Origin of the sequence: Rhizobium sp. BK008, from assembly GCF_014197345.1 — a bacterium.
Lineage (GTDB): Bacteria > Pseudomonadota > Alphaproteobacteria > Rhizobiales > Rhizobiaceae > Rhizobium > Rhizobium anhuiense.
On sequence record NZ_JACIFK010000001.1, the window covers coordinates 2,244,880 to 2,299,926 of the forward strand.

Genomic DNA, 55,047 nt, shown 5'->3' on the forward strand with positions numbered 1-55,047 from the left:
GCCGGACCTCCTTGAGGCCTTCGAGGATGGCTTCGGCATCGCCGCGCAGACCGCGCTCGCTGTCGATCAAGAGCACGATCAGATCGGCATCCTTGGCACCGCCCCAGGCCGAGGTCACCATGGCGCGGTCAAGCCGGCGACGCGGCTTGAAGATACCAGGCGTGTCCATGAAGACGATCTGGGCATTGTCGTGGATGGCGATGCCGCGCACGATCGCCCGCGTCGTCTGCACCTTATGGCTGACGATCGAGACCTTGGCGCCGACGAGGCGGTTTACCAACGTCGACTTGCCGGCATTGGTCGGCCCGATCAGCGCGACGAAGCCCGAATGCGTCGGACCACTGGCTTCTGCGGCAGCTTCGGCCGCGATATCTTCTTCTTGTGTCATTGTCCCGTCAGTTTCCGGCAGGCGATTGCTGCCAAATGCCTTCGCGCTCAAGCATCTTCGTCGCCGCAACCTGTTCGGCGGCACGCTTCGACCGCTCTACGCCGGTTTCGGGCTTAATGCCAGCAACTTCCACCGTCACCTTGAAACGCGGATCATGATCCGGTCCGCTGCGTTCATCAACCCGGTAGATCGGAGTGACGCCGAATTTCGCGTGCGACCATTCCTGCAGCTCGGTCTTGGCGTCGCGCTTGGCGCCATCGGCCCGCGCCGCCCTGCCCTGCCAATAGCGCAGTATGAACCGACGGGCGACCTCAAGGCCGCCGTCGAGATAGATCGCGGCGATCAGGCTTTCAACGACATCGGCGCGCACGTTCATCATGCGCTTGCCGGTCAATTTCTTCACATCGGCGCCGGTGCGGATATAGAGGTGAAGATTGAGTTCGTCGGCGACCGCTGCGCAGGTTTCGGCGCTGACGAGCTGGTTGAGGCGAACCGAGAGCTCGCCTTCGCCTGCCGTGCCGAAGGTGCGGAACAGAAGCTCGGCGATGCAGAGCCCGAGGACCCTGTCGCCGAGGAATTCCAGCCGTTCGTAATTGCCGCCCTTTTCCGTGCGGGCGCTGGCATGGGTCAGCGCCCGATCGAGGCGTTCCTTTTCGGCGAAGTCGTGACCGATCAGGCCTTCAAGCTTTGCGCGGTCCGCCGCAGAAAGCGTCTGCGCCTTGCTCATTCAACAACCTTGAAGAGGCGGTCCCAACGCATGTTCGTCGGCCACTTCCAGATTTCTCGGAAGGAGGTGTCGTTGCCGAGCGAGAAAAAGATGACGCTGGCGCGGCCGACAAGATTTTCGGCAGGCACGAAGCCGACGTCGAACCGGCTGTCGAGCGAGTTGTCGCGGTTGTCGCCCATCATGAAATAATGGCCTTCCGGCACGATGAATTCACGGGTGTTGTCACCCCGCGACACCGGAGACTGATCGAGCGTGTCGTAGGTCTTGCCGCTGTCGAGCGTTTCGCGGAACACCGGCACATCGGCGCCCGGATCGAGCTTGTAATCCGACGTGAAGGTCCCGTCCGCCACCTTTGGAACCGGCTTACCGTTGACGTAGAGCACGCCGTCGGTCACCTGGATGTGATCGCCCGGCAGGCCGATGCAGCGCTTGATGTAATCAACCTCGGGGTTTGGCGGGAAGCGGAAGACGACGATGTCGCCACGCTTCGGATCGGCGCCGAACAGGCGGCCGCTGAAGATGTCGGGGGAGAAGGGCAGCGAATATTTCGAATAGCCGTAGGCGAACTTGTTGACGAAGATATAATCGCCGACGAGCAGCGTCGGCATCATCGAACCGGACGGAATGGTAAAGGGCTGGAACAGCACCGTTCGGATCACCATCGCCAAAATCAGCGCCTGGATGATGACTTTGATATTTTCCCAGAGGGCGTTCGGCTTGGCTTCGACTTTTTCGGACACGCAGTCTTATTCCTTCAAGACGCCGCGGAGGCGCAATTCTTTCTGTCGTTCTCTCTAGCGGCTTCGGCCGATTGCGGCAATGGCGACAACGTCAAAAGCGACGAGAGGTCGCGACTACAGGCTTACGGGGGTCGCGATAACACTCCGGATCAAAGGTTCTCCGGCAACGCCTCGATAATGACGAAGGCCTGCGCCAAGGGATAATCATCGGTTATTGTCAAATGAATGGCGGGCTTGTGGCCTGCGGGCAGCAGCGATTCGAGGATCAGGGCGGCGGCGCCTGACAAAACCATGGTCGGCTTGCCGCTCGGCAGGTTGACGACGCCCATGTCCTTCCAGAAAACGCCCTGGGCGATACCGGTGCCGAGTGCTTTGGAACAGGCCTCCTTGGCGGCGAAACGCTTGGCATAGGATTCGGCGCGATTTGCCCGGCGGTCGGAACGCGCGCGTTCGACCTCTGTGAAGCAGCGATGGGTGAAGCGCTCGCCGAAGCGCTCGATGGATTTCTCGATGCGGCGAATGTCGATCAGATCGCTGCCAATGCCGATGATCATGCCGGAACCTTCCGTCGCTTGAGAATTCTCGATCGGGTTCAAACGCTCGGCATGTCGCCGGCCGGGCTGGCAAGGCGCAGGCGCGCCCGCTCGATCAGCCGTATGTGGCGGCGCGTCTGAAAACCCTTCACGGTGTAGAACGTCAGCGCATAGAGCGCAACGGAGGTGACGATCGCCGGCGGGATGGCGCCTACCAGCATCGGTTCCAGCACCGGCTTCCACAGCTCGGTGAAATTCAGCTTATGGAAAAGCGCGGCCAGATCCACCGTCTGACCGGCCAGATGATCCTCGCGGCTGAGCAGCAGATGTCCGATCTCCCAGGTGATGCCCCAAATGAAGGGATAGGTCAGCGGATTGCCGAAGGCCGCGCAGCCAAGGGCGGCGGCCACCATGCTGCCGGAGAGGAAATAGGTGATGACGAAGGCCATGACGAAATGCACGCCGATGAACGGCGTCCACGAGACGAAGACACCCGCGGCGACGCCAGCCGCAACCGCGTGCGGCGAGGCGCTCAGGCGCAGGATGCGCATTGTCAGGTAACGGATCGGGCGAAGGAAACCTTTGCGGGGCCATAAAAGCTCTCGCATCTTTTCCTTGAATCCCGCAGGCTTGCGACGGCGAAACAACATGGCCGGTATTTAGTGCAGCGCACATGACCATGACAAGAGCGGCAAATGATACCGCCCGAAAAACAGCTCAGCTCTCTCAGCGGAGAGGAACTTCTTCAGCCGAGGGGCGTCCGTTATGCAAAACGTCCCTCACTCGCCTCAAGTATAAAGCTCAGTATTAGCGATTGCGGAATAGACCACGGTCGACCTGGCGCTGACGAAATTCGAGATCGATACGATCGAGCGAGCCATTGAGATATGCCATTTCACGTTCCTGCGTGGTCTGAGCGCGGAAGGCACGAGCGATTTTCCTGATAGGGTCAAACATTATCTTGTCTCATCTTCTGTTTGCGTTTCGATGATCAGAAGATAGGCCCGGCGCAGGTTAATTACTACAGCCGCAACATGGAGACAGCCATGCGCCTAATGCATTGCTTGCCTTTTTGATGCTCCACATTGCGCACAAAACGATCATAAAATATGCAATCTCTCGCCCAGCCCACTGACAGGCTTAACAAAAGCTTACTCGTAAAGCCGCCGAACGGTGGCGATGCAATCCAGTTCCTTCATCTGGGCGAGCAGCTGATTGAGCTGGCGCAAGTCCCAGACCTCGACCTCGAGCATCATTTCGGTGAAATCGGCCGCCACCCGCACCGTGTTCAGAAGGCGAATATTGACGTCGAGGCCTGCGACCGTCTGGGCGACCTTGGCGAGCGTGCCGGGCTCATTCAACCCATTGACCATGATGCGCGCCATGAAACGCGACTTGTTGGCTTCGTCGAGATCCCAGCGGACGTCGATCCAGCGGTCGGGCTGATCGTCGAAGCGCTGCAGGCTCGGCGACTGGATCGGATAGATGGTGATGCCGTTGCCCTGGTCCATGATGCCGACGATGCGATCGCCAGGCACAGCACCAGTCGGCGCGAACTTGACGTCGACATTGCCGGACAGACCGCGGATCGGACCGATATCGGCATGCGTGTCGGCTTCCGAATGGCCGCCGTCGGGCCCGGCCTTGGTCTTGCCGGGGATCTTGAAGATCATGCCGGCCGCACTGCGCACGTTGAACCAGCCGTCGTCGCCTGATGGTTTCACGGTGACGCGCTCGTCCTGATGATCGGGATAGACGGCGCGCAGCACATCGAGCGAGGACATCTCGCCACGGCCGACGGCGGCAATCGCATCCTCGACATCCTTCTGGCCGAGACGGTGTAGCGCCGGCTTCATCGCCTCGCGCGAGAAGATCTTGCCGGCCCTGTCGAAGGTACGCTCGAGAATGCGGTGACCGAGGCCGGCATATTGCTTGCGGATCGCCATGCGGGTGGCGCGGCGGATGGCGGCGCGCGCCTTGCCGGTCACGACGATCTCTTCCCAGGCGGCGGGCGGAACCTGCACGCCGGAGCGGATGATCTCGACCTCGTCGCCATTGGCAAGCCGCGTCACCAGCGGCATGATACGGCCGTTGATCTTGGCGCCCACCGTGGTGTCGCCGATATTGGTGTGCACCGCATAAGCGAAATCGATCGGGGTGGCGCCACGCGGCAGGGCAATCAGCTTGCCCTTCGGCGTGAAGCAGAAGACCTGGTCCTGGAAGAGCTCGAGCTTGGTGTGTTCGAGGAATTCTTCCGGGCTGTCGCCCTCGGCGAGCGCCTCGATCGTATGGCGCAGCCAGGAATAGGCGTTGGATTCGCGCGAAAGGATGTCGCCGTCGGCATTGGTGGCGCCGTCCTTGTAAAGCGCGTGGGCGGCGATGCCGAATTCGGCGATTTCGTGCATGCGCTTGGTGCGGATCTGCAGTTCGATGCGCTGGCTGGACGGACCGACGATGGTGGTGTGCAGCGACCGGTAATCATTCTGCTTTGGCGTCGAAATATAGTCCTTGAAGCGGCCGGGCACGACGCGCCAGCGCGTGTGGACGATGCCGAGCGCCCGATAACAGGACGGGATGTCCTCGACGATCAGGCGGAAGCCGTAGACATCGGAAAGCTGCTCGAAGGAAAGAGACTTCGACTGCATCTTGCGAAAGACCGAATAGGGCTTCTTCTGTCGGCCCTTGACATAGGCGCTCGTCAACCCGCTTGCGACCAGCAAGTCGCGCAGTTCGGCCTCGATCTTCTTGACGATGCCCTCGTTGCGCTTCGAAAGCTCTTCCAGCCTTTTGGTGACGGTCTCGTAGGCTTCCGGGTTCATATGCCGGAAGGAGAGTTCCTCGAGTTCCTCACGCATGTCCTGCATGCCCATGCGGCCGGCCAGCGGCGCATAGATTTCCATCGTCTCCTCGGAGATGCGGGCGCGCTTGTCGGCCGACATGTGATCGAGGGTGCGCATATTGTGCAGGCGATCGGCAAGCTTGACGAGCAGCACACGCACATCATCGGATATGGCGAGCAGCAGCTTACGCAGGTTTTCCGCCTGCTTGGCCTTCTTGGTGACGAGATCGAGCTTCTTGATCTTCGTCAGCCCCTCGACCAGGCGGCCGATATCCTCGCCGAACAGTTCGTCGATCTCGGCGCGCGTCGCCGTCGTATCCTCGATCGTGTCGTGCAGAAGGGCAACCGCGATCGTCGATTCATCGAGGTGCATGTCGGTGAGGATGGCGGCGACTTCGAGCGGATGAGAAATATAGGGATCGCCGCTCGCGCGCTTTTGCTGGCCATGCTTCTGCATCGCGTAGACATAGGCTTTGTTCAGCAGTGCTTCATTGGCATCGGGCTTGTATTGCTGAACCCGCTCCACGAGCTCGTACTGCCGCATCATTCCAAAGCCACTCCGATAAAAATAAAAGCGCGCCAATCAACGATTGGCGCACACATGGGCAATAATATGCCTAAGCAATAAAGGCGCAAGATTGACGATTGGTAATCATCGCTCTTTTGCATCGCATGAAGCTGTTTCGGTATCACATCTGACCGATGTGACCGGGATCCGGCCTATGCGCTTAGTAGTCGTCGCTCTTTTCCGGCGGCACCAGGCCTTCGATGCCGGCAAGCAGCTCTTCTTCCGACATCTGGTCGAAAGTGATCGTCTCCGGCAGGTCGTCCTGCTCCTCGCTGTCGGCTGCGGCGACGCCGCCGGCGGCGATCATGCTTGCCGGATCGGGCTCGGGCTCGTCGACTTCGACATGCTTCTGCAGCGAATGGATCAGATCTTCCTTGAGGTCATCGGGCGAAAGCGTCTCGTCGGCGATTTCGCGCAGGGCCACGACAGGATTCTTGTCATTGTCGCGATCGATGGTGATCGAGGCACCCTGGGAAATCAGCCGGGCGCGGTGGCTGGCGAGCAGAACCAGCTCGAAGCGGTTCTCCACCTTGTCGATGCAATCTTCAACTGTGACACGGGCCATTGCCTGTCCTTTGCGGTCGTCATTTCGGGATTAGCACGCCCGATACAATTAAAACCGGGCAAATACAAGTTTTTCATTCCGGCGCCCCTCGTCTTTATCCGCGACTGAGCTAAATTTCCATGGAGAATGTCATAATTCCACCGAAGGTTGCTTGGAATATGCCGAATCGTGCCCTAAATCTTTCATATATGAATAATTCATAAAGTAAGGATCAAAGCGAAATAGAAACGCAAGATATTGTTTTTATTGAAGTTTGTCACCTGCGGATTTCGATTGCTCTCATTGGATTGGTAAGCGATGTTTGACCCACGCGAAAAAATTGCACTCTTCATTGACGGCGCCAACCTCTACGCTGCATCCAAGAGCCTCGGCTTCGACATAGATTACCGCAAGCTGTTGAAAGCATTCCAGAAACGCGGTTATCTGCTGCGCGCTTATTATTATACCGCTCTGATCGAGGATCAGGAATATTCATCGATCCGGCCGCTGATCGACTGGCTCGACTACAACGGCTACAAAGTCGTCACCAAGCCCGCCAAGGAATTCACAGATTCCATGGGTCGCCGAAAGATCAAGGGCAACATGGACATCGAGCTTGCGATCGACGCCATGGAACAGTCCGAAACGGTCGATCATCTTGTCATCTTCTCCGGCGACGGCGATTTCACCAATCTGGTCGAGGCGCTGCAGCGCAGAGGCCGCAAGGTCTCGGTGATCTCAACCATGGCGACGCAGCCGCCGATGATCGCCGACGACCTGCGTCGGCAGGCCGATCATTTCATCGATCTCTTGTCTTTGAAGGCTGAAATCGGTCGTGATCCCTCCGAGCGGGCGCCCCGTCCGGTCGAAGTCGTCCCGGCCAGCGATTTCGAGGAGTGATCCCTCCACCATCTCGAAGCGGAGCTGCGAAGCTCAGCGGCACGGCAGCCGCCTTCCCGCATCGCCATGCTTTGGCATGCGTGCTGAACGACAGCGGCCGATCTTAGATCAGCCATTGTCCTTCAGCAGGCGGCTCTTCTGCCGGTTCCAATCGCGTTCTTTCTCCGACTCGCGCTTGTCATGCAATTTTTTACCCTTGGCGAGCGCCAGTTCCATCTTCGCCCGACCGCGATCGTTGAAATAGATCTTCAGCGGGATCAGCGTCATGCCTTCACGGTTGACGGCAGAACGCAGGCGATGAATCTCACGGCCCGACAGCAGCAGCTTGCGGCGTCGGCGCGGTTCGTGATTGAAGCGGTTGGCCTGCAGATATTCCGGCAGATAGGAATTGATCAGCCAGATCTCGCCCCCCTCATCCGAGGCATAGGATTCGGCGATATTGGCCTTGCCCTCGCGCAGCGATTTGACCTCCGTGCCCATCAGCACGAGGCCGGCCTCGTAGGTATCGATGATCTCGTAGTTGAAGCGGGCCTTGCGGTTTTCGGCCACGACCTTGTTCACCACGCGCTGGCTGCCTTTGGGGGCCATGACGACATTCCATTCATTTAGAGCGCGAAAAGCCGCGCCCTCATTCCCGACCTCTATGTGAGGGCTTGCCCTTTATGTAAGGGAGCGACCCGGCCTTGTGAAGATGGCCGGTCTTTTCAGTTCAGCAGGCCGGCATGGCGCAGCGCGGCGTCGATTGCCGTTTCCGTGGCCGGCTCCAGCGTCGAAAGCAGCGGCGAGCGGACGTTGCGGCTCATGCGGCCAAGCCTGGAGAGCCCGTATTTGGCGCCGCAAAGACCCGGCTCGAGGAAGATCGCCTTGTGCAGCGGCATCAGCCGATCCTGATATTCCAGGGCGCGGGCATAATCGCCTGCGAGCGTCGCCGCCTGGAACTCGGCGCAGAGCCGCGGGGCGACATTGGCCGTTACCGAAATACAGCCGACACCGCCATGGGCGTTGAAGCCGAGCGCCGTCGCATCCTCGCCGGACAACTGCCGGAAATCCGTGCCGCAGGTGATGCGCTGTTCGGAGACGCGCTCGATCTTACCCGTTGCATCCTTGACGCCGACGATATTGCTGTGCGCCTTGGCGAGCGCCCCCATCGTTTCCGGCGTCATGTCGACCACCGAGCGGCCGGGGATGTTATAGATATAGATCGGCAGATCGACGGCCTCGGCGATCGCCGAAAAATGCGCGATCAAACCCTTCTGCGTCGGCTTGTTGTAATAGGGAGTGACGACCAGAACGGCGTTCGCACCGACCTTTTCGGCATGCTGGGCAAGCTCGATCGCCTCACGCGTATTGTTCGAGCCGGCGCCGGCCATGACGGGGACGCGTTTTGCAGCAACCTCGATGCAGAGTTCCACGACCCGCTTGTGTTCGGCATGCGACAGCGTCGGGGATTCGCCCGTCGTGCCGACCGGAACGAGACCGGCGCTGCCTTCCTTGATCTGCCAGTCGACATGAGCGGCGAAACTATCTTCGTCGATCAGTCCGGCGTCGGTGAAGGGGGTGACGAGGGCGGGAATGGACCCATTGAACATGCAAAGCTCCTCACGACCAAATCCTTGCTTCGGCCGCATTCCATGAATAAGAGTTGCGCACCATAGAGCGCCGAAATCATCGCGACAAGCGCGGAGAGTTCGGTTTAGGGCAAATTCCGATAGCAGATGTGAATGAATTTTACCTGGTACGGTAAGGTTTCGTTAAGATGCCTCTAGCCTAATGGCAGGGCGTGTTTTCGGTGCGAGATCCCGGATGAAGAAAGCTGTCCTGATTCTGTCCGCCTTCGGCTTCATTGCCGCCGCGTGGGGCAGCGTTGCGTCGCCGCTTCCCGGCGAGAGCGCTGCCATGCCTGATGTCAAGCCGCTCGGCTTCATCCCCGAGACATCCATACCGGAAGCGATCACAACAGGCGCCATCCCGCGCAATCCGGCAGTGGCACCTGTCAACAGCGACCTGAAAACCGGCCTCGACGCGCTTTCCGACAAGGACCCGCAGCTGGCGCTTTCGATCCGCGACAGCATGCGCGACGATACGCTTGACCGCCATATCCTCACCTGGGCGATCGCCGTTTCTGGATTGAAGGGCGTTCCCTCCTATGAAATCGCCAGCGCCGCGCAGGAGCTCAAGGGCTGGCCGGGTCTTTCGCGGCTGCGCGCCTATTCCGAGCGCGCGCTCTATGACGAAAATCCCGCCCCTTCCGCCGTGCTCGCCGCCTTCGGCGATACTGCGCCTGAGACGATGCAGGGCGCCGTCATCCTCGGCCGGGCGCTGGTTGCGACAGGCAAGCAGGCGCAGGCAGCAAAATATATCCGCAAGGTCTGGCGCGGAGAGGCTCTCGACAAGGCGACGGAAGACAAGATCCTCATCGAGTTTTCCGCGCTGCTGACGCCTGCCGACCATAAGGCGCGGATGGACTATCTGATGTATCGCGGCCGGGTGGCGCAGGCCAAGCGCTTCGGCGACATGGGCCAGGCGCAGTCGCTCTACAAGGCCTGGGCTGCCGTCGACGCTAAGGCCGGCAATGCCGGCGCCCTGCTTAACGCCGTCGATGCGAGATGGCGCGGCGATGCCGGCCTGCTGTTTGCCCGGATCGAATATCTGCGCAAGCAGGACAAATATGCCGAAGCGGCGGCGCTGCTGGAGCAGATGCCGCCCGAGCGCAGCGAACTCGTCAATTCCGGCGAGTGGTGGAACGAGCAGCGGATCATCAGCCGCGGCCTCGTCGACCAGGGGCAATTCAAGCCCGCCTATCGCATCGTCGCAAACTACGCCGCAACAAGCCCGACGGATATCGTCGAGGCCGAGTTCCATGCCGGATGGTACGCGCTTCGCGGCCTGCAGGACCCGACAACGGCGGAAAGACACTTCCGCAAGATCCTCCAGACATCAAACGGGCCGATCTCGGTTTCACGCGCCTGGTATTGGCTGGGCCGGGCAGCGGAGGCCGGCGGCCCCGGCCAATCCAGTGAATTCTATACGAAAGCCGCGAGTTTTCCCGGCACCTTCTACGGTCAGCTCGCGGCCGAACGGCTGGGGCGAAAGACGCTGAACGTCGCCTATCCCTCACCGAGCACGGCCGACCGGCAACGCTTCCAGGCGCGCGAAGCCGTGCAGGCGATCGCCCGGCTGGAAGCCGCAGGCCATGGATGGCGGGCCGATATTCTCTATCTCGCGCTCGCCGATCAGCTGCAGAGCCCCGGTGAATTGGCCGTCCTTGCAGCAAAGGCCGAGCAATCCGGCGATCATCATCTCTCGTTGCAGATCGGCAAGATCGCTTACGGGCGCGGCATCGATGTCGCAGCGCTGGCCTTTCCGGTCGGCGTGATCCCAGCGAACGCCAATATATCAGGCTCCGGCAAGGCACTCGCCTATGCCATCGCCCGGCAGGAAAGCGCCTTCAACCCGGCCGCCGTTTCGGCGGCGAATGCGCGCGGCCTGCTGCAGCTTCTGCCGGGAACAGCCCAGGCGGTGGCCAAGCGCCACAATATTACCTATTCCAAAGACAAACTGACGGCCGATGCCGGCTACAACGCGACGCTCGGCGCGCATTATCTCGGCGAGCAGATAGACGCCTTTGGCGGCTCCTATATCCTCACCTTCATTGCCTACAATGCCGGGCCGAAGCGGGTGCCGGAATGGATCGGCCGCTACGGCGATCCGCGCGGCAGGCCGATCGACGAGATCGTCGACTGGATCGAGCGCATCCCCTTCCCCGAAACGCGCAACTATGTGCAGCGGGTGATGGAGAATTACGAAGTCTACAAGGCCCGCCTTGGCCAGCCGACCGATATCGAACGCGACCTGATCGGCGGACGCAGCGCCTCCTGAAGCCGTTTGGTGCGGCTCGCAAAGCAGGCTACATCTTCGGGATCAACAGATCTCGAGGGGATGCGATGCCGGATACTTACGCAGGCGATTTCCAGGAACGGTTTTACACATCTTCCGACGGGCTGAGGCTTTATGCCCGCGACTACCGGCCCGACGAGGCCCTAACAGGCGGACGGCTGCCGGTAATCTGCCTGCCCGGGCTGACCCGCAATACGCGGGATTTTCATCGGCTGGCGCTGCTTCTCTCCCGCGACAGAACATCGCCGCGCAGGGTCATCGCACTCGATTCGCGCGGCCGGGGAAACTCGGCATGGGACGAGAATAAGGCGAACTACAATCTCGCCGTCGAAGCCGGCGACGTCATAGCCGCCTGCGCGGCGCTCGGCTTCGAGCGGGCGATCTTCATCGGCACATCGCGCGGCGGGCTGATCCTGCATCTGATCGCAGCGACGCGTCCGGCTCTCCTCGAAGCCGTCATCCTCAACGATATCGGGCCTGTGATCGAAGCTGAGGGGCTGGCACGAATCCGAGATTACCTCAACAACGGCAGGCAGCCGGCGGAGTGGAGCGAGGCGGCCGATATATTGAAGGAAAATCATGGGGCGTCGTTTACCGCACTTGCGGGGGAAGACTGGCGCGAGATGGCGCTTGCGCTTTATCGCGACGTCGGCGGAAGGCCGGTCGCCGATTTCGATCCGGCGATCGCAGAGGCACTCAAATCGGTCGATTTCAGCCAGCCGCTACCCGATCTGTGGGAGCAATTCGAAAGCCTGAGCCGGTTGCCGCTCATGTTGATCCGCGGCGAGAATACGTCGCTGCTCTCAAAGCAGACGGCCGACGAAATGGCACGCCGCCATTCCGGACTGGTTCTGCACACCGCGGCGAAGCAAGGGCATGCACCGCTCCTCCATCTCGGCAGAATCCCCGCAATGATTCAGGCTTTTCTCGCCAATTGCCGATAAGCGCTTTGATCTCCATCTATCGAGACAGTGACCAAAAGCAGAAAGCCCGGCTCAAGAGCCGGGCTTTCCGTATTGCCTAATCTGGTCAGATTAGAACGCACGCTGCAGGCGGAAGTAGCCCGTCGTGGAGTCGTCAGCATCTTCCGGATCGAGGTACTGAACCGAAGCCTTGGCGTAGAAGTTGTCGACGATCTGGTAATCAACCGTCAGACCGGCCTTCCAGGCATCGCCGTTGCCGAAGTCGTCGCCAGAAACGTAGTAGTCGCTGTAGTACTGGACGCCAGGGGTGATCTTGAGCTTGTCGGTTGCCTTGATTGCGTATTCGGCAGCAACAGCCCATTCAGCCTTGGTGTAGTAGGAGCTCGGGCCGGTAGCGTATACGGCAGCGAGGCCGAGCGTGCCGGGACCGATGTCAACCGTACCCATTGCACGGACAGCACCTTCTTCGTTGTCGACGTCGTAGCCGGCAGTGATCTGGTAGCTGAACGCGCCAGCCTTGCCGCCGAGACCGACTGCAACACCAACGTTGTTGGCTTCTTCGTCCGTCTTGTAGAAGCCGTCTTCGAGTTCATCGACGCTGATGCCAGCGTAGAAGTCAGAGGTTTCGTACTGATAACGGATGGAGTTATGCAGGGTGACCGGAGAGCCGATATCATCGGTTTCGCCAGAGAGGCCATCGTCCCACCAGCTGTAGAACAGACCAGCGCGGAAGCCGGCGATGTCGAGGTAAGCGGAGTCGAGCTTGGCACCCTGAGAGGAGGCATTGTCAGCATTGAACTGCATGACGATGACGCCGGTCAGCGGACCGTATTCGGTGTCGCTCTTGGCCGTGAACTGAACCTGACCGCGGCTGAAGGCATCCCAATCAGAGTCGCCGCCGACATCTTCGCCGACGTTAACCTGGAAACGGATGTAGCCGTTGATCTTGAGGCAGGTTTCGGTGCCCGGGATGTAGAAATAGCCGGTGCCGTAAGCGTCGCAAACGCGGACGTATTCAACCGGTTCCGGCTCGGCAGCAACGATAGCGTCAGCAGCCTGAGCACCGGAAACTACTGCGAGAGCAGCAGCGGAGCCGAGAAGAAGGCTCTTGATGTTCATAAATGACCTCCAATTCAAAGTTTCGATCGGGTTTGGGATCTTTCGCTGAGCAGCGTTCCCTGCCCCATCCCCGTGTTTCAAGAAGTGGACGATCAGTCGCCCTTGCTTCCGACGCTGAAAATACAAGACGGAAGCCGTCACGCAATCACCAACTTACTCGGATGGGGGGTTTGCGGGAGCCTTCCCGACATTCTGTTGCTGAAAGGACACAAGTCGGGCAACCAGCCCCGATTTCCTTTATGCTTTGTTAAGAAAACCCTGATTTTGCGGCTGCTTAGCTCTGATCGACAAAGAATTGGACATGCGCTTTGCAACACATTCGTGACACTTTTTTGACAAAATCCGGTTCTTTCCGGGATACCGTAGCGCTGGGAAGCGTAACCGGAGGTGCACCAATCCGCTTTCGTCACCCGCCGATGCAGGGCGCGGGAAGTGATTCCCGCAAAGCGATTCTCTCGCTCGAGGCGGAGAGACCTTCCCGTCGCGTGGCCGCAAAGCCCCGCTGCATCATTCAATAAAACCGGGAACCGATTTAAGGAATTACGCAGCGACTCAAAGTCGCTACAGCGTCCATTGTCCGCCTGAAAAGACGCGCGGCGCTGTAGTCGACCAAGCGAATATGATTCCTGACCAGGAACTAAGGAGCGGCAGACTCTTGGAAAATCGGAATGGCGGAGAAGATGGGATTCGAACCCACGATACGCTTTTGACGTATACTCCCTTAGCAGGGGAGCGCCTTCGACCACTCGGCCACCTCTCCGGTGCGGCCTAACTATGGTGACCGGCCTGTGAATGCAAGAGTTTTTTGAATTTTCACCAGAAGAAATACAGCAGGCAGCCTTTCGGCTGGCTGCGCAAACAGAACGGCATTTCCTGCCGTGATCAGAAGAAATTAATCGCGCTTCGTTGTCTTGGCGAAAGACGCCGAGCCTTGCCGCCCGGCCTCCGGCAGGATCAGCGAATCCAGGACGGCGTTACCGCCGGCGCCAACAGGTGCTGATTTAGCCGAGCAGCCTCTTGAGGTCGGCAGAGGGGTCGGCGAGAATCGATCTGTCGGGATTGATCCCGGATTCCAGCAGTTTCTTTCCGGTCACATAGGCTTTCGCGTCGTTTATCGCATCGACGGCAATCAGCAGGCCATCCCTGAAGTACCAGACGGAGTGGGCGCCTTCGCGGGCGCCGGGGCGCAGCAGCGTCTCATCATAGCCGAGATTGAAGCCGGCGATCTGCAGCTTGACGTCATACTGATCGGACCAGAACCATGGCTTCGGCTCATAAGGCTCGCTGCCGCCGGCGATGACGGCAGCCGCCGCTTCGGCCTGGTCGACGGCGTTCTGCACCGATTCGAGCCTGATGCGGCCGCCCTGCCAGGGAAGGGCCGCGCAATCACCGGCGGCAAAGATCGACGGATCGGAGGTGCGGGCGAATTCGTCGACGACAATGCCGTTGGCGACTTCGAGTCCGGCTTCCTTGGCGAGCTGGTCGTTCGGCGCAACGCCGATGCCGACGACGGCGAAGTCGATATCGATGACCGAACCGTCGGAAAGTGCGGCGCCGGTGACGCGGCCATCCGTGCCGATCAGATGCTTGAGCCCCGTCTTTTCCCGAATCATCACGTCATGGCTTTCATGGATCCCGCGCATGATGTCGGCGGTCTCCTTCGCCGCGACGCGCTGCAGGATACGGTCGGCCATCTCGATGACGGTCACCTCAAGGCCGCGATGGCGGGCGACGGCTGCCGCCTCGAGACCGATATAACCGCCGCCGATGATGAGGACGCGGCGACCGGGACGCATCTCTTCGGCGAGCAGATCGGCATCGCGCTTGTCGCGGGCGACATAGACGCCTTCGAGATCACCGCCGATTGCGGCCGGCAGCCGGCGCGGCGTCGAGCCGGTGGCCAGCGCCAGCGTGCCGTAATCGAGAACGGAGCCGTCCTGCAGGAGAACCTGCTTGGTGTCAGGCTTGATCTGCTCGGCCCAGGTCGAAACGCGAAGGTCGACATCGTTGTCGGCATACCAGTGCTCGGCGCGGAACAGCAGACGGTCGAATGCCATTTCGCCGAGCAGGTATTTCTTCGAAAGCGGCGGGCGCTGATAGGGCGCCACGTCCTCCGCGCCGATAAGGGTGATCGGGCGCGCGTCCTTCAACGCACGCAGCTTGGCCGCCAATGCGAAACCGGCCTGTCCCGCGCCGATGATCACCAGTCTATCCGTCACGATCTCACTCCTGAAGCTGCGCCCGACACTCGCGCCAAGGCTATCCCCTCCAACGCCCCGCGTCTTCAGACGCGCAAAGGACGCTGTAGCACTTTCAATTTGCCGCATCCTCTTCAAATCGATTCCGATTTAAGGATTATGCAGCGACCTCATACGCCGTCAACGGAAAGCGGCCTCTTACATTCAGCCGATCTCGATCCAACGGCGCTCGTGGAAGGACTGTGCCATGGCATGCACCGACTTCTCTATCCTGAGACCGTCTTCGAATGTCACGATCGACGACGGCTCGCCTGAAATTGCCCGGATCAGCTCGCGGCATTCGATGATCTTCAGATCGTTGAAGCCCAGGCCATGGCCGGGCGCCGGGATGAAGCGATCATAGGGCCGATGGGCGGGTGCCGCCAGTATCTTGCGGAAGCCCTGTTCCGAGCCGCGCCCCTCGGCCTGATAGAGTTCGAATTCGTTCATGCGCTCCTGGTCGTAGACGATCGAGCCTTTCGAGCCGAAAATCTGCAGGGCGATGCGGCCCTTGCGGCCCCAGGCGGCGCGATTCGCCATCAACACGGCGGAAATGCCGCCGCCAAGCCGCATCAGCACGTTGGCGCCATCGTGGTTTTCGACGGCACGGCGACCACCTTCGCTCAGCGGGCGATCGGCATAGGGTTTCACCATATCCGTTATGACGGCCTCGACATGGCCGAAGAGGTACCAAAGCAGCGATAGCGGATGCACGGCGAAATCGTCGAGGGCGCCGTAGCCGGCGGAAAGCTCGCTCTTCCAATAAAAGAAGACATCGGGATCGGCCATGAAGTCCTCGTCCATCTCGACGCGGATGTGGTTGACCGTACCGATGGCGCCCTCCCCAATCAGCGTCCTGATATGCCGCATGACGGGATTCTGGATGTAATTGTAACCAAGGGCGGCGACCTTGCCTGACCGCTTTGCGGTTTCCAGCATGCGCTCGGCATCGGCATAGGCCGGCGCCATCGGCTTTTCGCACCAGACATGCTTGCCGGCTTCGAGGGCTGCAATCGCCATCTCGGGGTGGAACTGATTGGGCGTCGTGACGGAGACGACGTCGACCTCGGGGTCGGCGATCAGCGCCCGCCAGTCCGCCGTCGCCTTCTCGAAGCCGAATTCACCGGCACGGGCCTCAGCAAGCCCGGCATTGGCTTCGGCCAGATGCACGAGACGCGGACGCTCGACATCGCCGAACACAGTCTTCACCGCATTCCACGCCAGCGCATGGCATTTGCCCATATAACCGGTGCCGATCAAACCGATGCCGAGTGGCTTCATTTCCGTCTCCTCCAGAGCTGCGCGCGGATTTTTGGAATATTTGGATCATTTTGACAAGAGACCTACGCATGGCATTTCTCGCGCCCTTCCCCGCACAACTGTCCAAAAGCCTTCAATTACAGGCGATTAAAAACAATTAGGCGTGTCGTTTGAAATCGTCTATGTTCGACAATATGGAATATTTGTTTCATCTCGTGAGCCGCAAGCATGGATAACGATCCCAAGAGGCACGCGCGTGTGCCGCGCGATTTTGAAAGCCTGCGCAGCACCATCATCGAGCGCAAGGCGAACATGCCGAAGCGGCTGGCGCAGGTCGCAGCCTTCGCGCTCGGCAATCCCGACGAAATCGCCTTCGGCACGACGGCGAGCATCGCGGCCGCCTCGGACGTCCAGCCCTCGACGCTGGTGCGCCTGGCGCATCATCTGGGGTATGGAGGCTTTTCCGACCTGCAGAGCATCTTTCGCGAAAGATTGCGCGACCGGACGCTGAGTTACGAAGAGCGGCTCGTCACGCTGGAGCAATCGAGCGGCGACGATGAGGACGCCAATCTGCTTTCCGGCTTCATTGCCGCGGCCAACCAGTCGGTCAACCGGTTGGCGGCGACAGTGCAGAGCGATACTTTCACGAAAGCGGTGAATATCCTTGCCGGCGCCGAGACGATCTATCTGATCGCCAAACGGCGCTCCTACCCGCTGACGGCGCACATGACCTACGCTTTTTCCAAGCTCAACATCCGCCACCAGATCGTCGCCTCGCCGAACGGCGTCGATCCGGAGATGGTGCAGTTTGCAACACCCAGGGATGCGGCGATCGCGGCGAGCTTCTCGCCCTATGCGGCCGACAGCCTCAGCCAGAGCCAGGAACTTGCCGACCGCGGCGTGCCCGTTATCGCGATCACCGATTCGGCTTTCTCGCCGCTTGCCGCCTGTGCCACGCACTGGTTCGAGGTGGCGGAGGCCGATTTCGCCGGCTTCCGCTCGCTTTCGGCTTCGATGGCGCTCACCATGGCACTGCCGGTTGCAATTGCCGAGCGGCGGCGCAAGCGGCAGCAGTCAAAACCTGTAAAAGGCAAAATGGAATAAACATTCCGAATTGACAAAATCTCGGAACCAATGTTTCATTATTGAAAATTCGCAGGCACTGGAAGCCGCGCAAAATCTAGCGGGAGGACATCATGGTACAATCGAATCCGGGTTCGCAGCCGGAGCCGGCGCTTGATGTGATCACCATCGGCCGTTCCTCGGTCGATCTTTACGGTCAGCAGATCGGTTCACGGCTGGAGGATATCGCCTCCTTCGCCAAGTCCGTCGGTGGCTGCCCGGCCAATATCGCTATCGGCACGGCGCGGCTCGGCCTCAAATCCGGCCTCATCACCCGCGTCGGCGACGAGCAGATGGGACGCTTCATCCGCGAGCAGTCGGCGCGCGAAGGTGTCGCCACAGACGGTATCATCACCGACAAGGAGCGGCTGACGGCGCTGGTGCTGCTTGCGGTCGAGGCCGAGGGCGTCTCGCCGATGATCTTCTATCGATCGGACTGCGCCGATATGGCGCTCGATGAAGGCGATATCGACGAAAATTTCATCAGATCGTCGCGCGCCGTTCTCGTTTCCGGCACGCATTTCTCGCGGCCGAATACCGAGGCCGCGCAGCGCAAGGCGATCCGTATCGCCAAGGCGAACGGCCGCAAGGTAATCTTCGACATCGATTACCGGCCGAACCTGTGGGGACTTGCCGGCCATGCGGAAGGCTTCGAGCGCTACGTGAAATCCGACCGGGTCTCCTCGAAGATGAAGGAGACGCTGCCGGACTGCGACCTCATCGTCGGGACAGAAGAGGAAATCCTGATCGCTTCCGGCGCCGACGACGTGCTCGGTGCGCTGAAGGAGATTCGCCGCCTGTCGCCGGCAACGATCGTACTGAAGCGCGGCGCGATGGGCTGCATCGTCTATGACGGGCCGATTGCCGACGATCTCGAGGCCGGCATCGTCGGCCAGGGTTTCCCGATCGAAGTCTTCAACGTGCTCGGTGCCGGCGATGCCTTCATGTCCGGCTTCCTGCGCGGCTTCCTGCGCGACGAGCCGCTGAAGACGTGCGCCACCTGGGCCAATGCCTGCGGCGCCTTCGCCGTTTCCCGCCTGCTCTGCTCGCCGGAATATCCGACCTGGGCGGAACTCGACTTCTTCCTGACGAACGGCAGCAAACACCGGGCACTGCGCAAGGACGAGGCGATCAACCATATCCACTGGGCCTCGACCCGGCGCGGCGAAGTCCCGCTTCTGATGGCGCTGGCGATCGACCACCGCTCGCAGCTCGTCAGCGTCGCCGATGAGCTCGGCGTCGGCCATGAGAAGATCGGCGCCTTCAAGCGGCTGGCGGTCGCGGCGGCGGCACGGGTGTCGAACGGCCGCGACGGCTACGGCATGCTGATCGACGAACGTTTCGGCCGCGACGCCTTCTTCGACGCGGCAACGAAGAATTTCTCTTGGATCGGCCGACCGGTGGAATTGCCGGGCTCGAAGCCGCTGCGCTTCGAATTCAGCCAGGATATCGGCTCGCAGCTTGTGGAATGGCCGCTCGGTCATTGCATCAAGTGCCTGTGCTTCTATCATCCCGATGATCCGGCTGACCTGAAGACGGAGCAGCAGGAGAAACTGCGCACGCTGTTCGAGGCCGCCCGCAAGGTCGGCCGCGAGTTGCTGGTGGAGATCATCGCCGGCAAGAACGGGCCGCTCACCGACGATACGATCGCGACCGCGCTGGAAGAGCTTTATGCGCTCGGCATCAAGCCGGACTGGTGGAAACTCGAGCCGCAGGCATCGAGCCAAGCCTGGAAGAAAATCGATGCGGTGATCGCCAAAAATGATCCATGGTGCCGCGGTATCGTGCTCTTGGGCCTCGAGGCGCCCGCCGACGAGCTGATCTCCTGCTTCGAGGCGACGCTGGCGGCTCCCTCCGTCAAGGGCTTCGCCGTTGGCCGGACGATCTTTGCCGATCCGGCGCGCGCCTGGCTTTCGGGCGAAATAAACGACGAGGAGGCGATCGCCGACATGGCCGGCCGCTTCCGGCAACTGACCGAAGCGTGGCTGAAGACGCGTGGGCGGCACTGAGAATTAAGACCCTCCCCAACCCCTCCCCGCAAGGGGGAGGGACTTAACTTGAGGCTCGCCTCACGCCATGAGCGAACGTTCTTTTGGACGAGATCCTGCGGCGAGAATGGTGAGAGCCCGCCGGGTTAACCCTCCCCTTGTGGGGAGGGTTGGGGAAGGAAAAAACGTGAAAGAAAGATTGCGGGAGGACCCGATGGGCAAGACGATACGGTTGACGATGGCGCAGGCCGTCGCGCATTTCCTCAAGAAGCAGATGACGATCGTCGACGGCAAGAAGGTGCAGATCTTCGGCGGCGTCTGGGCGATCTTCGGTCACGGCAACGTCGCCGGCATCGGCGAGGCGCTCTATCAGGTGCGCGGCGAATTGACGACCTATCGCGCCCACAACGAACAGGGTATGGCGCATGCCGCGATCGCCTATGCCAAGGCGAATTTCCGCACGCGCTTCATGGCCTGCACGACCTCGATCGGTCCCGGCGCACTGAACATGGTGACGGCCGCGGGCGTCGCGCATGTCAATCGTATTCCCGTTCTCTTCCTGCCGGGCGACGTCTTCGCCAACCGTGCGCCGGATCCGGTGCTGCAGCAGATCGAGGATTTCGGCGATGGCACGGTTTCGGCCAATGATGCCTTCCGTCCGGTTTCGCGCTATTTCGACCGCATCACCCGGCCCGAGCAGATCATCACGGCGCTGAAGCGCGCCATGCAGGTCCTGACCGACCCCCTGGATTGCGGCCCGGTGACACTGTCGCTCTGCCAGGACGTTCAGGCGGAAGCCTATGATTATCCGGAAAGCCTGTTCGATGAAAAGGTCTGGACAACCCGCCGGCCGCAGCCGGATGCGGACGAGCTGGCAAATGCCATTGCGCTGATCAAGGCGTCGCAGAAGCCGGTGATCGTTGCCGGCGGCGGCGTGCTTTATTCGCAGGCGACGCAGGAGCTTGCCGCTTTTGCCGAAGCCCACGGCCTTCCCGTCGTCGTCACCCAGGCCGGCAAGTCATCGATCAACGAGACCCATCCGCTGGCGCTCGGCTCGGTCGGCGTCACCGGCACCTCGGCAGCAAATGCGATCGCGGAAGAGACGGACCTCGTCATCGCCGTTGGCACCCGCTGCCAGGATTTCACCACCGGCTCCTGGGCGCTGTTCAAGAACGACAGCCTCAAGATGGTCGGCCTCAATATCGCCGCCTATGACGCGGTGAAGCACGATAGCCATCCGCTGGTGGCCGATGCCCGCGAAGGGCTGAAGGCGCTTTCGGCAGGGCTTTCCGGCTGGAAGGCGCCGGCAGCACTCGCGGAGAAGGCGGCCGCGGAGAAGAAGGTCTGGATAGAGGCTGCGGCCAGGGCGATGGCCACGAGCAATGCCGCCCTGCCCTCCGATGCGCAGGTGATCGGCGCGGTGGCGCGCACGATCGGCGGCGAGAATACGACGGTTCTTTGCGCTGCAGGCGGCCTTCCCGGCGAATTGCACAAGCTCTGGCCGGCGACCGCGCCTGGCAGCTATCATATGGAATACGGCTTCTCCTGCATGGGCTATGAGATTGCCGGCGGTCTCGGCGCCAAGATGGCGCATCCCGAACGGGATGTCGTCGTCATGGTCGGCGACGGCTCCTACATGATGATGAATTCCGAGATCGCGACGTCGGTCATGCTCGGCCTCAAGCTCAACATCGTCGTGCTCGACAATCGCGGTTATGGCTGCATCAACCGATTGCAGATGGGAACAGGCGGCGCCAACTTCAACAATCTGCTGAAGGACTCCTATCACGAGGTGATGCCGGAGATCGATTTCCGCGCGCATGCCGAAAGCATGGGCGCCATCGCCGTCAAGGTCGGCTCCATCGCGGAACTCGAGCAGGCGATCATCGATTCGAAGACGAACGACCGCACCTCGGTCTTCCTCATCGACACCGATCCGCTCATTACCACGGAAGCCGGCGGCCATTGGTGGGATGTCGTGGTGCCTGAGGTCAGTCCGCGCGAACAGGTCAACGAAGCGCGCAAGGGCTATGTCGAAGCACGCGCCGCCCAGCGTATCGGCTGATCGACTGCTGTCATTTTTTCGGAAGAGCGTCCCGGCTCTTCCGCAATACTTTTAAGGAGAATGTTGATGAAGGCCAAACTCGGCATGTCGCCCATCGCGTGGTGGAACGACGATCTTCCTGAGCTCAGCGACGATGTGTCCCTCGAGGAATGCCTGCGGCAATCGCGCAGCGCCGGTTTCACCGGCATGGAACAAGGCCGCCGTTTCCCCAGCAATCCGGAAGAAATGCTCCCGATTCTGCGCGCCGCCGACGTGACGCTATGCGGCGGCTGGTTCTCCGGTACGCTTGTCAATGAGGAGCTTGCCGCCAACAAGGACCGCATCGCGCCGATGATCGCGCTGTTCAAGGCGGTCAATGCGCCCTGCATCGTTTATGGCGAAGTCGGTCGCTCCATCCAGGGCGACCGCTCCAAGCCGCTCGCCACCAAGCCGCGCCTCTCCGATGACGAGATGAAGGCCTATGCGCGGCGCGTCACGGAATTCGGGGAATGGTGCGCCGAGCAGGGCATGCCGCTTTCCTATCATCACCACATGGCCGCCGTGGTCGAAACCGAGCCAGAACTCGACGCCTTCATGCGCTCTTCGGGTGAAGGCATTCCGCTGCTGCTCGATGCCGGACATCTCGCCTTTGCCGGCGGCGATGTGCTGCGCGCCATCGACAATCACCACGCCCGTATCAACCATGTTCACGTCAAGGACATCCGCAAGCCCGTGGTAGATGGGCTGGACCGCAGCCGGCAGTCCTTCCTCGATGCGGTGGCGCTCGGCGCCTTCACGGTGCCTGGCGACGGCTCGCTCGATTTCGGCGCCATCGTCCAGCGGCTGGCCGATCATGGCTATGAAGGCTGGTTCGTCGTCGAGGCGGAACAGGATCCGCGCAAGGCGCCGCCGCAGAAAATGGCCGAGATCGGCCATGCCGAATTGATGCGCGTCATGACGGCGGCTGGTTATATCGTGGAGACGGAAGGTTTCCCGAAGGGATAACCGAAAAAACGCCCTCTCCGCCAGGGGCGGCTGAATAGCATCGTCAGGGCAAGAAGCCCCCTCATCCGCCCTTCGGGCACCTTCTCCCCCAGGGGAGAAGGGGGAACAAGGCAGGTGCGGCATATCCCTTCTCCCCTCGGGGAGAAGGTGGCGGCAGGATGAGGGGGCCGCATCCGCCAATTTACGAGGAGAAATACCAATGCCAAACCTCAAGGTGAAACCGTCCGGCACGCATGGCCGCGTCACCCATGTCACTCCGGAAAATGCCGGCTGGACCTATGTCGGCTTCGATCTGCATCGGCTGAAGCCGGGCGAGACTGTTTCGGGAGAGACGGGCGATCGCGAAGTCTGCCTCGTCTGGGTGACCGGCAAGGGCAAGGCATCGGCCGGCACCAAGGATTTCGGCACGCTCGGCGGCCGTATGAGCCCGTTCGAAGGCGCCCCGCATGCGCTCTACATCCCGATGGAATCGACATGGTCGGTGACGGCCGAGACCGATCTGGAGCTTGCCGTCTGCTCGGCGCCCGGCGGCGGCACCTATCAGGCAAAGGCCATCCCGCCCGGCACGCATCCGCAGGTGACGCGCGGCAAGGGCACGAATGTCCGCTATGTCAACAATATCATGCCGGAAGACGACAGCTCGGCGCATTCGCTGCTCGTCGTCGAGGTGATCACGCCGGGCGGCCACACCTCCTCCTATCCGCCGCACAAGCACGACCAGGACGACCTGCCGAACGAAAGCTTCCTGGAAGAGACCTATTACCACCGCCTCAACCCGCCGCAGGGCTTCGGTTTCCAGCGCGTCTATACCGACGACCGCTCGCTCGACGAGGCGATGGCGATCGAGGACGGCGACGTGACGCTGGTACCGAAGGGCTATCATCCCTGCGCGGCTACCCATGGCTACGATCTCTATTACCTCAACGTCATGGCCGGGCCGAAGCGGATCTGGAAATTCCACAATGCCGCCGAGCATGAGTGGTTACTGAAGGCGTGAAGGCTGATTCAGATCGCTAAATAATCTGACAGCGCGAAATCACCGCTGATGGTTCACTGCCTCCATCCAAACACGGATGGAGGATCACCATGCATAGTTCGAATTCCACAATCTCGGCCCGCAATATGCGGCCCGGCTTGTTCCTTGCCATCGTCACCGCAGCACACTGGCTGGCGCGCAAGATGAACGAACGGCGCAACTGCAATGCGCTGATGGAGCTGTCCGACGAGCAACTGAAGGATATCGGCCTTTCCAGGGGGCAGACCGAAAGTGACGTCCATGTCTACAGTCGCACCTGAAACCTGAGCGTGATATTGTGCCCTACAGCGCCGCGCGTCTTTTCAGACGCGCAAAGGACGCTGTCGCATTTTGAATCGCTGCATAATTCTTTAAATCGATTCCGATTTAGAGAATTATGCAGTGGGTCGCCTCATCCGGCGACCTGTCTGACCCGGAACATGACATGTCGCAGTTTTCAACAGCACCGCTCCTGAAAACGAAGATGGTCACCATTCGTGACATCGTCTGCAATGGCGAATGCCGCCACAAGAGCGACGAGGAATGTGCCCACCGGACGAGCCTCGTCTATCCCTATCGCGGCGTCTTCATGCGGCACGTCGGCCGCAACGATACGGTGGCCGAAGCCAATCAGGTCGTGTTCTTCAATGCCGGCCAGGGATATCGGATCAGCCACCCTATCGAGGGCGGCGATGCCTGCATCGATCTCGCGATCGACGAATCCATGCTCGAAGAACTCGCGCCGAAGGATCAGGCACAGCCCGGCCCGGTCTTTTCCTTCCGTCGCCAGCGCCGGCGGATCGATCCGCGCGCGCAGGCGCTGGTCGCGCTCCTGCGTCATGCTCTTCGCCGCAACGTCGCCGAAACGCTGGAGGCCGAAATTCTGGCGCTGACGCTGGTGCGCCGCTCGCTCGGCGAGCGGACCTCGCATGCAGCGGGCGCCAGCGCCGGCCGGCAGAAACTCGTCGACCGGGCCAAGCTGGTGCTCTCCTCCGATCTCGCGCGGCGCTGGACGCTTGCGGAAATCGCTTCGGAAGTGGGCGTGTCGCCGGTTTATCTCACCCAGGTCTTCCAGCAGGTCGAGGCCACACCGCTCTATCGCTACCAGTTGCGGTTGCGGCTTGCCCGCGCGCTCGATCTGCTCGGCCAGTACGAGGACCTGACGGCGCTCGGTCTCGATCTCGGCTTTTCCAGCCACAGCCATTTCAGCGCGTCCTTCAAGCAGTCCTTCGGGCAGACTCCAGCCGAATTCCAGCACTCGGCGCAGCTGCGGCGCAAGTGAGAGTCCCCCTCGATCGCTAAAGATTTCGACAGCGGTGATGCCCTCTTCGATGATCTTATCAGCCTGTCCCGGTCTGGGGACAATAACCGGAGGATCACCAGATGAAGAAGACCACATGCGCTGCCTGCGACTGCGAACTCGGCGCGGAAACCATCACCGTCAAGCTCGGGGGCAAGACTGTCGAGGTCTGCTGCCAGGAATGCGCCGAGGCGTTGAACGAGGCGGAAGCTGCGACATCGGCCGCTTCGAGCGGCAATGAATGACGGTATCAGATAAAGCCGCCAGTGAACTGACCCCGAGGGTTGATGTTAACCTTCGGGGGTCAATTCACGAGGCGGCACGGCTTTGCCGTATCAGGCGGGTAGAAGCCCATAGCGCCAGCCGCGGCGTTTGGCGTTCTGCGACAGCACCAGGACGGCAAGGATGACCATGCCTGCCTCGGCAAAGACCGGCACCATCCAGATTCCCTGCTCGCCGAAGATGAAGGGAAGCAGGAAGGTGAGCGGCAGGGTCAGCAGATAGGGCCGCGACAGGCCGAAGATCGCGGCGCGCGGCGCATCGCCGATCGATTGGAAATAGGACGAAAGGATCAGCATCTGCCCAAAGAGAAAATAGGCGGCGATCGTCCAGGGCAGAATTCGCCTGACCTCGGCTGTTATGGCGGGATCGGCGACGAAGACGGCGCCAAGGCGGCCAGCCAGCAACTCGACGGTAGCCTCCACCAAAGTGCAATAGACGAGTGCTGCGAGCATGGCGATCTGCAGGCTGCGGCCGACGCGAAGCCCGAGGCCGGCACCGTGATTGTTGCCGGCGATCGTCTGCAGGGCGATGCTGAGGCCAAGCAGCGGCAGATAGGTGAAGGTCATGATCCGGGTGATGATGCCGTAGGCGGCAATCGTGGCGACATGATCTGCCACGCTCCAGAGCGAGACATTGATCAGAATGGCGGCCGAGGCCAGCGATATGCCGATGAAGCCGAGGCTCATCGGAGCGCCGAAGGCGACGATGCCACGCCATTCGGCAAGTGCTGCTCCAGAGGACGGCCTGAGTGCCGTGGGCCGACGCCAGCGATAGGCGAGCACGGCCGCAAGACAGACGAATTGCGAGGCGATGGAGCCGGCTGCCGAACCGAGCACGCCCCAATGGATCACCGCCATGAACAGCCAGTTGGCGAAGATGTTGAGCAGCGAGGCCGACAGCGTCACCAGCGTCATGAAGCCGATCTTGCCTTCGCAGCGCAATCCGTCGAGATGCAGCGACAGAAAGAAGCTGACCGGCGCACAGGCGATCATCGCGCCCATGAACAGCGTTGCGCCATCGGTTACGGCGGAATTGCCGGCAGCACCGGCACCGATGATCTGCCGGCCCACCGTCCAGTAGACCAAATTGAGGATAAGGGTAACGGCGAGCGCCAGCGCATGCGCGCCGGCAAAGACCCGACGCGCACCATCGCGATTGCCGGCACCCAGCCGGCGGGCGAGGATGCTCGCCATGCCGTTCGAAACCAGCGATTGCAGGGCGATCAGCAGCATCAGCCCCGGGAAAATCAGGCTGACGGCAGAGAGTGCATCCGGGCCGACATAGGCGCCGAGGAAATAGGCGTCGACGACGGTGAACAGGCCGTTGACGGTGGTGATCGCGACGATCGGCGCCGCCGTCTTGACGAAGACGCCCGGCAGCCAGCCGGTGAGAAAGGCATTGCCTTGCGAAAGATCGGTCATGGAGAAATCCGTGTCATATCGGCGAGACCCGAGCCCGGCTTGCAATCATGCGGATTCGGGCCGCCTCAAAAGAAAAAGAGAAGCAACTTACAGGTCGAGCACCAGATGCGGCAGACCGTTCGAGGTCTTCCTCGGCGACACGCCGTCGGCATCGATCTGCGCGTTCACACGCCGGCGAAAGGCCGAGAAGCTCTCGAAGGTGACGACATCCACCGGCTCGTCGAAATGGATGGTGATCCTGTGGAGGTCGCCGCCCGGCAGGGCCGAAAGCGCCAGAACCTCGCCGGTGAACGGCTGATTGAGATAACGGCCGCGAATATGCGCGCCGACGAAAAGCGGCGCCTTTGGAGCGGCGTTGGGCTTTGCCGCAAGGGCCGCGAGCGTGTTCCAGTCGCGCACGCCGTGCTGGCGGGCGATCATTTCCAGGGCCGCACTGTGGGTCAGCGAGGTGCCGCGATCGTTCATCGCCTGGCGCAGACGCTTGGCCTGAGCCTTCAATTCTTCAATGGCAGGATAGGTCGTCATGGAGTGAGCCTTCACAAGGCATGCTCTTCGACTGCGGATGGGAGCTCGCATTGCCGCCAGTCAGCATGCACAAGGGGCCGTGACCATGATCGCGAGGGCTTCACCATGGATTTTCATCCGCGAGCGGCCGGTGCCTCGAACCGACCCTTGTATGCGGCAACGACGCAGGCATGTCAAGAATGGCGCATATGCGTTGTGAAATGAGCAAATTTGGAGCAAATCTGCCCGAAATCGGTGCGATTTTCCCGCGGATTTCACGGATGCATTCAATTCTAACGATGTTCTTCAGCAACCGTCAGCATTCCTAAGCTAATATCCTGTCCTATACCAAGCGGAGGCTAAAAGGGCCTTTCAGATGCACCTCGACACAGAACACCCCAAGCCGGAACGTGCTTACAGGGAATTCAATCTCGACAGGCCGGGCAACATCATCTTCGTCGGCCATCACCTCAGCACCGGAACGCAGGTGCGCTGCCTGATCCGCACGATCACGCTCGCCGGCGCCCTGCTCGAAGTCAGCCCCAACCTGGAAATGCCGAGCCATTTCTTCCTCGAAATCCTCGGCATCCATGACGAGATCGGCTCGACCGTCGTCAAGCGCGAAGGCGAATTGGTGACGATCAGCTTCAACATGCTGCTCAATCCGGAATTCCTGCACCACGTGCTGCGGCTGAGCTTCGAAAGCTGAGGCTTTTTGCGATCCGCGGAGCATCGCGGGGCATCGCTTTTGTTTCGGCGCCCCGCCGTGCAGCGAGACGCGCGATGATCGGAACGGCCCAGAGCAATCCGCACCATTCCGGCCGCTCAAGCGGATCGGCAAAGCGATCGCGGCGGATCCGGCGATTGCGGGTTTCGACTTCCTTAAAGAGAGTAACCCAGTTGAGATCCATTGCTTCGTCCTCCATCTATTGGCTCGTGCACTTGAGCTAAGCCTTCGCGCCTCTCCGATGTAGAGGCGTGGGGGAAAGGGGGTTTTCATCCATGAAAGATGCCAGCTGGGACGACCTGCAGCTTTTCTTCCATGTCGCGACCGGCGGCGGGCTTTCGGCGGCGGCGGCGCGCACCGGGCTCAGCGCGCCGACGATCGGCCGGCGCATGCTGGCGCTCGAACGGGTGACGGGCCGCTCGCTGTTCAGCCGCGGCCCCACCGGTTATCTGCTCGCCAAGGATGGGCAGGAACTGCTCGATCGCGTCCGGCTGATGCAGGATGCGGCGCGGGCGATCTCGGACTGGCGCGACGAGGTGCTGACACTGCCGATCGTCTCGACGGCCGCCGACAGCTGGACCTCGCGCTTCATCGCCGATCATCTGGCCAGCGCCTGGACGCCGAAGGACAGCTTCCGCATGTGCTACAAAACCTCAGATACGAGTGTCGATTTCACCTATCGGGAAGCGCATATCGCCATTGGCCACAGCCGGCCGGAGAGCGGCAATGTCGCGATCCGCCGTTCGGTCAAGGTGGCGCATGCGGTCTACCAGGCGGCAGATTATAACGAGGCCAACTGCAACTGGATCTCGCTCGGCACCGATACAGCCGTCACGCCGGCCGACAAATGGACTTTCGAACAGCCGGATTACTGGATCACCAGCTGGACGAACACGCCGCATATGCTGTTTTACCTGATCCGCGGCGGTGCCGGCCGTGGCGTGCTCCCCTGTTTTATCGGCGATCAGGAGCGCAGACTCGTCCGCGCCGGGCCTGTCATCGACGAACTGACATACGAGATGTGGATTGTTGCGCATGACGACGAGCGGCAACGGCCGGAGGTCAGGATTGTCATCGACCGCCTGGCGGCGCTCTTTGCCGATCATGAAGAGCTGTTTGCCGGGCAGAGGCCGTTGGTATGATACGAAAACGCGGGCCTCTCGACCCGCGTTTTCCTCAAGTTACTGCGGGCGGCTCAGGCCGCGAGATGCCGCTCGATCTCGTCGACCGGCATATTGGTATAGTCCTTCGCCACCTCAGCGGTGATCATCGCCTGCGTATAGGCGCGAAGCGCCGGCCGCAATGTGCCGAGCGCCTTCGGCGGAGCAACGAGGACGATGCGGCGGGCATTCTTTTCCTGCACCAATTCGTCGAGCTTTTCCGCCACCTGTTTCAGAAATTCGACTTCAGCCTGATCATGCCAGTTGGTCTCCTCGACAGCGCTGCCGCTGAGGCCGTCTGCGGCATGGGTCCGGCCGGGCTTGTCGGCGCCAATCTCGCGATCGGGCGCACTCGGCTGCGTCAGGGTTTCCAGCACCTTCAGGTTCATCAGTTGGGCATCGCCGGCATTCTGCATGATCAGAGCCTTGGCTCCATCGCAGACCACGACCCATGATTCCCAAGGGACTTTGACATTGGTCATCTTCAACTCCTCGCTGTCGTCATTCGAAGCGCGCCGTGCTTCATCGATCAAGGCAGAACGCCCGGCCGTTGAAAGAGTTCGGGAAAATTGCACCGAAATCGAACGGGCAACGATCCGGCCGGCCTTTGCTGCGTAGAAAGGCCAAGTTTGGGAGATTGACGATGAAGACATCACTGCTTGCCTATGCCGGCGTCTTTCTCACTCTGCTCGTCTGCGACGGAATCTGGCTTGGCCTCATCGCCCGCAATTTTTATCGCGACCAGTTGGGCGCGCTGATGCTGCCCTCGCCCAATCTTGCGGTCGCCGCCCTGTTCTACCTGTTTTTTGCCGCCGCGGTGGTCGTGCTCGCCGTGCTGCCGGCGCTGTCGGCAGGCTCGATCGCCACCGCATTTCTCCATGGTGCCATTCTGGGACTGGCGGCCTACGGAACCTATGACATCACCAATCTTGCCACGCTTCGCAACTGGCCAGTCGTCATGAGCCTGGTCGACATGGCCTGGGGCACGGCTCTGACGGCGCTGACCGCCGCCGGCGGATATCTTGCCGTTAGATTTCTGGGCTGAAACCGGAAAACCGCGTCCCGATAATGAACATGAAGGCGTCCCGCTTGGGAACAAAGTTTGAACTCGTTAAAATTGTAATTTTATATTTGACGAATGTGCAAAACATTCATGTGACCTTGGTTGGGATCAAGACCAGTTGCTCGATCAAGCCAGCCTGAATGAGATCAAGGTCAGCTTGATTGAGATAAACCCCAATGTGTCCTGACTGACGGAGAATGTGAATGACTATGCTCCGCGCTACACACCTTGCCACGGTCAAGTCCGCCGTCTACGACCAGCGCTGGGAAGAATTCATCGTCAAACGGCCAGCCCGCATCGTCGCCGTCCGGCCGTGCCTGACGGGCGTCTCGATGCGAAGCGCCGAGATCATCGATATATCCCAAGGCGGCGCCACCTTCATCGTCTCGACCACGGCCGGCCTGCCGAAGCATTATTATCTCAACATTCTCGGCCTCGCCTATCGCATCGGCTGCGCCGAGGTCTATCGCCACAAGGAACGCATCGGCGTCCGGTTCATCAACATCATGGACCCCGAGGTTCTGCGCCGCGTCGTGCGCACCGATTTCCTCGTCGGCAACATGGAAGCGATCGCCGCCCGACGTGCGCCGATTTTCAGGGCGTGAACCGTCCCATAACAGGCTTGTTGCAGAAATAATCTTGCTTGCGTTGGCCGTGCCCGGGCCTATTGTTTCGTCAATTGTCAATATGCCCGGGAACCCGCTTTCGCATGTCCGCCTTTTCGCGCTTCACCCCCCTTGCCAGCGCCCTGCCCTCCACAGTTCCCTTTGTCGGCCCCGAGGCGATCGAACGCCAGCGCGGACTTGCCGTTTCGGCACGCATCGGCGCCAATGAGAACGGATTCGGCCCAGCCGCTTCCGTGTTTGCCGCGATGCGCGAAGAGGCCGGCAATATCTGGAAATACAATGATCCGGAGAATTTCGCGCTCAGGGAAGCGCTTGCCGCCCATCTCGGCGTCTCGGCCGCCAACATTGCCATCGGCAGCGGCATCGACGAATTGCTCGGCCAGATCGTCCGGCTGGTGATCGAACCGGGCGCGCCCGTCGTCACCTCGCTCGGCGCCTATCCGACCTTCAATTTCCACGTCGCCGGTTTCGGCGGCCGGCTGGTGACCGTTCCCTACGCCAACGACCGCGAGGACCTCGACGGCCTGCTCGATGCCGTGAAGCGGGAGAATGCGCCGCTCGTCTATTTCGCCAATCCCGACAATCCGATGGGAAGCTGGTGGGATGCCGAGAGCATCGTCGCTTTCGCCCGGGCGCTGCCCGAGACGACGTTGATGGTGCTCGACGAGGCCTATAGCGAGACGGGGCCGGCAGGGTCGCTGCCGTCGATCTCTTCGCTGATCGAGCTGCCGAACGTCGTTCGCACCCGCACCTTCTCCAAGGCCTACGGGCTTGCCGGCGCACGCATCGGCTATGTGATCTCGACGCCAGGCACGGCGCAGGCCTTCGACAAAATCCGCAATCATTTCGGCATGAATCGGCTGGCGACGGCAGCAGCGCTCGCCGCCCTCAAGGACCAGGCCTATCTCGTCGAGGTGGTCGGGAAAATCCATGCGGCGCGGGAGCGGATCGGCGCTATCGCCCGGGCGAACGGTCTTAAGCCCCTGCCCTCGGCGACCAATTTCGTGGCGATCGATGCCGGGCGTGACGGCGTTTATGCCCGCGCGATCGTCGACGGGCTGATGGAGCACGGCGTTTTTATCCGCATGCCCGGCGTGGCGCCGCTCAATCGCTGCATTCGCGTCAGCGTCGGGCCGGAGACGGATATGGCGCTCCTCGAAGAAGCGCTGCCGCAAGTGCTGAAAAAGATCGGCCGATAAACGTGAGAACCGCGGCCGGTGGAGGATCCCGGCCGCGCTTCCCTTCTCCCGGCGTCGGCCCCGTCCAAAGCGCCCCGCCAGCCCCCTCTTTCCGAGGTTGTTATATCGTCCCTGCCGAATTGCCGGCAGGTTGGTTTCAGTGAACCGTCATCCACTCGCGGGCGGCGCGCAGCGCTGCCACGATCTGCATCTTGTCCATGGCGGCGGCCACATCGGCACGAAGCTCGGCGGCGCGATCGTTGCCCTTGATGGCAGCGATGTTCAGCCATTTGTGGGCGGCGACGAGATCGACTTCGCAGCCGCGGCCGGTCGCATACATCAGACCCATTTCGCAGAAGACATCGGCGTTGTTGTCGCCACCCATGGTGGCCGTTTCAGCATTGTGCATTTCAAAGCGTGCCATCGGTTTTATCCCTGTTAGCCTGTTTGTGACTTACCCTGTTTTACCTCCGGGCCTTGCCGTCTATCGCGGCTTGGCGGCCCTTCCGGTCCGGCGGGTTTGCCCCGCTCGTTTGATGGCTTCACTATGCCGAACGGCCTTCAAAAAACGCCTAAAATGCATGATTAATTCTAGACAAACAAAGTGCAAATGCTTGGTAAATTTGGGTTTTTGTTAAACATCGGATTCCTTGCGAATTAAGGATTTTCGCGCCAATTTTACGAAAGATTCAGATTTGAAAATAAAGGGATCGTTCATCATGAAATCATCAGGCGATACCTTTACAAGCTCGCCGCCTGGCTTTTTTCTCGAGTTTTTCACCCGATCCGCAGAACAACGATCGGGCTTATTTACCTTTACGTTCGCGTCAGTTATTTTCGCGGCCGATCAAGGGACATCATGGAGGAAAAGATGATCCGCAGCTTCGTTCTCGCCGGCACTATTGCAATGATTGCGGGCATCGCGCATGCCGAGGAGCCGATCGTCGGCAATTGGAAGACGGCCGCCGGTGATACGGCGGTGATCGCATCCTGCGGCGGCAGTTATTGCGTGACGCTGAAGACCGGCAAATATGCCGGCCGGAAGATCGGCACGCTTGCGGGAACCGGCGGCAGCTATGCCGGCGAGATCACCGACCCGGCGGCCGAAAAGACCTATAGCGGTTCGGGCAAGATTTCCGGCAATTCGCTGAAGATGCAGGGCTGCGTGATGAAGATCCTTTGCAAGTCGCAGACCTGGACGCGGCTCTGAACCATAGACAACTCATCCCAATTATAGAAGCATGCCGGCACACCGGCATGCTTCTATGCTCTTTACCGCCCCATTTGGTAAGCCGTCCGGCGATGGCCGAAGGGGGCGATCCGCCCGACGAACCCTTATAAATCCTCTCCGCACCCCTCCCGAGCCTGCCCGGCAAGCTGAACGGTGGATGAACCGGCATCTCAGCACTCGTTCAGCCGCGGCATGGCAAAACTCTTGTCACGATAGAGTTGCGATCGGGGGCAAGGCAATGGACCTCTATATTCTGGCAAGACGCTTTAGCATCATCACGCTGTTTGCGGCGATCTTCGCGGTCACATTTTCGGCGGTCGTGGTGCACGAAGGCGGTGGCGGTGCCCAGTCGCATTTCGGGGCGAGCTATACCTGCCTGGAGAGAAACGGCACCTTCTGCGCGCCTGCGGTGCGCTGACCAATGCGCATCGTACGACGCGCTTTAAATCTTTGATTTACGCATGTCGTTGTCCCAATACCGCTGCGCAGTTTTGGGCGACAGGCATCCGCACCAGACGCGGAAGAGGATAAAAAATCGGAATCCGCCGGCGCGTCGTTTGCTTGTCAAAAACAACTCTCTATAATGCGTCATGAACAAACGAATCTCCCCTTTGTCGCCCCTCGACACATCCTCTCCACCCCCTTTCCAGCCTGAGAGTTTCGATGATCCCGCCAAGGCGGTCGAGGCGCTGACGGCGCTTTACGAGCGCAATACGGCGTTTCTGATCCAGAACTTCAGCGAACTCGCACAGGGCGCACCGATTTCCTCGCGCTACCGCGCTTTTTATCCGCAGGTCAGCATCGAGACGACAAGCTTCGGCCATGTCGATTCGCGGCTTTCCTATGGTCATGTCACGGCGCCCGGCATCTATACGACGACAGTCACCCGGCCGAAGCTCTTCAAGCATTACCTGAAGGAGCAGCTGGCGTTGCTGATGAAGAGCCACAATGTTCCTGTCATCGTCTCGGAATCGACGACGCCGATCCCCTTGCACTTCGCCTTCGGCGAGGGTGCGCATGTGGAAGCATCGACCAACGCCTTCATCGACGTTCCGATGCGCGATATCTTCGACACGCCCGATCTCAACACCACCGACGACGAGATCGCCAACGGCGAATATATCCCGCCGCCGGGAGAGCCCTCGCCGCTTGCGCCGTTTACCGCGCAACGCATCGACTATTCGCTCGCCCGGCTGTCGCATTATACGGCGACGCATGCCGAGCATTTCCAGAATTTCGTGCTGTTTACGAACTACCAGTTCTATATCGACGAATTCTGCGGCTGGGCGCGCAAGCTGATGGCCGAGGGCGGCGGCGATGGCTATACCGCCTTCGTCGAGCCCGGCAATGTCGTCACCCTGCCCGGCTCGAACGCGCCGGAAACGGATGCGGCGCTTACCCGCCTGCCGCAGATGCCGGCCTACCATCTGAAGAAGAAGGGCCATGCCGGGATTACCATGATCAATATCGGCGTCGGCCCCTCCAACGCCAAGACGATCACTGACCACGTCGCCGTGCTGCGCCCGCATGCCTGGCTGATGCTCGGCCACTGCGCCGGTCTTCGCAACAGCCAGCGGCTCGGCGATTATGTTCTCGCCCATGCCTATATGCGCGAGGACCATGTTCTCGACGACGACCTGCCGGTCTGGGTGCCGATCCCGGCGCTGGCCGAAGTCCAGGTGGCGCTGGAAGCGGCCGTTGCCGAAATCACCGGCTATGAAGGTTTCGAGCTGAAGCGCATTATGCGCACCGGCACGGTCGGCACGATCGATAACCGCAACTGGGAACTGCGTGACCAGCGCGGGCCGGTGAAGCGGCTCTCCCAGGCGCGCGCCATCGCGCTCGATATGGAATCGGCGACGATCGCCGCCAACGGCTTCCGCTTCCGCGTGCCCTATGGCACGCTGCTCTGCGTCTCCGACAAGCCGCTGCACGGCGAATTGAAGCTACCAGGCATGGCGACGGCCTTCTACCGGACGCAGGTCAACCAGCATCTGCAGATCGGCATCCGCGCCGTCCAGAAGCTGGCCGCCATGCCGAAGGAAGCGCTGCATTCACGTAAGCTGCGCAGCTTCTTCGAAACGGCCTTCCAATAGGCCGTCACCTGCCTGTCACAACAGACGCCGAGCCGTCCGCTAGCATCTGCGGCCTGCCCGCGGCAAGGTTCAGCCCTGAAATCAGCAGGGTGAAGGCGGCGATGACGAAAGCGATGCGCAGAAGAGCCTTCAGCGCGTCGGCATCGTCCAGCCCCAATTGACGCTTCTCGCGGCGGCGTGCCCAGATCTGGCTTGCCAGGGCGATTTCAAGAATGCTCATTGTCGTTCTCCTCGACAGGTTTCGATGAAGCCTTGTCGAGCGCTGCCTTGCGATTTCGACAGCCGGCCGGAACAAAGATTTTTTCCGCCGCTGTCGAATTGCGTGGAGCTCGGTCGTCCAGGGTTATTGAATACTCACAAGGAGGCTGCCTGCGATGAAATATCTCTGTCAGGTCTGGTTCGATGGCGGTGTGCTCGACGCCATGACGAAAGAGGAGAAGGCCGAACTCGACACCAATTCCCTGGCCTATGACAAGGACCTTGCCGAAAGCGGGCATATGATTGTCGCGCAGGCGCTGCAGCCGCCGACATCGGCGGTGACCGTGCGGGTGCGGGGCGGCGAGATGTCGGTGACGGACGGTCCCTTCGCCGAGACGAAGGAGGCGCTCGGCGGCTTTATCCTGATCGAGGCAAAGGATCTCAACGAGGCGATCCGCATCGCCGCCGGCATTCCGCTCGCCAGGCTCGGTGCGATCGAAGTGCGGCCAATCCACGAATTCGGAGCTAAATGAGGAGAGACCGATGAAATTTCTATGCCAGATCTGGTTCGACACGGAAAAAAGCAAGCTGGTCCCTCAGACCGAATGGGATGCGCTCACACAGGAGTGCATCACCAGCGACAATCGCTGGCGCGAGAGCGGTCATCTGCAGGTGGCGCTCGCCTTGCATGAACCGTCAACGGCGATCACGGTCCGCCTGCGCAATGGCGAGGCCTTTGCGACCGATGGCCCATTTGCCGAAATCAAAGAGCACCTCGGCGGTTTTGTGCTGATCGAAGCCGAGAACATCGAGGAGGCGAAGACGATCGTGTCGAGTTTTCCGATCCTCAAATATTGCTCAATCGAAGTGCGCCCGACTTACTCCATCCAGGATGGGAAATAGCCATGCGCTACATCTGCCTGATTTATAACAGTGCCGACACCGACGGCAGGCTGACCGCGGCGGAAACCGATGAACTCGTCAAAGCGCATTTCGCCTTCGACGAGGAGCTGCGCCGCGACGGCATCATGATCCATGCCGATGCGCTTGAGATGCCTGATAAGGCGACCGTGCTGCGTGTTCGAAACAACAGCCTGTCAGCTACCGACGGCCCCTATGTCGAAACCAAGGAGCATCTGGCCGGCTTCTACGTCATCGAGGCGCCTGACATGGTGAAAGCCAGGGAGATTGCCGGGCGGATCCCATCGGCACGTTTCGGCGCGGTCGAACTGAGGCCCGTGCGAATGCTGACCCTGCCGGACTGAGGTGGCCCGTTGGAACGCGTGATCGAGGAGATCTATCGAACGCAGTCGCGCCGGGTGCTGGCGACGCTGATCCGCCTGCTCGGCGATTTCGACCGGGCGGAGGAAGCGCTGCACGACGCCTTCGCTGCGGCCGCCCGGACATGGCCGACGGACGGCATTCCCGGCAATCCCTTCGCCTGGCTCGTTTCGACGGGACGCTTCAAGGCGATCGACACGATCCGGCGGCGGGCGCGTTTCGATGCTTCGCAGCATCACATCGAAGACAGCCTCTACTCCCCCGACGCAACGGAGATCGGCGACATGGAACCGATCGAGGACGACATGCTGCGGCTGATCTTCACCTGCTGCCATCCGCTAATTCCGGCCGATGCGCAGATGGCGATGGCACTCAGAGAAATCTGCGGACTGACCACCGAAGAGATCGCGCATGCCTTCCTCATTCCGGCGCCGACGGTGGCGCAGCGGATCGTGCGCGCCAAGGGCAAGATCCGGGCGGCGAAGATCCCCTACGAGGTGCCGGGCCGCGAAGCGCTGCCGCCGCGGCTCGACCGGGTGTTACACGTCATCTACCTCGTCTTCAACGAGGGCTATTCCGCCTCTTCGGGCGAAGACGTGGTCCGCGCCGACCTGACCGCAGAGGCGATACGTCTGGCGCGGCTGCTTCTGGCGCTGCTGCCGCATCCCGACGTCTCCGGCCTGCTGGCTTTGATGCTGCTGCAGGACTCCCGCCGCGCCGCCCGCCGCGGCGAAGAGGGATCGCTGGTGCTGCTTGCCGATCAGGACCGCTCGCTCTGGGATCATGCGAAGATTGGGGAAGGCCTGGCGCTACTCAAGGAGGCGTTGCGGGCGGGAGAGATCGGCACCTATACGCTGCAGGCGGCGATCGCCGCCGAGCATGCCAGGGCGCCGGCTGCCGAAGAGACCGACTGGCGGCGGATCGCCTTTTATTACGATCTGCTTCTGGCGGCCCAGCCCTCCCCGATCGTCGAGCTCAACCGCGCCGTAGCGATCGCGATGGCGGACGGGCCGGCAAAGGGGCTGGAACTGATCGATGCCATTCTGGCCCGCCGGGAGCTGCAGGCCTATCACCTCGCCCATTCGGCGCGCGCCGATTTCCTGCGCCGTCTCGGCCGGAGACAAGAGGCGATCGCCGCCTATGAAACGGCGCTGTCGCTCTGCCGGCAGGAGCCGGAGCAGGCGTTTCTCAGAAAACGGATTTCAGAGATTGCCGCGACGTCCGAGCGGCAGTGAGATCGCCGTGCCGGTGAGCGCCGAGACGATGATCAGCAGGTGGGCATTGATGCTCGCCTGCGCCAGCGCGGCCAGAGCCATCCGCTCGCTCGAGGCACCGAGAGCGATGGCGCCGGCGGTGATGCCGGCCGGATAGGTGCCGACGCCGCCCGGCGCATGGACCGGCAGCACGGAGGAGAGCTCGCCGCCGAGCGCGCCGCCGAAGCTTGCCGCCATCGGCGACACGCCCATCAGGCCGAGCGCCCAGGCAAGCACCATCACCTTCACCAGCCAGTTGACGATGGTCATCGCCCAGGCGCGCGCAAAGGCCACGGCATCGAGCGGCAAACCGTTTTCGATCTCGGCGACGAATTTCTGGGCCTTATTAGGCAGCAGCCGGGCGGCAAGGCGCAGCAGCGGCTTGCGGGCGGCAAAGGCTGCGACCGGCAACAGCAGAAAGGCGGTCCAGAGCGACCAGGCAACAGCCGCATTGGCGGCGGCGACGGCAAAGCCGATGCCAGCGGCGGCCAGAAGCGCGTGCAGGTCGAGCAGCCGCATGACGAAGAGCGCCGAGGTTCCGCGCGTCAGCGGAATGCCGAATTCGGTGCGCATCAGCAGCGGAAAGCTGGTCTCGCCGGTGCGGAAGGGCAGCATGATGTTCAAGAGGTTGTGGATCTGCGTGACGCGGAAGAGGACGGCGAACCGGCCGGCCGTTTCCTTTGGAAAATAATCATAGATGCGCCAGGTGCGCAGGAAATAGGTGCTCGTCAAAAGCACGAGCGCGCCGATCACCGGACCGGCGCCGACATCGGCCCATTGCCTGATGATGACGGGCCACCCCCAGAACCATTGGATGAAGAGCGCATAGGCTGCGACGATGACGACCGTCAGAATGGTCATGCGATTGCGCATAAACCAGGATTGCCGGCTTTCAACGATCGAGCTCTTCATGTAGTAGGCATTCCTCGCTTGGGTCGGCATGGGACCGGTCCCGTCGCCAGGCCTTTTAAGAGAAATGCAGGTTGCGCACAACGGCGGAGTTGATGGCGACGGAGGCGAAGGCGCCTTCCCGCCGACGATCCGGGCGCTGACCGGTATATGACACGCCTTGCCGGCTTGACGTGGAGATCGATGTTGGAGCGAATTACCAGAAGCATTACGAGCGCCAGCATGTTTCTGGCAGTCTATTTCCTGCTGAACATCGCGCTGCGCATCGCCTTGCCTCATACGCTCGATCTCGACGAGGCGGAGCAATCCTTCTACTCACAATACCTGCTTGCCGGCTATGGCCCGCAGCCGCCTTTCTATAACTGGATACAATATGCCATCGTTTCGGTGACCGGCATATCGATGTGGGTGCTGTCGGTGCCGAAGAATATCATTCTCTTCGGCTGCTATCTGTTCTACGGGCTTGCCGCCCGCGAGGTGCTGAAGGGCCGCTCGCTCGCCGCCATCGCCATGCTGAGCCTGATTACCCTGCCGCAAGTGGGTTTGATGGCGCAGCGCGAATTGACGCATACCGTCGCGCTGCTGTTTGCAACCTCGCTTTTCCTCTTCGGCTTTTTCCGCACGCTGCGCCAGCCGACGATCGGGAGCTACCTGATCATCGGAATCGCCACCGGCATCGGGCTGATCTCGAAATATAATTTCGCCATCCTGCCGGCTGCCGCCCTGATCGCCGTGCTGCCGGACCGGAAATGGCGCGGCCGTCTGATCGACTGGCGTTTGCTGCCGGCGGTCGTCCTCGCCATTCTGATCGTGCTGCCGCATGCGCTCTGGCTGCCTGACAATCTCGCCAGCGCCTCTGCGCCGACACTGGAGCGGATGACCGCCGAAGACCTGGCCCCCGCCGGCCTGCCGCGCATCGGACAGGGGTTGCTGTCTCTCGTCATCGCCGTCCTCGGCTTCGTCGCATTGCCGATCGTTCTCCTCGCGGCCGCCTTCCGGCGCGATTTCTTTCGCGCGCTCTCCTCGTCCAGCCCGATGATCCGGGTGATCGAGCGGATGATGGTCATCAGCCTGGTCGCCTTCGTCGGCGTGGTCCTCTTTGCCGGCGCCAGTGATATCCACGAGCGCTGGCTCGACCCGTGCCTGCTCGTCCTGCCGCTTTATCTGTTCCTGAAACTGGAAACCGCCGATCTCGATCTTTCTGCCGGCCTCGCCCGCTTCCGGCCCGTGGTGCCGGTCTTCATGGTCGTCATCCTGTCGATCCTTCTTTTCCGGATCGTCGGCATTCAATACATCGGCACTTACACGAGAACGAACGTGCCCTTCTCCGGTTACGTCGCTGAATTGACCGCGACCCGCAAGCCGGTTCTGATCGTGGCGGGGACGAAGTTCGTGGCCGGCAATCTGAGGCTGGCCTTTCCCGATGTTCCCGTCGTGATACCGTTCTTCCCGGGTGCCGGGGTTCCCGAATATGCGACGGCGAAGGGGCCGGTGCTGGTAATCTGGCGCGGCGAGACCGCAGACGACCCGACAATTGCCCCCGGTTTCGCCCGCGATCTCGTCAAATCGGGCATTCATCTGCAAGAGTTGAACACGCTGACGCTGCCCTATCTCTTCGGTGACGGCAAACGTAGCTTCTCCATCGGTTACTCCTGGGTGGAGGGAGGCGCGAAATAGCGCCCCGGCAGCGCAGCCGATTGCTGGGAAACCGCCATTGCCGCTGGCAACCGGCGGACACTTCATGTAGTAGCCTTCCGCAAGCGCGGCGGCAGCAGTAAAGAATACTCGGCCGCCCGGCCTTTTGGAGATGAAAGTTGCAGACAACGGTAGAGCCCATTCGCGACACGAATGATCCGGTACAATCGCTCGAACTGTCGCTGGTCGTGCCCATTTTCAACGAAGAGGAAAGCGTCGGTCCGCTTGTTGAGCGTGTCGCGGCCGCGATGGCCGGCTACCCGCATCGCTGGGAGCTGATCCTCGTCGATGACGGCAGCACCGATGCGACGCTCGTCAACGCCCGCAAGTTTGTCGGACGCGAGGGGCTGGCGCTCAGAATCGTCGAGCTGCAGCGCAACTTCGGCCAGACCGCCGCCATGCAGGCCGGTATCGACACCGCGCGAGGCCGGCTGATCGCGACGATGGACGGCGACCTCCAGAACGATCCGAAGGACATTCCTTCGATGGTCGCCGAACTGGAACGGCGCGAACTCGACCTTTTGGTCGGCTGGCGCAAGAACCGTAAGGACGGTCTGTTCTTGCGCAAGATCCCGTCGTGGTGCGCCAATTACCTGATCGGCCGTATCACCGGCGTCAAGTTGCACGATTACGGCTGCAGCCTGAAGATCTACCGTGCCTCGATCATCAAGCAGGTGAAGCTGATGGGCGAAATGCACCGCTTCATCCCGGCCTGGGTCGCCGGTGTCGTCCCGAGCTCGCGCATCGGCGAGATGGCCGTCACCCATCATGCCCGCGAGCACGGTGTTTCGAAATACGGCATTTCGCGCACCTTCCGCGTCATCCTCGACCTGCTGTCGGTGATGTTCTTCATGCGCTACAAGGCACGGCCCGGGCATTTCTTCGGCTCTCTGGGTCTTGGCCTCGGCGCGGTCGCCATGCTGATCCTGCTCTATCTCGGCTTCGACAAGTTCATCCTGGGCAACGATATCGGAACGCGACCGATGCTGATGGTCGGCGTCGTGCTGCTGCTGTCGTCGGTGCAGATGATCACCACCGGCATTCTGGCTGAGATGATTGCGCGCACCTATTATCGCGACGACGCCTCTCCGAACTACATCGTGCGACAGATCTTCGACGATCACAGCCAAGCCTAAGCCGGCAGCCCGATGCTGGAGCGCGCAACGAGGACGATCAAGACCGCGGGCCTGCTGCTTGCAGCCTATTTCGTGCTCAACATCGTGCTGCGCATCGTGCTTCCGCATTCACTGGAGCTCGACGAGGCCGAGCAATCCTTCTTCTCGCAATATCTGCTGGCCGGCTACGGCCCGCAGCCGCCCTTCTACAACTGGATGCAATATGCCGTCGTTTCGGTGACGCGCATGTCGATCGGCGCGCTTATTGTCCCGAAGAACATCCTCTTGTTCCTGTCCTATCTCTTCTATGGCCTTGCCGGGCAGCGCGTGCTGAAGGACCAGGCGCTTGCCGCCGTCGCCATGCTGGCGCTGATCACCCTGCCCCAGGTCTCCTACATGGCCCAGCAGGATCTGACCCACACGACGGCGCTGCTCTTTGCCAGTTCGCTGTTTCTCTACGGCTTCTTCCGCACGCTCGACCGACCCGATATCGGCAGCTATCTCGTGCTCGGGCTTGCGACCGGCATCGGACTGATCTCGAAGTATAATTTCGCGCTGATGCCCGTCGCCGCCTTGATCGCCATACTGCCCGATGCCGAATGGCGGCGCAGGGCGCTCGACTGGCGCATGCTGGCCGCAGTCGCCGTTGCGCTCGTCATCGTCCTGCCGCACGCGATCTGGCTGCAGGGCAATCTTGCATTCGCCTCCTCCGACACTCTGGTCAAGATGGCCGCCGGCAGCGAACCGGCCGGCATTGTACGGATCGGCAAAGGCCTTCTCGCCTTTCTCGTCGCCATCATCGCCTTTGCGGCGCTGCCGGTCGCAATCTTCGCCGCCACCTTCCGCCGGGATTTCGTCCGGGCGCTTTCGGCCGGAAACCGCTGGACCGGGATGATGGAGCGGATGATGCTCGCAAGTCTTGCCGGCATCGCTTTGATCGTGCTGTTCACCGGCTCCACCACCGTGCGCGAACGCTGGCTCGACCCGTTCCTGCTGGTGCTGCCGCTCTATTTCCTGGCGAAGATGCAGGCTGCCGACCTCGACCTTGCCGCCGGGCTGCGCCGCTTCCGGCCGGTGCTGCCGGTGCTGATGGCCTGCGTGCTGATCGCGCTCGGTTTCCGTGTCGTCGGCGCCGGGCTGATCGGCATCTACAGCAGGCCGAATGTGCCGATGGCGGGTTTTTCGCGCGATATGACGCGACAGGCTGAACCGGCGCTGGTGATCGCTTCCGATCCCTATATCGGCGGCAACATGCGGCTGCAGCTTCCCGACGTGCCGGTGGTGATCCCGGATTTTCCGGCACCGGGCATTCCGGCCTATGCCGAGGCCAAGGGGCCGGTGCTGATCGTCTGGCGCGGCAAGAAGACGGCGACGGCTGCGGATGCCGTCATGCCGGAGCGGTTTTCATCGGCGCTGACGGCGGCGGGCATCGCACCGCAGGAGATCGGCTCGCTGTCGCTTCCCTATTATTTCGGCCGACCGGGCGACAATTTCGCGCTCGGTTATGGCTGGGTTCGGCCGGAGACCAGATAGGATGACCGAAACCAATCGTCGCGACATCAGTTGGATTTTCGCCCTGCTGGCCGCCTATTTCATGCTTCAGGTCGGCGTGCGGCTCGCAACCTCGCATTCGCTCGATCTCGACGAGGCCGAACAGGTCTTCCGCTCGCAATGGCTTGCCGCCGGCTACGGCCCGCAGCCGCCCTTCTACAACTGGCTGCAATACACCGTCTTCCAATTGACAGGCGTCTCGCTTGCCGCCCTTTCGGTGGTCAAGAATCTTCTGCTGTTCATCTCCTACCTGCTCTACGGCCTGACAGCGCGGCTTGTCCTGCGCGACAAGGCGCTGGTGGCGATCGCCACGCTCGGCCTGCTCACCATCCCGCAGATGGTTTTCGAGATGCAGCGCGACCTGACGCATACGGTTGCCGTGTTCTTCTCGGCCAGCATCTTCTTCTACGGCTTCATCCGCAGCCTGAAACAGCCGAGCCTTGCCTCCTATTTCATCGCCGGCATCGGCATCGGTTTCGGCCTGCTTGCCAAATATAATTTCACGATCCTGCCGGCGGCAGCCCTCATCGCCGCACTGGCGGATGCGCGTCTGCGGCCGCGGATCTTCGATAGGCGGCTGGTACTGACGGCGGTGGTGGCGCTCATCATCATCCTGCCACATCTCTTCTGGCTGAAGGACAATCTCGATTTCGCCACAGCACGCACCCTGGAGAAGATGACCGCCAGCGGCCATGCGAGCTATCCCGCGCAGGTGGCGATGGGTGTCAGCTCGCTCGCCCTCGCCGTCATCAGCTTTGCCGGATTGACCGTGGCGATATTCGCGATCATTTTCGGCAAAAGCCTTCGTCCGGCGCTCGGCTCCGGCTCGCAATGGACGCAGTTGCTCGAGCGGATGATGCTCGTCTTCCTCATCGGCATTCTGCTTCTGATCGTCTTCGGGGGTGCTGCCGGCATCAAGGATCGCTGGCTGGTGCCGATGCTCTTCATCCTGCCGCTCTATTTCTGCCTGAAGATCGAGGCCGCAGGTGTCACGACCGCCAAGGCATTCCGGCGTTTCATGGCTGTCGTCGCCATCATCATGATCGGCGTACCGGCGGCCCTTTACGGCAGCGTCGCGGCCGCACGTTTCACCGGCCATTACGAGCGGCTGAACAGGCCTTATGCCCCGATGCTGGAAACCCTGCGCCAGCAGGCCGAACCGGCGGCGATCCTTGCCGGCGACAGTCTGCTCGCCGGCAATCTCAGGCAGGATATTCCCGGCGTGCCGGTCCTCTCGGTGGATTATCCCGGTTTCAGCCCGGATCTCTCCGGCCGGCGACCGCTTCTCCTGGTGTGGCTCCTCCCCAAGGACGGCAGCGAAGCACTGCCGCCTGATATGGCGCAATGGCTACAGACCAATCTCGGCGCATCCACGCCTGAGGCATTGGTGATCGACAAGCCCTATTTCTATCAGCGCGGCGACGACCGCTATCGTTTCGGTTATGCCTGGGTCAACCAGCCGGGCTGAACGAAATCAGGATTTTGACCCTTTTCTATCACGCCGATATTGCACGCTTGATGACTGTCAAATGGCAGCAAATGCAAGCCAAAAACACGGATATGAAAAGGAAGGTCCCAAGCGGTTGGGATAGCGGCAGGAACGACCAGTCGCCTCGTTGAAATTGAGGCAACGCAAACTCGGAAAGGCCGGCTTGCGCAACGGCTCCCCGCCCCATAGGCAGACCGGTCGCGATCAGCGCGATATGGGCATGGATGAAGCCTGAACGGGGGTGTCTTTGTGGCTGCATGGCCACTCTGACCCCGAAAATCGATGCAAGCATCAACAGGACCGTGGCGCTCCAAATTCCAATGCCGGGTATCGCCAAAAGCAGATAGATGGGCTCGCGCATGACCGGAAGTATTGTCATGTAAAGCCACCAGGCGGAGGCACTTGAGGGGTGGCTTTCCAGGAGCGGTATGCTGAGTACGAAGATCGATGCTATCGCGTAAGCCAGCGATGGCCCAAGTCGCATCAGCGTGAAAATCGCGATCCACATGCGGCGTTCCATCCGTTGACCTGACGAGCAGGATAGGCGACGTCGATTTGATTTCTACTCAGGAGTCACGAGGCAGATGATGCCTACCTTGGATAGTAGGCATTTTTATCACACTGTCGCATTCCGGCGAAGACCGCCTCTCTCGCTTTTTTGTGAGTATATGCTTAAATTCTTGAGTTGTTAGCTTTTTTTCACGATGATCTCAGGTGAACACATCCGAGTCTTGGGTAAGAATGTCTGATGGGGATCAAATTGCCAATGTTGCAGATCAGAGTTGGAACGAAATGCATCGCGCTTTTGATAGCGACCGGAGCGATTTTAGCTGGTTGCCAGTCATCCAGCGATGGTCTGGCTGCTTATGGCGATAGTGCAAAGACCCTCGAGGATGACTCAGCCGTCGCCTTCTATAAGAACGACGAGTTGATAACCACCGGCAAACTGCAGTTTCAGGAAAAGAACTACGGAAAATCTTACGCCATTTACAAGCGAGCAGTTGACGTTTTTCCGCAGGATCCGGCCGCTTGGCTAGGCTTGGCAGCCTCAGCCGACATGGTTGCCCGCTTCGACACCTCCGACCGCGCCTACCAGCAACTCTCGCGCATGATCGGCAACACCCCGGTCTACTACAACAATATTGGATATTCTCACCTTTTACGCGGCGATTTGCGCACTGCCAGAAGGTATTTCCTGAAAGCCTATGAGCTTGACCCCGGAAACGAAGTCACAGCCCGTAATCTCGAGTTGATGAAGAACAGCGTCAATTACGCTCAGCGGTGATCGGCCCTTCGGCGATCGGCAATCTGTGTCGAGATGAGAGCGCCCTTGCCGCGTTGCGAGCATCGGCGCGGTGCCCCTGGCAGCGTCCGGCGATTGCCTTAAAACTGTCGCGCAAAACTGTGCGGCGGCTTGCGGCAGGGAGATCATGTAAAAGCAAAGATCTGAAGCACGTCACATGAAGCACGTTTGATGCCACGTGCTTTGCAGGTGAAGCCTTTATCTACCGTGCCTTGCGAAGGATGAGCTGGCCTTCCGGCGAGAGTGTTCGTTCGTAACGCGGCAGGTCGCTGACGGCAATGCCCCCGGCTGCGATCGACGCAAGACTGCTATCCGGCATCAGAGTTTCCGCCGGCGCAGCACGGGGTGCGAAATATTGTGCCGGTTCCTTGCCGGGCGCGCTCAGGACCAAAGCGGAACCCATGCGAAGACCGTCTGTGTCGTTGTGCCGTTCGTTGACCACGGCTTTTTGCAGCTCATCCATCCCCTGGCGGATCAGCGCGACGTCGTCGGCCTTGGCATTATCGTCGATCTTGCGCGACTGCTTTTCCATCTGTCCTTTCAGGCCGTCGATGGACCTTTTCAGCGCGGCGATGGTCTCGCGGCTCTCGCGAACATCCGCCGAGTTTTTGGCGGTATAGATGAGAACGCCGGCATTCACCGGCAGGAGCATCAGGAGCAAACCGATGAGCAGCGGGCTTTTTGAGCCCCTCTGCTCTACTGTTCGCAAATTGCCTGGTTTTGGGCGTTCTGCTTCGACCTCGATACTCGGAATGCTGGTCATTCGTTTACTCCCCCGTAAGTCATCAAATCTACCTGGCCGCGATCGGCGGCAAGTGCGCAATCATTCCGATGTAAACACGCCTTCCCATGCCCGTTCGAGCATTTCGAGCGATGCATTTCTATCTATGCCATTGAAATCACAGTAAGAACCGACGAAATCCAGAAGGTATTTCGGATGATAGCAAGACGCCGGCACATCGCTGCTGTACTTGCGATCATAGAACAGGTTCAGGTCAGGATCGCAGACAGCCAATCCGGTGCCGCTGGCATAGGATTTGAAGATTCTGATATATTCGTCGCGCGACGGCGTGTTCACAAAGATCTTGTACTTGAGTCGCCGCAAGCCCGCCTCGTCGGAAAGGTCCTTCGGTGCGATATTCGTCGAAAATACCACCAGCTCGTCAAAGGGAACCTTGAACTTCTTGCCGGTGTGCAGCGTCAGGAAGTCATATCCGCGCTCGAGCGGCACAATCCAGCGATTGATGAGCGCCTGCGGCGCCACTTGTTGGCGTCCGAAGTCGTCGATGATGAAAACACCGCCTGATGCCTTTAAGTGTATGGGCGCTTCATAGACATTCGGTCCTTCGTTGAAGGTGAGATCGAGCTGATCGAGGGTCAATTCCCCGCCCGTCTTGATCACCGGACGGCGGCATTCGATCCATCGTTGATCCGCTTTCGGATGAGATTCCGTGTCAGCCTCCGATACGGGGTGATGCACCGCTTCGTCATAGAAACTAATGACATGGCCGCCGACCTCGATGGCATATGGCACCCAGATCGTTTGGCGAAACAGTTGCGACGTCCGCTCGGCGATGCTCGTCTTTCCGTTGCCGGGCGGTCCATAAAGCAGGATAGAGCGACCGGAGTTGATGGCCGGGCCGAGCTTTTCAACCAGGGCGTCTGAGAGCACCAGCCCGTCAAGGCTGTCGTTCAGCCGCTCTGGGGTCACGCGCTCGTAATGGATGGACTGCAAACCGACTTGCCGGCAGAACGCGTCGAGCGACACCGGCGCCGGCCCGACATATTGGCTTTGACGCGACGCCGCGTGGGCATATTCGAACCCCTTCATGGAAAGCGCATATCGAATATCGGATCGCACATCCTCACCAGCCAAGCCGCGAGCCTCGAGATAGGCGAGTTTCACGAGTTCCTTGATCAGGATATTGATGATCACTTTCGGCAATTTCATGCGGTCAGCCAGATGAGATGCCGTGGTCGTATCCTGTTCGGCCGCGCATTTTGAGGCCAGCCGAAGCAGGAACGACGGATCCAGTCCGGCTTGTTCTATGCTTGCCGGTGCCATGGGCATACGCGGATCGAGACTAATTCTAGCCTCGTTACGATTCTGTTCGAGCGAATACTGCATACGACCTCGCTTGGCTCAACCGCCGGGTTTCATGCCGATGAGAAGATTGAGGACACGGATAACAACGGGTACAAGAACGATGACGAGGCTTACCGGAAAAAGGAATGCGCCGAGCGGCAGCAGCATCTTGACCGGCAGGGCGTTTGCCTTTTCCTCCGCGCGCACAATACGCAGGTCGCGCATTTCCTTGCAGTAGACCCGCAACGTCTGCGTTACGCTGGTCCCGAGTTCCTCCGATTGGCGGAACAGAACGGAAAGGGCCCGGGCCTCGTCGATCCTCAGGCGGATGGCAAGGTTGGCGAGCGCTTCGCGCAATCGCCGGCCGCCTCGCACCTCCAGCATCATGATCGAGAGATGCAGGCCGAAGTCCTGCCGCTTGGCAACGAATTCCCGGGCAACGCGGTTCGCCGCCGCCTCGATGCTCATCCCCGCATCGAGGCAGACGATCAGCATATCCATGAAATCGGGAAAGAGGCGGCGGTACTCTCTCTCCTTGGCGGCACCGCGCCGGTCGATATAGATGTTGACCAGAATAAAGGTCGCACCCGCAGCAAACATGCCAAGGATCAGCGTCACCATCTGCGACATATCAGGCGCGAACCGGTTCAGGGCCCAGACCGCCGCGACCAGCATGCCGATACAGACCACCGCGCGAATCACTTGGAAGGTGGTCACGGCCCCGGCAGCGAAATACCCCGCCCGGATCAGCCGGTTCTGGGTGGAGTTCACATTGGTGTCACGTCGCGTAATCTCGAAATAGCGACGGATCAGGCGGTTTTCCGCCTCGCCGAGATCGGCAATCGTCGTATCGCCAAGGTGGAACTCATCGCCTGTTGCCGCCGAGCTCTTCGACACCCGGACCGAGACCTCGCGCTGTCGAAAAAACAATTCCGATGCTGCTGCGGAAAAGATCAGCACTGCGAAGAAGACGATGAGGTAAATTCCATACTCACTCGACATAACAGCCTCAGTACTCGAAGTTGACCATCTTGTAGAGAATGACATTCCCGATCGCCATGACGGCCAGCAGCACGCTCACCACCATGGTTCCGTGGCCGCTATCCCAGACGGGATCGAAGTAGGTCGGCGACAACGCCTTGATCATCGCGTAAAGCAGGAACGGATAGAGCGACATGAAGATCGCGGTGATGCGTCCTTCCGAGGAAATCGCCTTGACCTTTGCCTTCAGCATATACCGGTCGCGCAGCGTCTTCGAAAGGTTCTGCAGGATCTCCACGAGGTTTCCGCCGGTTCCGGCCTGTACGCTGAGCGATATCGCAAGCAGGTTCAGATCCTCGACGCCGACCCGGTCCGCCAAGTTCACAAGGGCATCGTCCAGCGTCACGCCGTAGGTGAGTTCGTCCGAGAGGAGGCCGAACTCGGTGCCGATCGGATCAGGCATCTCGCGTGCCACCAAAGAAATCGCCGCCGGCAGCGGGTGGCCGGCGGCCAGGCTGCGATTGGCGACATCGAGCGCTTCAGGAAGCTTCAGTTCGAATTTTCTCATGCGGCGCGCCCGGGCGCGCCAGACGACGAGCGCGGGGATGAGGAGACAGATCAGGAAAAAGACGGGGATCCTGAACAGAGGGCTCGGCACGAGGAACCCCGCGGCCAGCCACGTCAAAAGGGCGCCAGCGATCGCGAAGAGAGCAAATCGCCTGGCATCGAACTTGATTCCCGACTGGGCGTAGAACTGCAGCAGCCGCTGCATGATAGGGGTTTGCCGCCAACCGCCGCCGGCCCCGCGCTCCTTCAGCATATCGCTATAGGTCTTGCGATGATCATCGCTGACCTCGAGCAAGCTCAGCCGATGGTTCACGGCGCGGTGTCGTTCCGTGCTCTTGAAGTAGTTGCGCATGATTGCTTCGACCGCAACAAGGGCAGCGGTGAAAACGGCGGCGTAAAGGAGCGTCAGGGTCATTGGACAGGTCCCGTCTGCAGCGGTTTGCCGGGATCAAAAATCGCCACAGGGATCTCGATCCCGAGTTCGGCAAATTCCTCAACGAACCGCGGCCGGATGCCGGTGGCGCGGAATTCTCCATGGATCCGCCCGCCTTCGTCGGTGCCGGTTTTCTTGAATTTCATAATCTCCTGCATCTGCACGACTTCGCCCTCCATGCCGGTGATCTCGGAAATCGAGACGACCTTGCGGCTGCCGTCGCTCAGGCGCTGGACCTGTACGATCATGGTGATGGCGGAGGAGATCTGCGAGCGAATGCTCAACTGCGACATCGGCATCCCTGCCATGCCGACCATCTGCTCAAGCCGACCGACGGCGTCGCGCGGCGTGTTGGCGTGAATGGTCGTCATCGACCCCTCGTGACCGGTATTCATCGCCTGCAGCATGTCGAACGCCTCGTCGCCGCGCACTTCGCCGACGATGATGCGGTCGGGACGCATGCGCAGGGCGTTTTTCAAAAGCTCGCGTTGCCGGATCTCGTTGCGCCCGTCGAGCGTCGGCGGCCGGGTTTCCAGACGCCCGACATGTGGCTGCTGCAGTTGAAGCTCGGCCGCATCCTCGATGGTGATCAGGCGCTCCCTTGGAGAAATCTGCGACGAGAGAGCGTTGAGCAACGTGGTCTTGCCGGAACCCGTGCCGCCTGAAATGACCATGGACACCTTGCCCTTGACCGCGGCGCTGAGCAGGACGCGCATCGCATCGGCCATGGCGCCATATTGCACCAGACGCTCCATCGTCAGCGGCTTGCGTGTGAATTTGCGAATGGAAACGAGCGGTCCATCGACCGAGATCGGCCGGATGGCGACGTTGACACGCGAGCCATCCTTGAGGCGGGCGTCAACCATCGGCGTTGACTCGTCGACACGGCGGCCGACCGCCGAGACGATCTTGTTGATCACCCGAAGCAGGTGGTCCTCGTCTTTGAACCGCACGGCGGTGCCTTCGAGCTTGCCGCTCCGCTCGACATAGACGCTGTTGTAGCCGTTGATGAGAATATCAGCAATTGTGTCGTCGGCCAGCAGCGGCTCGATCGGTCCAAGCCCGAGCATCTCGTCGGTGATATCGCGGATCAGATCATTGATTTCCTTGGCATTCAGCGGAAAGTTGTTGTTCCGGATATAGTCTTTAACCAACGGCCGGATCTCGGTCGCGATCTCCTCGTTGTCGAGCGTGTCGAGGATCCCGAGGTTGATGCGATCGAGCAGGTAGCGGTGCAGATTGACCCGCTCGGAAACCATGTCCGGCCCGAACGAAGCCTCTTCGCCACTCGCCGTGGCGCTGTCGGAGGCCGGTTGGGCAGGCATGTTTTCAACTGCGCCGACCAAAGACAGTTCGGCCGCCTCCAGATCTTCGCGGCTTTCCGGCTCCCGCTGCTTGTAGAAACGCCCGATGATACCGTTCGCCATGTTTCCCGCCCCTGAACTCTTATTTTACAATGACCGTGGAACCGACTTTCACCCTCTCATAGAGATCGATGACGTCGGCATTGCTCATGCGAAAACAGCCCGATGACGCGAAACCGCCGACCGTCGACTGCTCGTTCGTTCCATGAATGCGGTAGAGCGTGTCGGTCCCGCCCTTGTAGAGATAGATCCCGCGAGCACCCAATGGATTGAGCGGACCGGCCGGTACCAGGTCCGGAAGTCCGGCTGCGCGCGCCTTCATCTCGGCAGGCGGGCGCCAGTCAGGCCACTCTGCCTTGCGTCCAACCTTGACGGTGCCGCTCCAGCGAAATCCGTCTCGTCCGACGCCGATTTTGTAGCGGATCGCGCGTCCTTCGGAGATGACGAGATCCAGCGTACGATTGCCGCTGACGATGACGATTGTCCCAGCCGCATAGCTTTTTTCGATCGTCACCACGGCGGCTGTCGTCGGCCCAAGGCTTCGCGGCACAAGCCCGGCTGCCGCGGCATCCCCGGCAACGGCCAGAATTGCCAAAACCGCCAGAGCAACATCGGCGGCGCGGGACCTTATGCGCCTACTGTCGATCGCCGTCATCGCACCAGTGCTCCAAGTTTACCGACCGCGCCGCAGAAGCGCGCCCGGGAATTCACCTGAAATGGCAGCACGCCGCGGTTGACAGCCTCGCTCAAAGTATCCCAGTCATCCGCAATGACATGCGTCGGGATCTCCTTGAAGATCTTTTCCGTTTGTTGTCGGCGCAGGCCGAGCCCGAAAAGCTTGGCGCGGTATTTGTTGATGACGATGAATATCTGATCCGAACTGCCACGCAGCCGTACGAGATTGGCAAACAAATCCTTGGCTTGAGAAAGCGCAGGGACCGTCATTTCGGTGACGATGCAGATACTGTTGACCGACGCGAGCACCTCGTATTTCCACGGCGTGTCATAATAGGGAACGTCGATGATCGTGTGATCGCTCTCGAAGGCGGCCACGTCGAGCATACGCAGCACGAGTTCACGGCCCTTCGGCGCCAGAAGAACTGATGGCTGCTTGAAGGACAGCAGTGAAAAGCCCCCCGAATGACGCTTTCGGACCAGATCGATGAATTCCAGATCGACCCGTGAAGGATTGGCGATGACGGGTTTCAAGTCGTAGTCGTTGACGAGGTTGAGATAATAGCCAAGCGCCCCGGAGCAGAAATCCGTGTCGAACAAGTCGATCCGCGGCGTGGAATTCTTGGTCGGCTGGGCCAGCACATGCGCAAGCGACGAAGCGATCATGCTGGCGCCCGCGCCGCCGACGGCCGAGACCACGGCATGCACCCGGCTGTCGCTGGCCCCGGTGCCTGGCGCATGGGTCGAAATCATGTCGATCAAGGCGCGGCGCTCGAGCGGCTTCTTCAGCCAGTCATTGCCGTTCAGGCGGAAGAGCAGCCGCAGCATATCGTCAGGCAGGTCTTCGGAAACGACGACGAGCGGAATGTCCCGATAGCTGGCGCGAAACGCGAAAAGCTCCGGCTGGTGCAGCAAGTTCCCATTGTCGACGTCGAGAACGATCAGGTTGAATTGCGTCGGATCGAAACGGCCCTTTTCTACAAGCGCCTTCAGCGAGAGATGGCGGACATCGTAACGCGAAAGCGACCCGAACGTATCGAGCATGAAGCTCGCTGCAGCCGCGTCGTCGGAGAGAACCAGGATCTTGGTGGATGCGGCAATGTTCATGTGAGCTGTCATTTCGCTTTCCTACGCATAATTTAAGGAGTCAGCAGGTTGAGCACGTCTTTAGATCTTCCGTCGTGATCGTCACCGGATGGGCCGGGATGGTGACGTCGTTCAGTCCCAACAGCCCGCCGAGGATCGGCAGATCGAAGGTGATATTGCGCACCTCCAACCGCATCGTCAGCACGGGCCCGTCCGGCCGGCCCCAATAGCCGAGCCCGGATCGCTGATAGGTGACCATCAGCTTATCCGGCGTGATGCGCCAATTGAGGTCGCAAATGCCGGGGTGAGGATCAGTTCCCGCGTTGCAAACGCCGTCGCTTCCCAGGACGATCCGGTTCAATGCCGCCGTGCTGCAGTTCGCTAGAGCCGGTCCGCAGGTTGAGGATATCGTGGCATCGTTCGGGGCCGCTTTGCCATTGTTGAGCGGATTGGCAGCTTCGATTGGGAAAACGGCAGTGAAATTCGTCGTCAGCGGATCGGATACAGCGGCCAAACGGGCACCATATTGCAGTGCCTTGACCGTCTGGTTCCACTGCGACATGGCATAGCCGAACTCGATGAAGGCGGCGAATACCAGCATGACGATCGGAAAGGTCAGCAATGCTTCGACAAGGATCGCACCATTGCTATCCTGCCAGAATGTCTTGATCGCCCTAGAGGTCACCATCCGATATATCTCTCTTCGTGGGAGGAACTGATCGTGATGGCACTGATTCCGAGAAAGCCGAACACCGGCGAGGTCTCGTAGAGATGAGCAGTGGAAACGGTGATATTCCCATCCGCATCGGGTGCAGTGATGGTGATGTCGGCAGCGTCCTTCCAGCCGGGGACGCGGGGTATAGCGCCTGCCGCAGGTGTTTGCGTTCCGTAAAAGGCGATCGTCTTCGCAGTCGCCTGATTGCATGTCGGCACATAGGTTCCCGACACCGGCCGGCATCGCGAAAGGTAACGCCCCGCATCGCGCAAGCCTGCGTCGATCTGCATACGCTCCCAGAAGATGCTGCCAAACTCCAGTATCCCCGCCGCAAAGAGCGTCACAAAGGGGATGGCGAGCAGCGCTTCGGCAAGCACCGCGCCTTCCTCCCGCCGCCAGAAGCCGAGGCAAAGCCGATGCCTGACAAAGTTGCAGAGCGCCATCATCTGACCAACTCCGCTTCTTCCCGCAGGAATTCGTCCAGCGTACCGCGACCACCCTTGCCGGTGATGTCGATCATCTCCAGGGAAAGGTATCGTTCGCCGGCATCCTTTATCGCCGGCTTGGTCAGGAACATGCGCGCGAAGGCCACGGCACGCGTGGCCTTGTGACCGTTCAAATGGCCGACCGAGGCTTCATAGCCGCAATTGACGATGGCTGAGAAGATCTCGCGGCGATCACCGTATTCGGCCGCCGTATAGTTCGAAAGGTCCGGGCCGGTATAGCACTGGCCGCCGGTTGCCGGTGTTCCGGTCTCACCATTGGCCGAGGCATGGCTGATGAGAGACGGGTTTGCCAACTCGTAACGATAAACATCGTAAGCAGAGGGTTGGTTTGGTGTTCCGGTCGGCGCCGGATAACTGGAGTGGCTGCCGAGGACTGTGCTCACCGAGGGCGCGGCCGTTCCCT

At 60.7% G+C, this 55,047-nt stretch carries 59 protein-coding genes and 1 tRNA gene (2 of these 60 cut by a window edge); 28 read left to right on the top strand and 32 right to left on the bottom strand.

The window, feature by feature from the left end:
- From era to rpoZ, 8 genes are all read right to left on the bottom strand, one after another.
- Nucleotides 1–388: the start of a GTPase Era gene (gene era / locus FHT69_RS11035; protein ID WP_183905329.1), read on the bottom strand. It extends 554 nt beyond the left edge of the window; the window shows 388 of its 942 coding nt (coding positions 1–388); it begins with the start codon at nt 386–388; the stop codon falls past the left edge of the window.
- A 7-nt stretch (nt 389–395) separates the two neighbouring features.
- On the bottom strand, nt 396–1,115 hold the full coding sequence (rnc, locus tag FHT69_RS11040) for a ribonuclease III (protein ID WP_047616253.1): 720 nt from the start codon (nt 1,113–1,115) through the stop codon (nt 396–398).
- Nucleotides 1,112–1,855, bottom strand: coding sequence for a signal peptidase I (gene lepB / locus FHT69_RS11045; RefSeq protein ID WP_028759159.1), 744 nt, complete (start codon nt 1,853–1,855; stop codon nt 1,112–1,114). Before lepB ends, rnc begins: the two co-directional genes overlap by 4 nt.
- A gap of 149 nt (nt 1,856–2,004) precedes the next feature.
- Complete coding sequence (gene acpS, locus FHT69_RS11050; protein WP_028759158.1) at nt 2,005–2,409, bottom strand: holo-ACP synthase; 405 nt, start codon at nt 2,407–2,409, stop codon at nt 2,005–2,007.
- 38 nt (nt 2,410–2,447) lie between these two features.
- Nucleotides 2,448–3,038, bottom strand: a complete 591-nt coding sequence (locus FHT69_RS11055) for a DUF2062 domain-containing protein (RefSeq protein ID WP_028759157.1) — start codon at nt 3,036–3,038, stop codon at nt 2,448–2,450.
- 157 nt (nt 3,039–3,195) lie between these two features.
- Complete coding sequence (locus tag FHT69_RS11060; RefSeq protein ID WP_080759973.1) at nt 3,196–3,345, bottom strand: DUF3563 family protein; 150 nt, start codon at nt 3,343–3,345, stop codon at nt 3,196–3,198.
- 194 nt (nt 3,346–3,539) lie between these two features.
- On the bottom strand, nt 3,540–5,774 hold the full coding sequence (locus tag FHT69_RS11065) for a bifunctional (p)ppGpp synthetase/guanosine-3',5'-bis(diphosphate) 3'-pyrophosphohydrolase (RefSeq protein WP_183905330.1): 2,235 nt from the start codon (nt 5,772–5,774) through the stop codon (nt 3,540–3,542).
- Between the two features lie 181 nt (nt 5,775–5,955).
- Entirely contained in the window at nt 5,956–6,360 is a 405-nt protein-coding gene (gene rpoZ / locus FHT69_RS11070) for a DNA-directed RNA polymerase subunit omega (RefSeq protein WP_003574261.1), read from the bottom strand.
- Between the two features lie 297 nt (nt 6,361–6,657).
- Between rpoZ and FHT69_RS11075 the strand changes: the two genes are divergently transcribed.
- A complete protein-coding gene (locus FHT69_RS11075; RefSeq protein ID WP_028758247.1) occupies nt 6,658–7,239 on the top strand; it encodes an NYN domain-containing protein in 582 nt (193 codons plus the stop codon).
- A gap of 108 nt (nt 7,240–7,347) precedes the next feature.
- On the opposite strand, the gene smpB is transcribed toward FHT69_RS11075, so the two are convergent.
- Entirely contained in the window at nt 7,348–7,827 is a 480-nt protein-coding gene (smpB, locus tag FHT69_RS11080) for an SsrA-binding protein SmpB (RefSeq protein ID WP_012557117.1), read from the bottom strand.
- 116 nt (nt 7,828–7,943) lie between these two features.
- Nucleotides 7,944–8,828, bottom strand: a complete 885-nt coding sequence (dapA, locus tag FHT69_RS11085) for a 4-hydroxy-tetrahydrodipicolinate synthase (protein ID WP_028758248.1) — start codon at nt 8,826–8,828, stop codon at nt 7,944–7,946.
- Between the two features lie 214 nt (nt 8,829–9,042).
- On the opposite strand from dapA, the gene FHT69_RS11090 reads away from it, so the two are divergent.
- Both FHT69_RS11090 and FHT69_RS11095 read left to right on the top strand, forming a co-directional pair.
- Nucleotides 9,043–11,118 (top strand): lytic transglycosylase domain-containing protein, encoded by a 2,076-nt coding sequence (locus tag FHT69_RS11090; protein ID WP_048338679.1) that lies wholly within the window; start codon nt 9,043–9,045, stop codon nt 11,116–11,118.
- A 65-nt stretch (nt 11,119–11,183) separates the two neighbouring features.
- Nucleotides 11,184–12,080: an alpha/beta fold hydrolase gene (locus FHT69_RS11095; protein ID WP_047616240.1), complete on the top strand. Its 897-nt coding sequence runs from the start codon at nt 11,184–11,186 to the stop codon at nt 12,078–12,080.
- 90 nt (nt 12,081–12,170) lie between these two features.
- On the opposite strand, the gene FHT69_RS11100 is transcribed toward FHT69_RS11095, so the two are convergent.
- The 4 genes from FHT69_RS11100 to FHT69_RS11115 all read right to left on the bottom strand — a co-directional run bounded on the left by FHT69_RS11100 (nt 12,171) and on the right by FHT69_RS11115 (nt 16,696).
- Entirely contained in the window at nt 12,171–13,178 is a 1,008-nt protein-coding gene (locus FHT69_RS11100; protein WP_047616236.1) for a porin, read from the bottom strand.
- A gap of 669 nt (nt 13,179–13,847) precedes the next feature.
- A tRNA-Ser gene (locus FHT69_RS11105) sits at nt 13,848–13,938 on the bottom strand.
- Between the two features lie 241 nt (nt 13,939–14,179).
- Nucleotides 14,180–15,397, bottom strand: a complete 1,218-nt coding sequence (locus tag FHT69_RS11110; RefSeq protein WP_127430673.1) for an NAD(P)/FAD-dependent oxidoreductase — start codon at nt 15,395–15,397, stop codon at nt 14,180–14,182.
- Nucleotides 15,398–15,580: 183 nt separating this feature from the next.
- A complete protein-coding gene (locus tag FHT69_RS11115; protein WP_028758254.1) occupies nt 15,581–16,696 on the bottom strand; it encodes a Gfo/Idh/MocA family protein in 1,116 nt (371 codons plus the stop codon).
- 207 nt (nt 16,697–16,903) lie between these two features.
- Here FHT69_RS11115 and FHT69_RS11120 point away from each other — a divergent pair, with 207 nt between their 5' ends.
- The 8 genes from FHT69_RS11120 to FHT69_RS11155 all read left to right on the top strand — a co-directional run bounded on the left by FHT69_RS11120 (nt 16,904) and on the right by FHT69_RS11155 (nt 25,394).
- Nucleotides 16,904–17,779, top strand: a complete 876-nt coding sequence (locus FHT69_RS11120; RefSeq protein ID WP_028758255.1) for a MurR/RpiR family transcriptional regulator — start codon at nt 16,904–16,906, stop codon at nt 17,777–17,779.
- A gap of 92 nt (nt 17,780–17,871) precedes the next feature.
- Nucleotides 17,872–19,806 (top strand): bifunctional 5-dehydro-2-deoxygluconokinase/5-dehydro-2-deoxyphosphogluconate aldolase, encoded by a 1,935-nt coding sequence (iolC, locus tag FHT69_RS11125; protein ID WP_028758256.1) that lies wholly within the window; start codon nt 17,872–17,874, stop codon nt 19,804–19,806.
- A 193-nt stretch (nt 19,807–19,999) separates the two neighbouring features.
- The gene (iolD, locus tag FHT69_RS11130; protein ID WP_183905331.1) at nt 20,000–21,850 is read left to right on the top strand and encodes a 3D-(3,5/4)-trihydroxycyclohexane-1,2-dione acylhydrolase (decyclizing); all 1,851 of its coding nucleotides are present in this window, start codon (nt 20,000–20,002) and stop codon (nt 21,848–21,850) included.
- Nucleotides 21,851–21,916: 66 nt separating this feature from the next.
- Nucleotides 21,917–22,834 (top strand): myo-inosose-2 dehydratase, encoded by a 918-nt coding sequence (gene iolE / locus FHT69_RS11135; protein ID WP_183905332.1) that lies wholly within the window; start codon nt 21,917–21,919, stop codon nt 22,832–22,834.
- Nucleotides 22,835–23,033: 199 nt separating this feature from the next.
- Nucleotides 23,034–23,831, top strand: coding sequence for a 5-deoxy-glucuronate isomerase (gene iolB, locus FHT69_RS11140; protein WP_097617467.1), 798 nt, complete (start codon nt 23,034–23,036; stop codon nt 23,829–23,831).
- An 89-nt stretch (nt 23,832–23,920) separates the two neighbouring features.
- Nucleotides 23,921–24,130 (top strand): DUF1127 domain-containing protein, encoded by a 210-nt coding sequence (locus FHT69_RS11145; RefSeq protein ID WP_183905333.1) that lies wholly within the window; start codon nt 23,921–23,923, stop codon nt 24,128–24,130.
- A 164-nt stretch (nt 24,131–24,294) separates the two neighbouring features.
- Nucleotides 24,295–25,131, top strand: a complete 837-nt coding sequence (locus FHT69_RS11150) for a helix-turn-helix transcriptional regulator (RefSeq protein ID WP_183905334.1) — start codon at nt 24,295–24,297, stop codon at nt 25,129–25,131.
- 101 nt (nt 25,132–25,232) lie between these two features.
- Nucleotides 25,233–25,394: a hypothetical protein gene (locus tag FHT69_RS11155; RefSeq protein WP_179869527.1), complete on the top strand. Its 162-nt coding sequence runs from the start codon at nt 25,233–25,235 to the stop codon at nt 25,392–25,394.
- Nucleotides 25,395–25,484: 90 nt separating this feature from the next.
- Here FHT69_RS11155 and FHT69_RS11160 read toward each other — a convergent pair whose 3' ends face one another.
- The gene (locus FHT69_RS11160) at nt 25,485–26,852 is read right to left on the bottom strand and encodes an MATE family efflux transporter (RefSeq protein WP_183905335.1); all 1,368 of its coding nucleotides are present in this window, start codon (nt 26,850–26,852) and stop codon (nt 25,485–25,487) included.
- Nucleotides 26,853–26,939: 87 nt separating this feature from the next.
- Nucleotides 26,940–27,377, bottom strand: a complete 438-nt coding sequence (locus tag FHT69_RS11165) for a glyoxalase superfamily protein (RefSeq protein WP_183905336.1) — start codon at nt 27,375–27,377, stop codon at nt 26,940–26,942.
- Between the two features lie 355 nt (nt 27,378–27,732).
- On the opposite strand from FHT69_RS11165, the gene FHT69_RS11170 reads away from it, so the two are divergent.
- Nucleotides 27,733–28,065 (top strand): hypothetical protein, encoded by a 333-nt coding sequence (locus FHT69_RS11170; protein WP_028755928.1) that lies wholly within the window; start codon nt 27,733–27,735, stop codon nt 28,063–28,065.
- On the opposite strand, the gene FHT69_RS34145 is transcribed toward FHT69_RS11170, so the two are convergent.
- A complete protein-coding gene (locus FHT69_RS34145; RefSeq protein ID WP_246780714.1) occupies nt 28,016–28,267 on the bottom strand; it encodes a hypothetical protein in 252 nt (83 codons plus the stop codon). The genes FHT69_RS11170 and FHT69_RS34145 overlap by 50 nt on opposite strands.
- A gap of 91 nt (nt 28,268–28,358) precedes the next feature.
- Between FHT69_RS34145 and FHT69_RS11175 the strand changes: the two genes are divergently transcribed.
- Entirely contained in the window at nt 28,359–29,225 is an 867-nt protein-coding gene (locus tag FHT69_RS11175; RefSeq protein ID WP_097631090.1) for a LysR family transcriptional regulator, read from the top strand.
- A gap of 53 nt (nt 29,226–29,278) precedes the next feature.
- On the opposite strand, the gene FHT69_RS11180 is transcribed toward FHT69_RS11175, so the two are convergent.
- Nucleotides 29,279–29,725: a host attachment protein gene (locus FHT69_RS11180; protein WP_097631123.1), complete on the bottom strand. Its 447-nt coding sequence runs from the start codon at nt 29,723–29,725 to the stop codon at nt 29,279–29,281.
- A gap of 161 nt (nt 29,726–29,886) precedes the next feature.
- On the opposite strand from FHT69_RS11180, the gene FHT69_RS11185 reads away from it, so the two are divergent.
- The 3 genes from FHT69_RS11185 to FHT69_RS11195 all read left to right on the top strand — a co-directional run bounded on the left by FHT69_RS11185 (nt 29,887) and on the right by FHT69_RS11195 (nt 32,131).
- Nucleotides 29,887–30,288 carry a DUF2177 family protein gene (locus FHT69_RS11185; RefSeq protein ID WP_097631091.1) on the top strand — a complete coding sequence of 134 codons (402 nt, stop codon included), beginning with the start codon at nt 29,887–29,889 and terminating at the stop codon, nt 30,286–30,288.
- Nucleotides 30,289–30,509: 221 nt separating this feature from the next.
- Entirely contained in the window at nt 30,510–30,911 is a 402-nt protein-coding gene (locus tag FHT69_RS11190) for a pilus assembly protein PilZ (RefSeq protein ID WP_028755924.1), read from the top strand.
- A 104-nt stretch (nt 30,912–31,015) separates the two neighbouring features.
- Nucleotides 31,016–32,131 carry a pyridoxal phosphate-dependent aminotransferase gene (locus tag FHT69_RS11195; protein ID WP_183905337.1) on the top strand — a complete coding sequence of 372 codons (1,116 nt, stop codon included), beginning with the start codon at nt 31,016–31,018 and terminating at the stop codon, nt 32,129–32,131.
- Between the two features lie 136 nt (nt 32,132–32,267).
- On the opposite strand, the gene FHT69_RS11200 is transcribed toward FHT69_RS11195, so the two are convergent.
- Nucleotides 32,268–32,534, bottom strand: coding sequence for an SEL1-like repeat protein (locus FHT69_RS11200; protein ID WP_097623049.1), 267 nt, complete (start codon nt 32,532–32,534; stop codon nt 32,268–32,270).
- A 447-nt stretch (nt 32,535–32,981) separates the two neighbouring features.
- Between FHT69_RS11200 and FHT69_RS11205 the strand changes: the two genes are divergently transcribed.
- From FHT69_RS11205 to FHT69_RS11215, 3 genes are all read left to right on the top strand, one after another.
- Nucleotides 32,982–33,320: a DUF2147 domain-containing protein gene (locus tag FHT69_RS11205; protein ID WP_183905338.1), complete on the top strand. Its 339-nt coding sequence runs from the start codon at nt 32,982–32,984 to the stop codon at nt 33,318–33,320.
- Between the two features lie 259 nt (nt 33,321–33,579).
- Nucleotides 33,580–33,759 carry a hypothetical protein gene (locus FHT69_RS11210; protein WP_028755920.1) on the top strand — a complete coding sequence of 60 codons (180 nt, stop codon included), beginning with the start codon at nt 33,580–33,582 and terminating at the stop codon, nt 33,757–33,759.
- 172 nt (nt 33,760–33,931) lie between these two features.
- Nucleotides 33,932–35,437: an AMP nucleosidase gene (locus tag FHT69_RS11215; RefSeq protein WP_028827834.1), complete on the top strand. Its 1,506-nt coding sequence runs from the start codon at nt 33,932–33,934 to the stop codon at nt 35,435–35,437.
- Nucleotides 35,438–35,441: 4 nt separating this feature from the next.
- Here the strand turns inward: FHT69_RS11215 and FHT69_RS11220 are convergent, their stop codons facing one another.
- The gene (locus FHT69_RS11220; RefSeq protein ID WP_244604802.1) at nt 35,442–35,657 is read right to left on the bottom strand and encodes a hypothetical protein; all 216 of its coding nucleotides are present in this window, start codon (nt 35,655–35,657) and stop codon (nt 35,442–35,444) included.
- A 154-nt stretch (nt 35,658–35,811) separates the two neighbouring features.
- Between FHT69_RS11220 and FHT69_RS11225 the strand changes: the two genes are divergently transcribed.
- From FHT69_RS11225 to FHT69_RS11240, 4 genes are read left to right on the top strand one after another with little or no spacing between them, the layout of a single operon-like run.
- Nucleotides 35,812–36,168 carry a YciI family protein gene (locus FHT69_RS11225; RefSeq protein ID WP_028755917.1) on the top strand — a complete coding sequence of 119 codons (357 nt, stop codon included), beginning with the start codon at nt 35,812–35,814 and terminating at the stop codon, nt 36,166–36,168.
- Nucleotides 36,169–36,178: 10 nt separating this feature from the next.
- A complete protein-coding gene (locus FHT69_RS11230) occupies nt 36,179–36,538 on the top strand; it encodes a YciI family protein (protein WP_028755916.1) in 360 nt (119 codons plus the stop codon).
- 2 nt (nt 36,539–36,540) lie between these two features.
- Nucleotides 36,541–36,900: a YciI family protein gene (locus FHT69_RS11235; RefSeq protein ID WP_028755915.1), complete on the top strand. Its 360-nt coding sequence runs from the start codon at nt 36,541–36,543 to the stop codon at nt 36,898–36,900.
- Between the two features lie 9 nt (nt 36,901–36,909).
- Nucleotides 36,910–38,151: an RNA polymerase sigma factor gene (locus tag FHT69_RS11240; RefSeq protein WP_183905339.1), complete on the top strand. Its 1,242-nt coding sequence runs from the start codon at nt 36,910–36,912 to the stop codon at nt 38,149–38,151.
- Here FHT69_RS11240 and FHT69_RS11245 read toward each other — a convergent pair.
- Nucleotides 38,119–39,081, bottom strand: a complete 963-nt coding sequence (locus FHT69_RS11245; protein ID WP_183905390.1) for a lysylphosphatidylglycerol synthase domain-containing protein — start codon at nt 39,079–39,081, stop codon at nt 38,119–38,121. The genes FHT69_RS11240 and FHT69_RS11245 overlap by 33 nt on opposite strands.
- 180 nt (nt 39,082–39,261) lie before the next feature.
- On the opposite strand from FHT69_RS11245, the gene FHT69_RS11250 reads away from it, so the two are divergent.
- From FHT69_RS11250 to FHT69_RS11265, 4 genes are all read left to right on the top strand, one after another.
- Nucleotides 39,262–40,755 carry a glycosyltransferase family 39 protein gene (locus FHT69_RS11250; protein ID WP_132574704.1) on the top strand — a complete coding sequence of 498 codons (1,494 nt, stop codon included), beginning with the start codon at nt 39,262–39,264 and terminating at the stop codon, nt 40,753–40,755.
- A 137-nt stretch (nt 40,756–40,892) separates the two neighbouring features.
- Nucleotides 40,893–41,909 (top strand): glycosyltransferase family 2 protein, encoded by a 1,017-nt coding sequence (locus FHT69_RS11255; RefSeq protein WP_028755911.1) that lies wholly within the window; start codon nt 40,893–40,895, stop codon nt 41,907–41,909.
- A 12-nt stretch (nt 41,910–41,921) separates the two neighbouring features.
- Nucleotides 41,922–43,421, top strand: a complete 1,500-nt coding sequence (locus tag FHT69_RS11260) for a glycosyltransferase family 39 protein (protein WP_028758798.1) — start codon at nt 41,922–41,924, stop codon at nt 43,419–43,421.
- 1 nt (nt 43,422) lies between these two features.
- Nucleotides 43,423–44,907 (top strand): ArnT family glycosyltransferase, encoded by a 1,485-nt coding sequence (locus FHT69_RS11265; RefSeq protein ID WP_183905340.1) that lies wholly within the window; start codon nt 43,423–43,425, stop codon nt 44,905–44,907.
- A 28-nt stretch (nt 44,908–44,935) separates the two neighbouring features.
- Here the strand turns inward: FHT69_RS11265 and FHT69_RS11270 are convergent, their stop codons facing one another.
- A complete protein-coding gene (locus tag FHT69_RS11270) occupies nt 44,936–45,436 on the bottom strand; it encodes a hypothetical protein (protein WP_028758845.1) in 501 nt (166 codons plus the stop codon).
- 258 nt (nt 45,437–45,694) lie between these two features.
- Here FHT69_RS11270 and FHT69_RS11275 point away from each other — a divergent pair, with 258 nt between their 5' ends.
- Complete coding sequence (locus FHT69_RS11275; RefSeq protein ID WP_183905391.1) at nt 45,695–46,213, top strand: tetratricopeptide repeat protein; 519 nt, start codon at nt 45,695–45,697, stop codon at nt 46,211–46,213.
- A gap of 220 nt (nt 46,214–46,433) precedes the next feature.
- On the opposite strand, the gene FHT69_RS11280 is transcribed toward FHT69_RS11275, so the two are convergent.
- The 10 genes in view from FHT69_RS11280 to FHT69_RS11325 are tightly spaced (at most 60 nt apart) and all read right to left on the bottom strand, a layout consistent with a single transcriptional unit that may run on beyond the window.
- Nucleotides 46,434–46,994 (bottom strand): hypothetical protein, encoded by a 561-nt coding sequence (locus FHT69_RS11280; RefSeq protein ID WP_132574700.1) that lies wholly within the window; start codon nt 46,992–46,994, stop codon nt 46,434–46,436.
- A gap of 60 nt (nt 46,995–47,054) precedes the next feature.
- Nucleotides 47,055–48,359 carry an AAA family ATPase gene (locus tag FHT69_RS11285; RefSeq protein ID WP_132574698.1) on the bottom strand — a complete coding sequence of 435 codons (1,305 nt, stop codon included), beginning with the start codon at nt 48,357–48,359 and terminating at the stop codon, nt 47,055–47,057.
- Nucleotides 48,360–48,374: 15 nt separating this feature from the next.
- Nucleotides 48,375–49,319, bottom strand: coding sequence for a type II secretion system F family protein (locus FHT69_RS11290; RefSeq protein ID WP_132574696.1), 945 nt, complete (start codon nt 49,317–49,319; stop codon nt 48,375–48,377).
- Between the two features lie 7 nt (nt 49,320–49,326).
- A complete protein-coding gene (locus FHT69_RS11295) occupies nt 49,327–50,280 on the bottom strand; it encodes a type II secretion system F family protein (protein ID WP_183905341.1) in 954 nt (317 codons plus the stop codon).
- Nucleotides 50,277–51,725 carry a CpaF family protein gene (locus FHT69_RS11300; RefSeq protein ID WP_047616183.1) on the bottom strand — a complete coding sequence of 483 codons (1,449 nt, stop codon included), beginning with the start codon at nt 51,723–51,725 and terminating at the stop codon, nt 50,277–50,279. Before FHT69_RS11300 ends, FHT69_RS11295 begins: the two co-directional genes overlap by 4 nt.
- Nucleotides 51,726–51,744: 19 nt before the next feature.
- Nucleotides 51,745–52,317, bottom strand: coding sequence for a L,D-transpeptidase (locus FHT69_RS11305; protein WP_132574692.1), 573 nt, complete (start codon nt 52,315–52,317; stop codon nt 51,745–51,747).
- Nucleotides 52,314–53,456, bottom strand: coding sequence for a pilus assembly protein (locus FHT69_RS11310; RefSeq protein ID WP_132574690.1), 1,143 nt, complete (start codon nt 53,454–53,456; stop codon nt 52,314–52,316). The genes FHT69_RS11305 and FHT69_RS11310 overlap by 4 nt, the downstream gene beginning before the upstream one ends.
- Nucleotides 53,457–53,484: 28 nt before the next feature.
- The gene (locus FHT69_RS11315; RefSeq protein WP_048338681.1) at nt 53,485–54,111 is read right to left on the bottom strand and encodes a TadE/TadG family type IV pilus assembly protein; all 627 of its coding nucleotides are present in this window, start codon (nt 54,109–54,111) and stop codon (nt 53,485–53,487) included.
- Entirely contained in the window at nt 54,105–54,584 is a 480-nt protein-coding gene (locus tag FHT69_RS11320) for a TadE/TadG family type IV pilus assembly protein (RefSeq protein ID WP_048338682.1), read from the bottom strand. Before FHT69_RS11320 ends, FHT69_RS11315 begins: the two co-directional genes overlap by 7 nt.
- A protein-coding gene (locus FHT69_RS11325) for a TadE/TadG family type IV pilus assembly protein (protein ID WP_183905342.1) crosses the window boundary here: on the bottom strand, nt 54,581–55,047 show its final stretch. The gene runs 1,135 nt beyond the window's last position; the window shows 467 of its 1,602 coding nt (coding positions 1,136–1,602); its start codon lies off the right edge, out of view; the stop codon is at nt 54,581–54,583. The genes FHT69_RS11320 and FHT69_RS11325 overlap by 4 nt, the downstream gene beginning before the upstream one ends.

Excerpts from the sequence above, each read along its gene's own strand:
- rnc (WP_047616253.1), bottom strand. The coding sequence starts at position 1,115 with ATGAGCAAGGCGCAGACGCTTTCTGCGGCGGACCGCGCAAAGCTTGAA.
- acpS (WP_028759158.1), bottom strand. The coding sequence starts at position 2,409 with ATGATCATCGGCATTGGCAGCGATCTGATCGACATTCGCCGCATCGAG.
- FHT69_RS11055 (WP_028759157.1), bottom strand. The coding sequence starts at position 3,038 with ATGTTGTTTCGCCGTCGCAAGCCTGCGGGATTCAAGGAAAAGATGCGA.
- FHT69_RS11060 (WP_080759973.1), bottom strand. The coding sequence starts at position 3,345 with ATGTTTGACCCTATCAGGAAAATCGCTCGTGCCTTCCGCGCTCAGACC.
- FHT69_RS11065 (WP_183905330.1), bottom strand. The coding sequence starts at position 5,774 with ATGATGCGGCAGTACGAGCTCGTGGAGCGGGTTCAGCAATACAAGCCC.
- rpoZ (WP_003574261.1), bottom strand. The coding sequence starts at position 6,360 with ATGGCCCGTGTCACAGTTGAAGATTGCATCGACAAGGTGGAGAACCGC.
- FHT69_RS11075 (WP_028758247.1), top strand. The coding sequence starts at position 6,658 with ATGTTTGACCCACGCGAAAAAATTGCACTCTTCATTGACGGCGCCAAC.
- smpB (WP_012557117.1), bottom strand. The coding sequence starts at position 7,827 with ATGGCCCCCAAAGGCAGCCAGCGCGTGGTGAACAAGGTCGTGGCCGAA.
- dapA (WP_028758248.1), bottom strand. The coding sequence starts at position 8,828 with ATGTTCAATGGGTCCATTCCCGCCCTCGTCACCCCCTTCACCGACGCC.
- FHT69_RS11090 (WP_048338679.1), top strand. The coding sequence starts at position 9,043 with ATGAAGAAAGCTGTCCTGATTCTGTCCGCCTTCGGCTTCATTGCCGCC.
- FHT69_RS11095 (WP_047616240.1), top strand. The coding sequence starts at position 11,184 with ATGCCGGATACTTACGCAGGCGATTTCCAGGAACGGTTTTACACATCT.
- FHT69_RS11100 (WP_047616236.1), bottom strand. The coding sequence starts at position 13,178 with ATGAACATCAAGAGCCTTCTTCTCGGCTCCGCTGCTGCTCTCGCAGTA.
- FHT69_RS11115 (WP_028758254.1), bottom strand. The coding sequence starts at position 16,696 with ATGAAGCCACTCGGCATCGGTTTGATCGGCACCGGTTATATGGGCAAA.
- FHT69_RS11120 (WP_028758255.1), top strand. The coding sequence starts at position 16,904 with ATGGATAACGATCCCAAGAGGCACGCGCGTGTGCCGCGCGATTTTGAA.
- iolC (WP_028758256.1), top strand. The coding sequence starts at position 17,872 with ATGGTACAATCGAATCCGGGTTCGCAGCCGGAGCCGGCGCTTGATGTG.
- iolD (WP_183905331.1), top strand. The coding sequence starts at position 20,000 with ATGGGCAAGACGATACGGTTGACGATGGCGCAGGCCGTCGCGCATTTC.
- iolE (WP_183905332.1), top strand. The coding sequence starts at position 21,917 with ATGAAGGCCAAACTCGGCATGTCGCCCATCGCGTGGTGGAACGACGAT.
- iolB (WP_097617467.1), top strand. The coding sequence starts at position 23,034 with ATGCCAAACCTCAAGGTGAAACCGTCCGGCACGCATGGCCGCGTCACC.
- FHT69_RS11145 (WP_183905333.1), top strand. The coding sequence starts at position 23,921 with ATGCATAGTTCGAATTCCACAATCTCGGCCCGCAATATGCGGCCCGGC.
- FHT69_RS11150 (WP_183905334.1), top strand. The coding sequence starts at position 24,295 with ATGTCGCAGTTTTCAACAGCACCGCTCCTGAAAACGAAGATGGTCACC.
- FHT69_RS11155 (WP_179869527.1), top strand. The coding sequence starts at position 25,233 with ATGAAGAAGACCACATGCGCTGCCTGCGACTGCGAACTCGGCGCGGAA.
- FHT69_RS11160 (WP_183905335.1), bottom strand. The coding sequence starts at position 26,852 with ATGACCGATCTTTCGCAAGGCAATGCCTTTCTCACCGGCTGGCTGCCG.
- FHT69_RS11165 (WP_183905336.1), bottom strand. The coding sequence starts at position 27,377 with ATGACGACCTATCCTGCCATTGAAGAATTGAAGGCTCAGGCCAAGCGT.
- FHT69_RS11170 (WP_028755928.1), top strand. The coding sequence starts at position 27,733 with ATGCACCTCGACACAGAACACCCCAAGCCGGAACGTGCTTACAGGGAA.
- FHT69_RS34145 (WP_246780714.1), bottom strand. The coding sequence starts at position 28,267 with ATGGATCTCAACTGGGTTACTCTCTTTAAGGAAGTCGAAACCCGCAAT.
- FHT69_RS11175 (WP_097631090.1), top strand. The coding sequence starts at position 28,359 with ATGAAAGATGCCAGCTGGGACGACCTGCAGCTTTTCTTCCATGTCGCG.
- FHT69_RS11180 (WP_097631123.1), bottom strand. The coding sequence starts at position 29,725 with ATGACCAATGTCAAAGTCCCTTGGGAATCATGGGTCGTGGTCTGCGAT.
- FHT69_RS11185 (WP_097631091.1), top strand. The coding sequence starts at position 29,887 with ATGAAGACATCACTGCTTGCCTATGCCGGCGTCTTTCTCACTCTGCTC.
- FHT69_RS11190 (WP_028755924.1), top strand. The coding sequence starts at position 30,510 with ATGACTATGCTCCGCGCTACACACCTTGCCACGGTCAAGTCCGCCGTC.
- FHT69_RS11195 (WP_183905337.1), top strand. The coding sequence starts at position 31,016 with ATGTCCGCCTTTTCGCGCTTCACCCCCCTTGCCAGCGCCCTGCCCTCC.
- FHT69_RS11200 (WP_097623049.1), bottom strand. The coding sequence starts at position 32,534 with ATGGCACGCTTTGAAATGCACAATGCTGAAACGGCCACCATGGGTGGC.
- FHT69_RS11205 (WP_183905338.1), top strand. The coding sequence starts at position 32,982 with ATGATCCGCAGCTTCGTTCTCGCCGGCACTATTGCAATGATTGCGGGC.
- FHT69_RS11210 (WP_028755920.1), top strand. The coding sequence starts at position 33,580 with ATGGACCTCTATATTCTGGCAAGACGCTTTAGCATCATCACGCTGTTT.
- FHT69_RS11215 (WP_028827834.1), top strand. The coding sequence starts at position 33,932 with ATGAACAAACGAATCTCCCCTTTGTCGCCCCTCGACACATCCTCTCCA.
- FHT69_RS11220 (WP_244604802.1), bottom strand. The coding sequence starts at position 35,657 with ATGAGCATTCTTGAAATCGCCCTGGCAAGCCAGATCTGGGCACGCCGC.
- FHT69_RS11225 (WP_028755917.1), top strand. The coding sequence starts at position 35,812 with ATGAAATATCTCTGTCAGGTCTGGTTCGATGGCGGTGTGCTCGACGCC.
- FHT69_RS11230 (WP_028755916.1), top strand. The coding sequence starts at position 36,179 with ATGAAATTTCTATGCCAGATCTGGTTCGACACGGAAAAAAGCAAGCTG.
- FHT69_RS11235 (WP_028755915.1), top strand. The coding sequence starts at position 36,541 with ATGCGCTACATCTGCCTGATTTATAACAGTGCCGACACCGACGGCAGG.
- FHT69_RS11245 (WP_183905390.1), bottom strand. The coding sequence starts at position 39,081 with ATGAAGAGCTCGATCGTTGAAAGCCGGCAATCCTGGTTTATGCGCAAT.
- FHT69_RS11250 (WP_132574704.1), top strand. The coding sequence starts at position 39,262 with ATGTTGGAGCGAATTACCAGAAGCATTACGAGCGCCAGCATGTTTCTG.
- FHT69_RS11260 (WP_028758798.1), top strand. The coding sequence starts at position 41,922 with ATGCTGGAGCGCGCAACGAGGACGATCAAGACCGCGGGCCTGCTGCTT.
- FHT69_RS11265 (WP_183905340.1), top strand. The coding sequence starts at position 43,423 with ATGACCGAAACCAATCGTCGCGACATCAGTTGGATTTTCGCCCTGCTG.
- FHT69_RS11270 (WP_028758845.1), bottom strand. The coding sequence starts at position 45,436 with ATGTGGATCGCGATTTTCACGCTGATGCGACTTGGGCCATCGCTGGCT.
- FHT69_RS11275 (WP_183905391.1), top strand. The coding sequence starts at position 45,695 with ATGTTGCAGATCAGAGTTGGAACGAAATGCATCGCGCTTTTGATAGCG.
- FHT69_RS11280 (WP_132574700.1), bottom strand. The coding sequence starts at position 46,994 with ATGACCAGCATTCCGAGTATCGAGGTCGAAGCAGAACGCCCAAAACCA.
- FHT69_RS11285 (WP_132574698.1), bottom strand. The coding sequence starts at position 48,359 with ATGCAGTATTCGCTCGAACAGAATCGTAACGAGGCTAGAATTAGTCTC.
- FHT69_RS11290 (WP_132574696.1), bottom strand. The coding sequence starts at position 49,319 with ATGTCGAGTGAGTATGGAATTTACCTCATCGTCTTCTTCGCAGTGCTG.
- FHT69_RS11295 (WP_183905341.1), bottom strand. The coding sequence starts at position 50,280 with ATGACCCTGACGCTCCTTTACGCCGCCGTTTTCACCGCTGCCCTTGTT.
- FHT69_RS11300 (WP_047616183.1), bottom strand. The coding sequence starts at position 51,725 with ATGGCGAACGGTATCATCGGGCGTTTCTACAAGCAGCGGGAGCCGGAA.
- FHT69_RS11305 (WP_132574692.1), bottom strand. The coding sequence starts at position 52,317 with ATGACGGCGATCGACAGTAGGCGCATAAGGTCCCGCGCCGCCGATGTT.
- FHT69_RS11310 (WP_132574690.1), bottom strand. The coding sequence starts at position 53,456 with ATGACAGCTCACATGAACATTGCCGCATCCACCAAGATCCTGGTTCTC.
- FHT69_RS11315 (WP_048338681.1), bottom strand. The coding sequence starts at position 54,111 with ATGGTGACCTCTAGGGCGATCAAGACATTCTGGCAGGATAGCAATGGT.
- FHT69_RS11320 (WP_048338682.1), bottom strand. The coding sequence starts at position 54,584 with ATGATGGCGCTCTGCAACTTTGTCAGGCATCGGCTTTGCCTCGGCTTC.